Raw genomic sequence first — 57,671 nt, 5'->3', positions numbered from 1 at the left:
AGCCGGAGGTTCTTGACTCTGTGGTATTGAAATGGCTTAAAATATCGGGATTGTCAAAAGAAGAAAAAAAGGCCGACGCTCTGGCGCCTGATTCTGGGATGAATGGGCAGGCAGTTTCAGAAACAGTTCCTGTTTTTGACAGAAAATCATTGCTTGAAAGGGTCATGGGGGATGAGGATATTGCCATAAGCGTAACCGAAACTTTTTCCGGTGAAGGCTCTGCATATGTTGCCTCCCTGCGTAATGCGGTAGCGGAGCAGGATATTCAAAAAACTGCCGAGGTCGCACATATGATAAAAGGCACTGCCGCCAATGTCGGTGCATTGCGCATACAGTCCAAGGCTTTTGAAATTGAAAATATATCCAGGCTCCAAGGTATCATGCCTTCAGATGATGTGGTGGATGAACTCGAAAGGGAGTTTGAGGCTTTCAGGATAGAAGTGTGGAAGGCCGGAGAACATGAATTATTTTGATTGCAGGTGTATTTCAAAACATCCGTCATGATTCTGATACGTGTATGATACGTGTATTTGCCTTTTTGCGAGTTCATATTATAATAATTGTTTAAAGAATATTTGTCTTTCAGTTTAGGTTTGTAATAGTAATAAAATAACCTGACTTAAAAAAAGGGAATATAAGGATTACATTAAAGGAGATTTAAATCAATTATGTGCCCAGAATTAATTAATGGAATCAAATCCAAACTTCCTTCACCAATACTTAAGGGTCTTGAACGAATTCCTCCTAAAGACCAGCCTAAAATCTTTATGGATACTTGCGGCCATCTTTCAGGAATTCCTGATGAACTTGATGAAGATCTGGTTACAGAAATAGAAAGAGCCATAAGATATCTTGATGCAAAGATAAGACTTGTAAGAATGATGCTCTCAACCCAGATAAGAAATGACGGATGGGATGTGGTGGAAACCGAGTGCATAATAATGGATATTTATAAAAAATTTGGATCCGGCGAGTTTTATAAAGCTTATGAAGAATTCTATCAAGGCAAGACTCTTGAAGAGCTTGGCATCATTATATAATATGGAAAAAATCGGCGGGCCCCTATCAGTGGTCTGCATGATTTTATTGGGCCTTTCCATTTTTTCCTGTTCATCTTCATCTTCTGTGGGAGGTGTGGAAGAAGAGGAGGAAGAAGTAAGATCAGGGCAGATAATCGGCCGTTCAGGCGGTTCGCTGTCTGTGTCAGATCCTTCTTCGGAACTGTCAGGAGCTGAAATAGTCATTCCTGAAGAGGCTGTTTTGTCCGACGTACAGTTTTCAATAAATAGTTCATCCCTTCCTGGGCCACTTCCTTCAGGAATCAAACAGGTAGGCCCTTGCGTGAGTTTTTACCCCCACGGGCAGCAATTCAAGCGAAAAGCCTCGATTTTTCTCCCATATAAAGATTCGGATAATGACGGTTTTTTTGATGGAGGCCAGGGCTCTGAAAAAAAAGCGGCGGTTTTCTATTTCAATCCTCAAACCATGAAGTGGGAGAAACAGGCCACGTCATTCAGGTCGCTTTCGTCAAACAGGACCGGTATTAAAACAGACCATTTAAGCACCTTTCTTATTGCGGTCGATGAAACTGTTCCTGACACAGGCGACACTGACATCCCTCCACTTGTGGCCGGCGAGTATTTTACAGGTGGGGCTGAATATACATTTAGAAACGGTGAATGGGTTCTCTGGCCCAAGGGGTGTATTGTTGATAAATCCGTCAGATGCGGTCAGTCATGGAATCTTACCGTTGTTTTCCGGTTGGAAGGCCTTTTTGCAGTAATTGACAAATATACTACAATGACGGGTGGTTATTCTGTCGATGTGGCCGATGATTTTAAATCTGCGGTAATAAACGTATTTGATATTCCTGAATTCGAAAAGGTCAAAAGATCAGGAGATGCTGCCCTGTGGACATGGTCGGCCCAGTTTGAAAAAGATCATACAAGGATCACTAAATACAGGGTTATGGATGATTCATCGCTGGAAGCGGCGGCTGTTACCGGCGAGAAAATATATGCGGACGTGGAGGTGGTTGATGCCCAGACCATAAAGGTGGACTGGAAAGTTCAGGCAGATACTGATCTTATTCCCGGGGATATTCTGGTTGTTATTTTTGAGGCTATTTATAACGGGTAGCTTTTCTAATAAAAACGACCGTGTTTAATTATCATCCTAATATCTGACAAGGCCGCAAAAAGTCAGATTCACATCATTCAGGCTCAGGCCGGAATCCAGAAGTGGCTGAAATTACTGGATGCCTGATCAAGTCCGATATGACACTAAAGCCATTTTCTGGCTTTTTGCGAGACCATCAATATTTGAAAACCCTTCATAAACCAACGATAAAAAAAGGCAGGGAGAATTCTCCCTGCCTTGTTGAATACCCTTGAAAGCTTAAATTTTTATCTTTTTTACAATTTCATCCATGCTTAGGGCAATATCACTAAGTTTTTTTGCACTTAGGTTTACCTGGGCACTCATTGAAGCAATTCCTTCTGCCTCAGAATGAACTCCTGCAATATCTTTTGTTATTTCACCGGTTGCCAGAGATGCCTGGGATACGTTTGTCGTTACTTCCTGGGTGCCTAGTGAAGCCTGGACAACATTGTTTGCTATTTCTTTGGTGGTTGCGGCCTGTTCTTCGACAGCTGCGGCAATTGTTGATACTATGTCATTGATATCATTGATTACATTTGAAATTGTACTGATCTGGGATGCTGCACTTGATGTAGAGCCTTTGATTTCTTCTGTCCTTTTTTTGATTTCTTCTGTGGCTGCCACTGTCTGGGACGCCAGTTGTTTTATTTCGCTTGCGACTACAGCAAAGCCTTTTCCCGCTTCTCCGGCTCTTGCCGCTTCGATTGTGGCATTCAGAGCAAGAAGATTTGTCTGTTCTGAAATATCAGTAATCATGGAAGTTACTTTTTCTATCTGTGCCGCAGCTCCTCCCAAGGCAGCCATGATTTTTGAAGCGTCATCTGCCTGAATTACCGCTTTCTGGGATATTGATTTGGCGTTTTCCGTATTTCTGCTTATTTCATTTATTGTTGAAGCCATCTGTTCAGCAGAGTTTGCCACCATGCTTACATTAGTTGATGTCTCTTCCACTGCCGCGGCTATTGAGTTCATATTCACGCTCATTTCTTCAGACGCAGCTGCAACTGTGTTGAGGTGGGAGAGCGTAGATTCGCTGCTTGATTTAAGCGAGCCGGAAACATCTGACAGGTCTGAGGCAGAGCCTATAACGCTTCCTGAGGCTTCGCGTATGGCTGTTATCATTTTCCCCATATTTTGGGTCATTAAATTAAGATTTGAATTCATCTGGCCTAATTCATCCTTGCCCTTTACTTCTGCAGTATGGGTGAGATCTCCTGAGCTGATAAAGTCTATCTGCTTTTTTGCCGCTGTCAGAGGTAATATGAGATTCAGTTTTACGAAAAGCCAGCTTATTCCGCCTATTAGTCCTGCTATAATTGCTGTCCATAAAAATGTTGCGATTCTTGCTTTTGCTACTTTATTATTTGCTTCTTCGAGGGAGCTTATTATTTCAAAGGCTCCATGGATTTCTCCTTCTTTCCAGCCTTCCTTTGTTCCGCCTATGGGATCTTTTTCTCCTTTTGGATCACCGTGGCAGAAAAGGCAGTCCTTTGAGAGCTTGATCGGTCTGAAATACCTTATTTTATCGCTCTCTTTTATTATTTTTTCTGTCAGGCCTCCAGCCGCAATTTCATCAAGCACTTTTTTCTCTAATTCAGTTGGCTGATTTGCCGGGTTTCTTGGTGATTCTTTTGGTACCCTGAATTCAAAATTCCCCTCTTTTGCATTTCTTGCAACAGTTTGAATAGCAGTTACAACCGGAACCGCCTGAACAAGATTTTCCTTTGGAATTTCATTTAAAGGCTTGATTATTCCAAGTTCAACTTTTTTAGCCATTTCATCCCTGGAAGCTTCTGCCATAAAAACAAAGGCCCGGCTTTTTGACAGAATTTCATCCTCTGCGGCAGCTCTTATGTCCGCAATCCTGTATGACGCAAAAACAAATGCAATGATGACAGGGCCAACAATGGCTACTGCCAGAACTTTCCATTTTACGCTTATATCACTTAGTCTCATTTGGTCCCCCTGGGGAAGATGTGGTTGAAGGGATGGTGCCGGCTAAAAAGAGATCCACCTTTTAATTAATGACAAGGTTGCAAAAAGTCCGATTTCCGTTATTCCGCCGCGGCCCGTCCCTGTGAAAAGCGGGGAGGCTGAATCCAGCAGAGCTGGATTACGGATCAAGCCCATCAAGACGCCGATGCCTTTTTTTGACTTTTTGCGAGACCGTCAATTAATGATAGAGGCTTTGAATTTTCAATAAAATACCATTATCCAATTTGTTTTGGAAGTTGTTTTGGGGCGGACGTATAGAAAGTTTTCTTTGCCAGGTTTTTTGTGAGATCAGTTTGTTTTTGAAATATCCCTCAGGTGCTCCGAAAGCTTCATGTTTTCTCTGTAATCGACTGGTATTGAAATGAGAGCGGGTTTTCCGCAATTGAATGCCTTATAAAGCTCTTCGGATATTGCTGCTGAGTCAGTGATCCTTTTTCCGTACCATCCAAAAGCCCTTGCGAGATCTGCAAAATCAGGGTTATTGAAGTGCAGATCCGTATGATGGCCAAATAAATTGTCCTGCTTCCATTTTATGAGTCCGAATTCTCCGTCCTCCCAGACCATGACAACTATGTTTGCGCCAATTCTTGAGGCTGTTTCCATCTCCTGCATATTCATCAAAAAACCGCCATCACCGCATACTGCGATGATTTTTTTGTCAGGGCATGCAATTTTTGCCCCCACGGCTCCGGGAAGGGCAAAACCCATTGGGCAGAAACCGTTGGGGATAAAGCATGTCCTGGGGTTTTCCGTATGAAAGTACCTTGCTATCCATAATTTATGAGCCCCAACGTCACTTATGAGTATGTCTTTATCTGACATTGCTTTGCTTATTTCCAGGATGATTTTCTGGGGAGATATTAATCCTTTCTGATTAATGCTTTTGTGGCTTTCAAGATCCTTAATTATTTTTTTCCTGGTTTCATGCTGGAAAGACAGGTCAAAGTGTGTCTCTGAATTTGAGATAATACTGGTGAGTATTCTGAATGCTTCGGAGATATCTCCTGTCACCTCAATATTCGGCATGTAGCATTCATCTGTTTCTGCAGGAAGATAATCAATATGGATTATTTTTTTGTGAGAATCATTGCCATCAGGATTCCATTTTTTGGGCGAGTACTCGACGAAATCATAACCGGCGGCAATAACCAGATCAGCTTCTTTAATAGCCATGCACTCATAATCTTCTGCTTCAAGTCCAATGGTGAAAAGATTCTGTTCGCTGCATTTTGAAACTGCTCCCTTTGCCATGAAAGTAGAGGTGACTCCGATGCCTGTTTTTTCTGCAAAAATTCTCAGTTCCCTGTACGCTTCTTCACGTATTACGCCATTTCCGGCAATTATTATGGGATTGTTTGACGCCATGATATGTGTTGCGGCTTTTTTTATTAAATCCCTGTCAGGAAGCGGTCTTCCTGGGTTTTCAGCCCTCAGGGGCTTGAGTCTGGACTCCGCATGCATTGACGCTATGTCGCAGGGAAGCTCTATCAGACAGGCTCCGGGTTTTTCTTCTCTGGCTGTCTTGAAGGCTTTTCTTGTTATTTCAGGTATGCTGTCAGGGTGGAAAATCGTGCATGACCGCTTTGTTATGTGTTTGAAAAGAGAGACCAGATCAATATTCTGGTGTCCTTCCTTGTGCAGTCTATGACTGTCTGCCTGGGCTATTATGGCGACAAGAGGAACTCTGTCCATATTGGCATCTGCTATGCCTGTGATCAGATTTGTCGCTCCTGGTCCAAGAGTTGAAAGGCAGACTCCTGGATTTCCTGTGAGTCTGCCGTACAAATTGGCCATGAATGCAGCGCCTTGCTCATGACGGCAGAGTATGAATCTTATCGTTGACTGCTCGAGAGCCATCAGAAGCCAGGCATTTTCTTCCCCCGGCAACCCAAAAATATATTTTACACCTTCATTTTCAAGGCATTTTACAAGAAGCTCTGCGCTGTTCATGATAATTATTGCGCTTTTATAAGGTCAATTTCAATTCTGTATCTTTTTTCAAGATCGTTCATTTTCATTTTTTTAAGAACGATGTCTCCTGCTGTATTGATGGTTTCGGTTCTCTCCTCAACAATTTCAGCTTCTTCGGATTCTTTTCTGTCTGCTGATTTTATTATGAAGTTTGCGTTGCCCTCAGTTGTTTTTTCAAGATACCACACAGAACTTCTTTTTATACCTGATGTCATGGTCATCTCAACAAGAAACCCGAATTCTCCGGTGCGGCACGATTCAGGCCATCCGCCGGAGTCGATTTCATCGCTTGAGATTCTTGATGTTATCTGGCCGCTGGCTGTGTCTGCTTCTGCAAGAAGAATTCCTTCCTCCGTATAAAAACGCGTGGTGTCCCTGGTTATGACTGTAGGATCACCGCTGCCGTCTTCAGAGTCGAGGTTGTCTTCAAATGTTAGGTTTATCCTTTCCCTTACAGGTATTACAATCCTTCCTTCAAATTCTACCTGGTCGCCGGTTTGTCTTGTATACTCGCCGGTGCAGTCGCTTAAATTTTCATCTCTTCTTAGTTCATAGGCTGATCCTGAAACAGTCCAGGCTTCGGCCGTCATTTTTTGAAGATGGGAGCTGATGACCTGATATTCCTTTTTCTTGTCAAGGCCAGATCCATCAGTGATTAGTCCTTTCCCTTCATCATTGTCAGTCTCATATTCTGAAATACATCCTGCGACTAAAAAAATGGCAAGCAGAAAAACGGCAACAATTTTTGCCTTCATTTATCACTTTCCTCCGGAATTATTGGTGGTCTTTATTGAGGGATTTTTTTGAAATTTTTAAACAGTGCATCAATAATTAAACATTATTTATGCTTTATACAAGCGTTTTGATGTCTGTCATTTCTTTTACATTTTCCCTACAAAACTCTGGAAGGAAATAATTGCTCATCAATGGTCGAAAAAAGCCCAAATTTTTTAAAAATATTTGATTTTATCATTAATATGCCCGTGGCTTGCTTATTGCAGTATAAATTTTAAAAAAAGCAGTGCTTTTTTTGAAAACTAATTAAAGACACTCAAATTTTTACCGATGAGATTATCAGACGTATTAAGAAAGTAATTCGTATTGCGGTGATTTTGAAGCTCAAGCGGGGAAGGGGGACGTTATGATAGAATGCATGAAACTCCATAAACCCATAAGACAGATGGAAGTTGGCGAAGAGGGCTATCTCCAGATTGGTTCTCTGCTAAATGATGAAAGAGGCCGGGTTTGGTTGAATCTCAACGGAAAAGTATCAGAAAATTATGGCGGCCTCCTTACTCCTGCTGTGAAAAGAGTTGATTCGACTGACAAGGGTTTTGATGTCGATACAATTACGGTCGTAACTCCGTATATGGGGATATCACATATCCTTCATAAAGTTCCTGACATGATTTGTCTGGACGAAGAAACAGAATCAGCGCAGGTATTATCAGTATCTGAGGATAATCATTCCAAAGAAGCAGCTGGAGCATCTGACGTTGTTTCTCCTTTATACAATATTTTCATGAACACTTCAGTGTTCAATGAAGTGCTCATAAGGACAAGTGTCCCGGAAGTAATCAGGGGAGAAAAGCCAGCGTTCAGCGGTGTAATCCTTTATGGCAAAGGCGGAACCGGCAAGACAGCTCTTCAGAAGGCAATAGCACAGGTTTATGAAAGAGCCGGAGCTCATTCAGTTGAACTCAATGTCGCGTCCTTGTCTGAGAAATACGTAGGCTCTCTTGCCCATAATCTTGACGAGAAAATTGCTGAAATAAATAATGTTTCAATAAAATCAGGCAGACCGGCCTATATTTTTCTGGATGAAGCGACTTCACTCGTAATATCTTCAGAAGCGCATAATTCTTCAGGCATGGATTATTATCAGGAGGCTGTGGATGTTCTTAAAAAATATATTTCTAATTATCCTAATCTTGTTTTCAGTATAACAACAAACGCCAAACCGGATATTTTCGATGATACTTTAATAAGAGAAGGACGGCTTGCTCCTGTCCATATACCGCCTCCTGGCGAAGAAGAAAGAAAAGCGATGTGGAAGCATTTCATGGAAAAGCATGATGTTGTGAAAGGTCTGAATGAAGAACATTACACCGAGCTTGCCACAATAATACCTGGAAAGACCGGAGCATTCATAAGCGAGTTTTGCAGAAGTTATGTGCCAAGAAAAAAGCTTGCAATGGAGACAGCTGCGGCCGGAAGCAAAAATCTTCTCGATGCTTTGGCAAGGGGCAGTTATGTATCACTTGAAGATGTTCGGCGCAAAGTAACATTTGAAGGAATTAAAGAAGATATAAATGCTTTGAACGGAAAGTCTAATGAAAAAAATCCAAAATCCAGGGTCGGTTTTATATGAAAAAAAGGGGCTGATCGGCCCCTTTTTGATTCATGAGTCAAAAATGTATCATTGATGGCTTTTATCTGCTTTTTAGTTCGGCAATTTCTTTCTGAGCTTTTTGAAGTTCTTCTGTGACAGCCATCAGCCGGTTCATTACATTTAACTTTTCAATCTCTTCTTTTGCCTTAATGAGCTCTTCAGTTGTCTCTCTCAGCCTGTTTGCAAGAATCTGTGCGAACTCCCTGTATATTATATATCTGAAAGCGAACCTGTTTTTTGCTGAGAATTTATCAATGTCCACAACATTAAGGGACAGGCATATTGCAGAATCCAGGGCATGGACAGAAGCCGAGCGCACTGTCCCGTTTATTGCCCCCATTTCTCCGAAAACATCCCCGGTTGTTTCAAGGGTTACTAATTGTTTACCCTTCTTGCTTATGGTTACTTTCCCGGAAACAAGATAGAAAATCCATCCATCTGTTTTACCTTCCTCAAGAATAAGATCACCAGGGCCATACTCTCTGATTTCACTCATCTTGAGCAGCTCCTGAAGTTCTTCGTCGTCAAAAGCCTTGAGTACAGGAATCGTCCTGAGTCGTTCCAGTATTTCCTGGTTTACCATTATGCTTTCCGGATTTGTCATATTTAAAACTCCAAGGGGGTAGATTATTTTTTTTATTATATAAAATACTCACTTTCCAGTCAATCGATTCCAGTTTTTAAGAATTTTACAGTCTGGGGGCTTTTCGGGTTGAAATATAGTGATTCAGGACGTGCTGTTTGGATTGTGGCTCGACTTTTGCCTTTTGGGGGAAGCGCCTTCAAGTACAGATATATTAATTTAAAGCAGAGATTCTTTTTTTAAGGCTACTTCTAAAAAATGATGACCATAAAAAAAGTCAGAAGAGGTCTTCAGTGTCATGCCTGACTTGATCCGTCATCTTTGTATTTTCAGATATTTCTGGATTCCGGCTCCCTATTTTTACAGGGACAGGACAGATGAAATCGGACTTTTTGCCAAAGCTTAATGAGATTGCGTCAGCGTCGTACTCGAATCCTCATTTAAGACTGTATAAACTCCGCTTTTTAAGCGCTTCCGCTTCCTTGCTTGCACATCAAAAATTCTAATTTTTCGAGGCACCCTTAATTGTTATTATTGCTCTTTCCTGACACATTAGCGGCAACTCGTATTCCTTAATTGTAAGGTCGACAAAATGTCCGGTACCGGCAATGAATTGTTCGGCTTCAGTTCCTGCTTCTTTACCTTTCATGGCAATTATTATCCCGTCATTTTTTAAGAAAGGAGATGCCATGTTCAATATATTCTCGAGGCTTGAAAAAGCCCTGCATATTGCGATATCGAAAGATCCTGTCATTCCTGGTTTTGTGGAAAGATCTTCGGCCCTTGAATGTACGGCACTAATGCCCTTCAAGCCTGTTTTTATGATGACCTGTTTTAAAAAGCTTATTTTTTTTCTTGAGGAGTCAAGGAGGAGTACATCAAGATCGTTTCGTAAAATTTTAAGAGGTATGCCAGGGAAGCCTCCTCCTGTTCCTATGTCAATAATCCTTGCCTGCTTTTTCATCATATTTGCCGGCGCAAGGGAGTCAATGACATGCTTTACAGCAATTTCTTCGGGATCTGTGATTGATGTCAGATTGGTTATTCTGTTCCATGCAACCAGTTCCTTGCAGTGAAGTGCCATTAGCTGGGCCTGATTTTCGGATATAATGACATCCAGCTCTGCAGCGCCTTTTAATATTGTTTCATTCCATTTTATATCGCCAATTTCCATATATTATCTTCTGAAGATTCCTTTTTTAGACTCTCCGTTTTTATATCTGATGTAGTCAGAAATAATTTTACCGTGGTCAAATGCAAGATCTTCAGGGATTTCAGACAAAGGAAACACCCTCAGGGCTTTTGCATCGTCCATGGCATATGGAGTCTGGTTAGGATCATGCTTTACTATGAATACAACAGATACAGTGTGTTTTCTCGGATCCCTATAAGGATCCGAGTATGCATGAAACTGTTCTTCTATGTCTATATCAAGGCTCGTTTCTTCTCTTGCTTCCCTGATGACAGCGGTTTCGAGTGACTCGCCGTAATCCACAAATCCACCTGGAAGAGCCCATCCATATGGAGGGTTTTTTCTCTCTATTAGAATAATTCCTGATTCCGTTTCAATTATTGCGTCAACAGTCAGAAGGGGATTTCTGTAAGTTTTGTCCATAATTTATAAAAGTTTGAGCACTCTTTTCAGTATTTGTTTTTGTGGCGGATACCTTAGAGGGTTATCAACAGCCAGAGATCTCTTCATAACGCTTTTATAATGAGTAAAAGCGTCAAATCCAATCTTCCCATGGTATGATCCCATTCCGCTTTCGCCAACACCTCCGAATGGCAGATGGCTTGATGTTATTTGCATGATTGTATCATTTATGCAGACGTTCCCTGATGAAGTCGATTTTAGGATTCTGTCCACATTGTTTTTGTCTTTGGAAAAAAAATAAAGAGCGAGTGGTTTGGGGAATCCAAGTACAGTATCCACTGCTTCATCAATTTTGTCCCAGGAAATAACCGGAAGAACAGGCCCGAAAATCTCATCCTTCATAACGGGGTCATCAAGGCTGATCTTATCCAACAGAGTAGGTGAAATGTAAAGATTTTTGTCGTCATGATCTCCTCCGCAGAAGACCTTGTCAGGCATTATCAGGCTTTTTACCCTTTCAAAATGTCTTTTGTTTATGATTCTTCCATAAAAATCGCTTTTTGATGGATCATCACCATAAAATTTTTTAATGTTTTTAGATATCTCGTTCATCAAAGGTTTTTTTATATTTTCATTTACGAGCAGATAGTCAGGAGCAACACAGGTCTGGCCCGCATTCATGAATTTACCCCAGGCTATTCGTCTTGCGCTGAGCTGAATGTCCGCTGTCTCATCAATTATGCATGGGCTTTTCCCGCCAAGTTCGAGTGTCACCGGAGTAAGATGTCTGGCTGCGGCGGCCATGACAGCTTTTCCTGTCTGCGTGCTTCCCGTAAAAAATATATGATCAAATTTTTCTTCCAGAAGGGCCTTTGTTTCTTCTATCCCTCCACAGATAATGGCGATGAATTCAGGGTCAAAATTTTCAGTAATTATTTCCTTTATCAGCTTCTCGGTGTTTTCGGCAAATTCTGACGGTTTCAGAACGCTACAGTTCCCGGACGATATTGAACTGACGAGGGGCGCCATCAAAAGCATGAACGGGTAGTTCCAGGGCGCAATTATCAGAATTTTTCCAAGTGGTTCTGGCATTCTGATACTTCTGCCTGGCATGCAAGTGATTGGAGTGCTGACACTGATTGGTTTTGCCCATTTTTCAATATTTTTAATAGCGAATTTTATTTCCCTGAGTACCTCATGTATCTCGGTCATGTATGCTTCTGTATCATTTCTTCTAAGATCAAGGTGTATAGCCTCTGATATTTTTTTTTCATTTGAAATAATGGCATTTTTTAGGATGGTGAGTTGCTTTTTTCTGAATTCAATATCCCTTGTTTCGCCTGTTTTGAAAAATGTATCTTGTTTTTCTATTATCTTAGTGATTTCAAAAATGTTCATATATTTGCCCTTTTTAATTGAGTTAGTTGACCGACTAAATAATAGAGGGGCTAAATAAAAAGTCAAGACTATTTTTTGGTGTTACAAAGCTTGACAAAGTCGCAAAAAGTCCGAATTTAGTCATTCCGGCGCAGGTCGGAATCCAGAAGTATCTGAAATAACTGGATGCCGGATCAAGTCCGGCATGACGCCGAATCTCTTTTTTGACTTTTTGCGAGGCCATCAAAGCTTGGTTGGATGCTCAGCCGGAAAATGTTACAATCAGTTAGGTGCTGTCTGGAAATCAGTGTTATTGAAAAATGCTTTAGCTTCTCCAACAATATAAAGCGAGCCGGTTATGCATATGATTTCTTCGGGGTTTTTTGTAGAAAGCCCTTTTTTTATGGCTTCCGGAAGGTCTGGGATTACAGTTGATGTTATACCGAAACTCTCTTTTAGAAAGCTGCCAAGCTCTTCCGCCTTTTCTGCCCGCAGGCTTTTAGATTCTGTGATAATAATCCTTGGGTTCAGCCCTGCAATCGGTTTTAGTGATTGTGTATGGTCTTTGTCCTTCATCATTCCAATGATAAAGAGAACAGGTTTATCCCTATGCATCGTTTTAAGATAGGTACACAGTTTTTCAGTAGCTTCAGGATTATGCGCTCCGTCCAGTATTATGAAGGGGTTTTTGCTTACATACTCAAGCCTTCCTGGCCACGAAACAAGCTTAAGTCCGTTTCGTATTGAATTTTTGGTTATTCTTTGGTCTTTTAATATATTGCAGGCAGCTATGCAGAGTGCTGTGTTGTCTATCTGGTGATCTCCATTAAGGCGGATTTCAATATTGCCGATGAAATCATTGTTATTGCCTTTATAGTAATAAGATGAGTCTGGGCTTCGGATTAGGGAAAAATCAGTATCTATTTTCAGGAGAAAAGAATTTGATCCTTCAGCCTCATTTTCAATTACTTTAAGGGCTTCACGATTTCTGACGCCTGTAATTACTGGTACGCCCGTCTTGATTATTCCGCTTTTGTCAGATGCGATGGACGAGATCGTATTGCCAAGAAAAGATTCGTGATCCTTTGATATTGTGGTTATTATGCTTGCACAAGGAGTTATGGTATTGGTGGCATCAAGACGGCCGCCCATTCCTGTTTCTATGACAGCATATTCAACGCCATTTTCAGCAAAAAAACAAAAAGCCATTGCCGTAGCATATTCAAAGAAAGTGGCAGGGCGTTCTCCTGTGTCTGCCTGTTTTACTTTTTCATAGAATTCAACAACTTCGGAGTCCGAAATATGCTCGCCGTTTATCGAAATTCGTTCATTGAATCTGATCAGGTGAGGTGAGGTAAAAAGTCCGGTTTTAATGCCTGATGCCGACAGGATTGATGCGATGCTTGAGGCTGTTGAACCCTTGCCGTTGGTACCTGCTATATGAACTGATTTGATTTTTTTTTCAGGGGAGCCAAGTTTTTCAAGCAGATGCCTTATTGTCTCGAGTCCTGGTTTTATACCGAATCTTCCGAGGCTGAAAAGCGTCTGAATGCATTTGTAGTATGCTTGGTTGCTGTTGGTTGGCGACTTGGTGGTTGAATTCATCGATTGCCTGGAAAAAATGTAATGGTGTCTTTTTCAGGAAAGCATATTTTTAATAAATTTACTAAACAAAAAAGCCCGACACATATGTGCCGGGCTTTTTTAAAAAACTGGATAAAATTATTTTCTGAATTTTCTTGCCGCTGCAATGCGCTGTCTTCTTTCTGCTTCACGCGCCTTGCGTCTGCGGTATTCGCTAGGTTTTTCAAAAGTCTTTTTGAGTTTGAGACGCTTAAAAAGTCCATCGTTTTGGATTTTTTTCTTCAAAATCCTCATTGCCTTTTCAAGGTCATTGTCTAATACGCGAACCTCGATTTCTTTCAAACTATATCGCCCCTTTCTTGCCGTCTTTGACGGGTGATGTATTGCAATTTTTCAAAATCATATTTATTTATTTTAAAATATTGAATAAAGCAAGGAAATTTTAAAATGGAAAAGTTCAAAATAAAACCGGCCTCAAGGGGCCGGTTTTATTTTGAAACTTTATATGAGCTGGTTGTTACAGATTAGCAAGAAGCTGAGCTGTAACTTCAGGAACTGCTTTTTCACCATCAAGTATGATGTATTTGCTTGCGCCTTTTTCAGCAAGAGCCTTGAAATAATATGCAGATGCAAGGGTTCCGTCTACTGAGTTGTAGTAGATGTCATGACGTTTGTTGATAGCGTCTGCATCCTGGTCATCAGCGCGGGAAGAAAGTTCACCGCCGCAAACACGGCATTTGTCACCGTTTGGCTTGATGGCATCAATATAAATATTGTTAGGATGGTTGTTGTCATTTACGCAGAGACGACGACCCATGATGCGGTTTTTTGCAGTTTCTCTGTCAAGAAGAATCTCAACAACGTAGTCAAGCTTCATGCCTGAAGTTTTAAGCGCTTCATCAAGCTTTTCCGCCTGTACCTTGTTTCTTGGGAAACCGTCAAGAAGCCAGCCTTCTTTGCAGTCATCTTTCTTAAGGCGATCAAGAATCATTGGGATTGTGATTTCATCTGGAACAAGGTCACCCTTGTCAATATAGCCTTTAGCTATCATACCAAGTTCAGTGCCGCCCTTGATGTTTTCACGGAAAATTCCGCCTGACTCAACATGGGCAAGCTTGAATTTGTCACGAAGGATTGCGCCCTGGGTACCCTTTCCGCTTCCGTTTGGACCAAAAAACAGAATGTTCATTTGCTGATTCTCCTTAAAAAGTTAAAATAGCTAATTTATGTCTATAAATACAAATAAAGCCTCGAAGGCTTAAAGTCTAAATAAGAAAATCAAGAAGTAACGCGAAGTTAGTATTAAAATCCTCACACCTTGTCAAGTAAAAGAGCTTTTGTCCGTATGGGTGACATAAACTCGCATTTTCTTTAAAAAAATATTTGAATTCGTTTTGTTTTTGAATTATAGGACGTTCCGGGGAAAAGAAGGCGGGGTTTTAAATGAAAGGGGCCAGGGATGCCCAAATCAATGCGGGTTGCTTTAACTGGGAGCGCTGGATCAGGAAAGTCCACTGTCTGCCGGTGTCTCAGGGAAAAAGGTCTTGTCGTGATAGATCTGGACTCTTTGTCCAGAGAGGTTGTTGCGCCTGGTAGTTCGTCTTTGGCTGTTATAAGGGCTGAATTCGGACCCGAGTCCATTGCTTCTGATGGCGGTCTTAACAGGCCATATCTCAGGCGGCTGATAATAGCAGACCGTAACAAGAAGAAAAAACTTGAGGATATTCTTCACCCTCGAATACTTGCCGGTATGAACCAACAGATTGACGATGCCTTTAACAAAGGAGAGGATATTGTCATTGTAGAGGTTCCTCTGCTTTTTGAATCAGGTATGGAAGAAATGTTTGATTTTGTCGTTGTCATTATATGTGACCAGGTCGACAGAATCAAAAGGCTTTCGCTGAGGGACGGCGTATCAACAGAAGAAGCTTCTGCGCTTATTTCGATACAGATGCCAGATGATGTCAAGGCTGAAAAAGCCGACTATCTGATCAGCAACTCAGGTGGGGTTGCAGAGCTATCGGATGAATCGGAAAAATTGTATAACTATTTAAAATCTTTAAGGCTTGACAATTAAATCTTAAGGTTATAGCGTGATTATATAGTTGTGTTTCCTGGTTTTATTTCCCGGTCTCTTGGTAAATCCCTTATGTGCTCAAAAATCAAGTGGTCAAGTCGCGGCCTCTGCCGTATCTCGAATCATGCATTAGCCGAAAATCATGCTTTAGATTAGGATCTCGAAAGTCCAAATAAGCCAAATTTTAAGTATCGTTAATAATTTATGAATTTTTAATGATGCATTCCGGTTTGAATTTCCGGTTTGGCTGCTGCAGGGTGAATTTTTTTATGATGGAGAAACTTCATGAATATTTCTGAACTTAAATCTATGAAAATCAAGGACCTGGCTAAGCTTGCCAAGCAGTACAATATAGATGGTGCTGCGGGTTTGCGTAAACAGGAGTTGATTTTCTCGCTTTTGCAGGCTCAGATAGAAAAAAATGGATTGATCTATGGTCAGGGCACGCTTGAAATCCTCCCTGACGGGTTTGGCTTTCTACGCTCTCCTGACTGCAATTATCTGCCAGGGCCGGATGATATTTATGTTTCACCATCCCAGATAAGGAGATTTAATCTAAGAACAGGGGACACTGTTTCAGGCCAGATTCGTCAGCCAAAAGAGTCTGAGAGGTATTTTGCGCTTCTCAAGGTCGAGGCCGTCAATTACGAAGACCCGGAAGTAGCAAGGGAAAAAATTCTTTTTGACAACTTGACCCCTCTCTATCCTGAACAGAAAATCAATCTTGAAAACGCAAGTGACAATTATTCAACCAGAGTAATGGATCTTCTCACGCCGCTGGGCTTTGGTCAGAGAGGCCTGGTCGTATCACCTCCGCGCTCAGGCAAGACCATGCTTCTTCAGAATATTGCAAACAGCATTATATCAGCGCATAAAGATGTCGTTCCTTTTATATTGCTGATTGATGAAAGACCTGAAGAAGTAACTGACATGGCCAGAAACGTCAACGCCGAGGTTATCAGTTCCACCTTTGATGAACCGGCCGAACGCCATGTCCAGGTCGCTGAAATGGTAATTGAAAAAGCCAAGAGACTTGTTGAGCATAAAAAAGACGTTGTAATCCTGCTTGACAGTATTACCCGCCTTGCAAGGGCTTATAACTCTGTAATGCCTCCGAGCGGGAAGATTCTTTCCGGTGGTGTGGACTCAAATGCTCTTCACAGACCGAAGAGGTTTTTTGGTGCCGCGAGAAATATTGAGGACGGAGGAAGTCTTACAATTATAGCCACAGCCCTTGTTGATACCGGAAGCAGGATGGACGAAGTTATCTTTGAAGAGTTCAAGGGTACTGGTAACATGGAAATCCAGCTTGACAGAAAGCTTGCTGACAGAAGAATTTTTCCTGCCATAGATATTAAAAAATCAGGTACGAGAAAAGAAGAACTTCTTATTGATGGCGCCACTTTGAACAGGCTTTGGATTTTAAGAAAGCTCCTTGCTTCATTAAATACGATTGACAGCATGGAATTTTTACTTGATAAAATGAGCGGAACACGAAATAATAAAGAGTTTCTTGATTCAATGAATTCATAATGAATAACAGGGAGTTTTATACCAGATGAAAGAGGGCATTCATCCTGCATATGAGTTGACCACAGCGACATGCGCATGTGGCAAAATTTTTGAAGTTGGTTCAGTTAGAAAGGATATCAAAGTGGAAATTTGTTCCGCTTGCCATCCTTTTTTTACCGGTAAGCAGAAACTGGTTGACACTGCTGGACGTATCGAGCGCTTCAAGAAGAAATACGCAAAATTTCAGGACAGCGCTGATAAATAGCTTTTCTATTTTTTGGGGGCTTAAGAATCACGGCGGTTTATTATGAACCGCCTGATTTTTTTTGCCTTTTTGTATTTTTAGAGGATATTTCTTAATTTCCTTACGGTGTCCATGCTTTGTTGACACCATTTTTACACAATAATCTGGGGAAGCCGAGTTCCAATCATGTTTGACAAGCTTTTGGGTGTAGAAGAAAGATTTATTAAGCTCGAGCAGTTGCTGAGCGATCCTGATGTAGTGCGGGATCAGTCAAAATATCAGAAATACCTCAAGGAGCATGCAGGCATAGCGGAACTTGTGGAAACTTTCAGGACTTATAGAAAAACTCTTGAGGATATTGAAGACAGCAAACTTCTTCTTGAGGAAGGCGATTCTGATCTAAAGGATCTTGCTCTGGATGAGCTTAAGTCTCTGGATGATAGAAAGGAAGAACTTGAAGCTAATCTCAAGAAACTTCTTATTCCCAAAGATCCCAATGATGACAGAAGTGTAATTGTTGAAATAAGAGCAGGAACAGGAGGAGATGAAGCAGCTATTTTTGCAGGAGATCTCCTCAGGATGTACAGCCGTTATGCTGAAAGGCGCAACTGGAAAGTTGAGATGATGGATTCGAGCCTAAGTGAAGCCGGAGGTTTTAAGGAAGTCATCATAATGATCAAGGGCGTAGGGGCTTACAGTGCTTTCAAATTTGAAAGCGGAACCCACCGGGTTCAGCGGGTTCCGGCTACTGAGTCCCAGGGCAGAATTCATACTTCAGCCGCAACCGTAGCTGTTCTTCCGGAAGCAGAAGATGTTGAAGTCCATGTTGATCCTGGTGATCTTCGTGTCGATGTTTACAGATCATCGGGTGCCGGTGGTCAGCATGTAAACACGACTGATTCGGCAGTACGAATCACCCATCTGCCCACAGGTACTGTTGTTACTTGTCAGGATGAAAGATCACAGATTAAGAACAGGGCGAAAGCCATGAGTATCTTAAAGGCAAGGATTCTGGACAAGATGAACAGAGATGCTAATGCTTCAAGATCCCAGGCCAGAAAAGACCAGGTTGGAAGTGGTGACAGAAGCGAACGTATTCGTACCTATAACTATCCGCAGGGCAGGGTGACTGATCACAGGATTGGTCTCACTCTTTATAAGCTTGAGATGGTAATGGAAGGAGATGTCGATGAAATCATCGAGTCCCTTGCAGCTTATTATCAGGCCCAGGCTCTTCAGGAGAATGAGACCGCTTTTTAATGGATACGGGACAGAATTCCACGTGGTGCGTAGGAGATGTCCTGAAATGGACGGCAGAGTATTTTGACAAAAAAGGGATTGATTCCCCTCGTCTGACTGCCGAACTGCTCCTTTCCAGGGTTCTTGGCATAAGCCGCCTTGATCTATATCTTGGATACGACAAGCCACTCAATCAGGAAGAACGATCCAGCTTCAAGGATTTAATTAAAAGGCGGGCTCAAAGAGAGCCGCTTGCATATATTCTCGGCGAAAAAGCATTTTGGAAGCTTGATTTCAAAGTCTCTCCATACGTTCTGATCCCAAGGCCGGATACAGAGCTCTTGATAGAAGTCGTTGCAGATGAAGTAAAAAATAATATGCGGCACGAGCATCGAATCGTCTTTGCCGATCTTGGTACAGGAAGTGGGGCAATCGCCCTTTCAATACTGACTGAGATACCTGATTCTTTTGCGGTAGGTTCGGATTTATCCGCCGAAGCCCTTTCTGTCGCCAGTGAAAATGCGTTTCTCAATAGTCTTTGTGATCGTATTTCCTTTGTCAGATCCAGCTGGTGCGACGCCTTTTCTTCAGAATTTAAGTTTGATTTTATTGTTTCCAATCCTCCTTATATACGATCTGATGTTATTCCTGTTCTCGAACCGGAAGTCTCGGTCCATGAACCGCTCAGCGCACTGGATGGCGGCGATGACGGACTTCTGTGCATCAGAAGAATCGTATCTTCGGCATTTGACCATATAAAACCGTCAGGCTTTCTTGTGATCGAGATTGGCTATGATCAGGGACGCGCTGTTTCACAGATTTTGGACTCGTCTGATCTTTGTGATGGGGTCAGAATAATAAAAGATTATGGTGGTAATGACAGGCTTGCTTTTGCAAGAAAAAGAAATCCCAGTGTGTGATTCTTTATAAATACCTTGCGGTCTCAACTGCAATTTGATATTGAATTCAGGCTTTTGTGAAGATTTCGATCTGATTCGGCTTTTGTATCAGTTACTTAGCCCTATCGATCGGGAACAACACGTTCTTGGACCTGTTACCCTGGTGCCGGGCAATCGGGCCTGGTTGGGTGTGGGGTTGAAGAGGGCGGAAGTTTAACCTAATTTCAAGGAGAAGTTAAAATGGCATACGTAACAATGAGAGAGCTTCTGGAAGCTGGCGTTCATTTTGGTCATCAGACCAGGCGCTGGAACCCGAAAATGAAACAGTACATTTTTGGCGCAAGAAACGGCATCTATATTGTTGATCTTCAGAAGACAGTAAAGATGTTCAGGGATGCATATGATTTCATTACAGATGTAACATCATCTGGAAAGTCTGTTCTTTTTGTCGGAACAAAAAAGCAGGCCCGTGAAACCATTGCAGAAGAAGCAGTCCGCGCAGGAATGTATTTTGTCAACAATAGATGGCTCGGCGGTATGCTTACCAACTATCAGACAATTAAAAAGAGTGTTGAGAGACTCAATTATCTTGATACAATCCATGAAGATGGAACCATCGAGCTTTTCCCTAAAAAGGAAAGACTCCAGCTTGGTAAAGAGCAGGGCAAAGCGACAGATGTTCTTGGCGGTATCCAGACCATGGGCGGTCTTCCTGGCGCAATATTCATAATAGATCCTAAAAATGAGTCAATTGCGGTTAAAGAAGCAAAAAGACTCGGTATACCAATAGTTGCGATAGTAGATACCAATTGCGATCCTGATGACATTGATTATGTTATTCCTGGTAACGATGACGCAATCCGTTCCATACAGCTTTTTGCATCAAGAATTGCAGATGCATGTATAGAAGGTAAGGCAAAGCACTCTGAAAGAGCCCATGCAGCTGTTGACAAGGCAGATGATGAAGGCGGCTCTATAGCGGATCGTGAAGGTCTTAAGCCTGGCGAGAGAAAAGTTATTTCTGCTGGCGGCGAAGGCCCGGTTGTTGAAGTAATCAGAAAATCAGCGTCAGAGTAGCATCTTTTGTTTGTTTAAAAATCAGGGCGGTGCCGGTTTAATACCGGCTCCGCTTTGGCATGTATAGATGGCCTAAATATCTGATTAATAAGAATTTTACCGGATTTTCCGGGTTTCAAAATGGGAGCATGGAAATGGCTGAAATTAGTGCAGTAATGGTGAAGGATCTTCGCGCAAAGACAGGCGCAGGAATAATGGATTGCAAGCAGGCGCTGGCAGAAACAGATGGTGATCTTGAAAAAGCCGTGGATTTTTTAAGAAAAAAAGGTCTTGCTTCTGCAGCTAAAAAATCAGGTCGCTCTACTTCCGAAGGCCGTGTTACTTCATACATCCACACCGGCGGCAGAATTGGCGTTCTTGTTGAAATCAACTGCGAGACAGATTTTGTTGCAAACACCGATGACTTCATAGAATTCGGCAAGAACATTGCTATGCACATAGCTGCTGCAAGCCCTGTGGCTCTCCAGGCTGAAGATGTTTCAGCTGATCTTCTTAACAGGGAAAGGGAGATCTACAAGGCTCAGATCCTTGAAGAAGGCAAACCAGCCAATATGGTAGATAAAATTGTTGAAGGTAAGATCAACAAGTTCCTCAAGGAATGCTGTCTTCTTAGCCAGCCTTATATCCGTGATCCGCAGAAGAGCATCAGCGACATTCTCACTGATACCATTGCAAGAATCGGAGAAAATATTCAGATCAGACGTTTTACAAGATTCCAGGTAGGCGGAGAGTAATATTTTGACACAACCCAAGTATAAGCGCGTTGTTCTAAAACTCAGCGGTGAGGCCCTGATGGGCGATCAGGGATTTGGCATAAGCCCTGATGTAATCAAATATGTCGCTGCTGAGGTCAGGAAAATATATGACCTCGGTGTTGAGACAGCCATCGTTGTGGGCGGCGGAAATATATTCAGGGGTGTAAAGGCAAGTTCATTTGGTATGGACAGAGCTTCTGCAGACCATATGGGTATGCTTGCGACCGTTATAAACAGTCTGGCCCTCCAGGATGCCATGGAAAGAAATGGCATTCCTACGAGGGTTCAATCTGCAATAACAATGAATGAGGTTGCAGAACCATTTATTCTCAGAAAGGCGGTTCGGCATCTTGAAAAAGGCAGGGCCGTTATTTTTGCTGCCGGAACAGGTAATCCCTATTTCACAACTGATACGGGAGCTGTTCTTAGGGCCCAGGAGATTCATGCAGAGCTTCTTCTTAAAGCCACAAAAGTTGATGGCGTATATGATTCAGACCCTGTAAAAAACAAAGACGCCAAGTTCATAAAAAAAATATCCTATATGGAAGTGCTTGAAAAGCAGCTTCAGGTAATGGATATGACCGCAATTTCGCTGGCCATGGACAACGGGCTGCCTCTCATGGTCTTTGATATGATGACTCCGGGCAATATTAAAGATGTCATCTGCGGTCAGGAAATAGGAACCTTGATTTCCTGATTAATTTTATAGTCAGGCAATGTTAGATGCTCTGACAACGGCTGCTGCTTATTGGTACGGACGGTCCGGATATGAAGTGAATGTTAAGCTGTTGCAGCCGTAATCAAAATAAACATTATCATGAAAGGTAAGTAGGCATGATTAACTCTATACAGAAAGAAGCCCAGGACAAGATGTCCAAGACAACGGCTGTTCTCAAGGCCGATCTCCAAAAGGTAAGAACAGGGCGTGCTTCCTTGTCTCTTCTTGATCCAGTAAAGGTTGATTATTATGGTACTCCTACCCCTCTCAGCCAGATCGCTTCCCTCGCAATCCCGGAGAGCAGGATGATAACCATTCAGCCTTGGGATGCTTCTATAATAAAAGAAATTGAAAAAGCAATATTAAAGGCTAATATTGGCCTGACTCCTTCAAGCGACGGAAAAATGGTTCGGGTATCCATACCTCCTCTGACAGAGCAGCGCCGTAAGGAGATAGTCAAAACAGTCCAGAAAATCAGCGAAGAACATAAAGTGAGCGTCAGAAACATACGCCGTGACGCCAATGAAGTTTTGAAAGGTCTGAAAAAGGACGGCAAGATATCTGAAGATGATATGTTCAAGGCCCAGGATTATATCCAGAAGATTACAGATGAGCATGTTAAGCAGATAGATGAAATAAACAGAGAAAAAGAGAAAGAAATACTTGAATTCTAAAAAACAGGCAGATCTGACTGAAAAGCTTGACCTGTCCCGCCTGCCTGTCCATGTCGCCATAATAATGGATGGCAATGGCAGGTGGGCGCAGAAAAAACTCATGAACAGGGTCACAGGCCATGAAAAGGGCGCTGAAACCGTTCGCATGGTTGTCAAGACATGCAGGGAGCTCGGAGTCAAGGTGCTGACACTGTATGCGTTTTCAACTGAAAACTGGCAGAGACCCAAGATTGAAGTCGCAGCTCTCATGACCCTGCTGAGAAAATTCCTCGAAAACGAAACTCCTGAGATGCTTAAAACCGGAATAAGACTTAGGGCAATCGGCGAGATTGATATGCTGCCTGATAGCGTTTTGTCTCCTTTGAAGGAATCCATGAAAAAAACCATGGATAACACAGGGATGACACTCAATCTTGCGCTTAGTTACGGAGGCAGGGCCGAAATTTCGAGGGCTGTAAAAAGAATTTCCCAAGACGTTAAAAATGGAATTATTGATTCTTCGGTCGTAAATGAGGACCTGATTTCCGGTTATCTCGATACGGCAGGCATGCCTGACCCGGATCTACTCCTTAGAACCAGCGGTGAAAAGCGTATCAGCAATTTTTTGCTCTGGCAGATCGCATACGCTGAAATGTTTTTTACAGATACTTTATGGCCTGATTTCACAAGGGATGAGTTTGTTGATATTCTGCTTGAATATCAAAGAAGGAACAGGACCTACGGGAAAGTGACCTGATTATGTTTTTATAAGATCCCTTGTTACTGGAGAGATATGCATTTAAAAAGAATTATAACCAGTCTGGTGGCCCTTCCCCTGTTAATAGCAATAATATGTCTGGGAGGGCCGTTTTTATTTTCTCTGCTTGTGATAGCAGCTGGGATTATTGCCTTAAATGAATATTATGGAATATGGTTCAATGGATCAGATAGAAACTATTTTATTGAAGCGGCCGGTTATCTTTCAGTTCCATGTCTGATATATTCAGCATATTTCGCCAGAATGGATCTGACTTCCATAGTAATACTCGCTAATATATTCATATCAGCCTTGCTGGCGGTTGTCTTTGCCAAGAAAAAAAACATAAGTTCAAATACAATTTCAGGCCATATTCTTGGAATATGCTATATTCCTTTGTCGCTTGCCTTTCTTATGGCCATAAGGAATTTTGACAAAGGGGAAGCCTGGATCTTTCTGGTTTTGTTCATTGTGTTTGCCAGCGATACCGGCGCTTATTATGCCGGGACATATTACGGGAAACACAAGCTTTGTCCTGAAATAAGCCCTGGAAAAACCTGGGAAGGTTTTTTCGGAGGACTTGCTTTTGTTGTGTTCATTGGAACGGTTTTCAGATTTTTGTTTTTTAATGATTTACCATTATTAAATTTTATATCATTAAGCTTGTTTACAGGATTGATAGCTCCGGTTGGCGACCTGTTCGAATCCATGCTGAAAAGAGCGGCTGGCGTCAAGGATTCCGGGAAGATTCTTCCGGGGCATGGCGGTCTTCTGGACAGGATAGATGCCATGCTTTTTGCTTTTCCTGCTGTTTACGCTTTCAAAACGTATGTTTTATAATATGAAAAGAATTTCCATACTCGGATCCACAGGCTCAATAGGTACCAGCGCTTTAGAGATAATAAGGATGCATCCTGGCAGATTCAGGCCGGTTGCGCTTGCAGGCGCCAGGAATATTGATCTGCTTCTTGCCCAGATAAACGAATTCAAACCTGAAATTGCTGTGGTATATGGTCAGGCAGAGGCATCGGAGCTTGAGAAAAGGCTTCCCGGAAATTCATTGACAAAGATTTTATGGGGCGACGAAGGCTACGAAACAGCGGCCTCGTATCCTTCAGCCGAGCTTGTACTTCTTGCAATAGTTGGCGCAGCTGGTCTGAAACCAGCCCTCGCTGCTATAAAAGCAGGCAAAAGAATTGCGCTTGCGAACAAGGAAACCCTTGTAATGGCTGGCGAGCTTGTGATGAAGCTTGCAGATGAAAACGGCGTTGAAATTTTCCCCGTTGACAGCGAACACAGCGCTGTTTTCCAGTCCATGTCAGGCCAGAGACAGGAAGATCTTGCAAAAATTATACTTACAGCCTCTGGCGGCCCGTTCAGAGCGAAGCCTATAAACGAGTTTTCAAGTATTAAGCCAGAGGATGCTCTTAAACATCCTAACTGGAGCATGGGCAGTAAGATAACAATTGACTCGGCTACTCTTATGAACAAGGGACTCGAAGTCATTGAGGCATGCAGACTTTTCGGGCTTCCGCCTGAAAAAATTGAAGTCGTTGTTCATCCCCAGAGCATTATACATTCCATGGCGGTTTACAGGGACGGATCTGTTATATCCCAGATGGGAGTTCCTGATATGAAGGCAGCAATAGCTTATGCATTTTCATATCCTGAAAGAATGGATATAGGACTGCCTGCTCCTGATTTTTCATCCATAGGATCTCTTACTTTTGAAAAGCCTGATATAAAACGGTTCCCTTGTCTTGCTCTGGCATATGAGGCATTATACACAGGCGGTACAATGCCTGCTGTTCTGAACGCTGCCAATGAAGTGGCTGTTTCGTTATTTTTAGAAGGAAGAATTGGATTCACCGGAATTCCAGGACTTGTTGAAAAAACAATGAAGCTCCATAGTCCTGTTAAATTCCCTCAACTTGATGACATATTTCAGGCTGATTCCTGGGCAAGACGCATAGCCGGAGAACAGCATACGGACTGATCCTGCATGACTAATTTTGTAACAAATGCATTAGCTTTTGTCATTGTGCTCGGAGTTCTGATTTTCATCCACGAGTTCGGACATTTTCTTTTTGCCAGAATTTTCGGTGTCGGTGTCGAGAAATTTTCACTCGGATTTGGCCCAAAAATATGGGGCGTAACCAGGGGCATAACCGATTACAGGATTTCTGCCATTCCTCTCGGGGGCTATGTCAAAATGGTGGGTGAGTCTCCTGACTCAGAAATAGCTCCTGAGGACATACACCTTTCGTTCACTCATAAAAAACTTCATGAAAAAGCGCTTATTGTCGCTGCCGGCCCTGTGTTCAATCTTCTTCTTGCGTGGGTGATTTTCTGGGTTCTGATTTTCACCAATGGCAGGACATCACTAAAACCTGTTATAGGTGAGATGGAGCCTGAAAGTCCTGCTCTTGCGGCAGGTCTCATGTCAGGAGATGAAATTGTTTCAATCGCTGGGAATCCAATAAAAACCTGGGATGAAATGGACAGCATTATCGAAAACAGCAGCGGAGCAGAGCTGAAGCTTGTTTACTTAAGAGGTGGAAAAGAATTCTCTGCCAATCTTCAGCCATCTCTTTTTCCTGGCAAAAATGACCTCGGGGAAAAAGTAAAAATCTATGGAATCGGCGCTATGCCAATCATCAGGCCTGTTCTTGATTATGTTGACAAGGAAGGCCCTGCATATAAAGCCGGACTAAAGGAAGGCGACAGGCTGCTTTCAGCCAACGGAAAACCTGTGGAATCATGGATTGCCTTCACCAAGCACATCAGTGACGGGAATGGCAATATTTTGAATGTCCAGGTTGAAAGAGACGGGAAGACAATGGAATTCAGGCTGAAGCCTGAGCGCAAGGAAATAAAGACCCCCCTTGGAGAAAAATTCGAAAAATATATGGTCGGGATAATGGGCTCAAGGGATATAATCCATATTTCTTTCGGCCCGATCGAATCTGTAAAAGAGAGCTGTACACAGATATGGTGGGTGTGTAAGCTTACAGCTTTGGGAATGATTAAATTCGTTGCAGGATCACTCCCTGAGGACAATATAGGCGGCCCAATAAGAATCGCTGAAATGGCAGGAGATCAGGCAAGGGCGGGTCTCAATTATTTTGTGTACTTTATTGCTGCTGTCAGCGCTAACCTTGCAGTAATCAATCTGTTCCCTGTTCCGGTTCTTGATGGCGGTCATCTGCTGTTTTTTGGAATAGAGGCAATAATAAGAAGACCTATAAGCAGAAAAATAAAAGAGGTCTGTCTTCAGATTGGAATGTTCATGCTTCTGACTCTTATGGCCTATGTAATATATAAGGATATAATGAGACTGGTTCATTGATCCGCTTGATACAGGTTCATTGTTATATTGATTATCAATTTAAAAAGGAAATGGTTTTATTACCATGAATCTTAATCGCTACAGAATAGAGATAGCTCATAAACCTGAGCTGAAGGATGCCGAAGGCGCGGGACTCATGACAAAGGCATCCCGCTATTTTGGCATGGAGATAAATGATGTCAGGACAATACATATACTGACCGTAGAATCATGCCTTGATTCAGCCAGTATCGAAAAAGTGAGAACAGAGATCTTTACAAATCCTGTAACCCAGATTTCGTCAACAGCTCCGCTTGATATCGATTTTGACTGGTGCATATGGGTCGGCTACAGGCCAGGAGTAAAGGACAATCCAGGAAGCACCGCAGTTGAGGCTATGGAAGATGTTCTTTCTGTCAGGTTTTCTGCGGCAGAAGGTGTTTATACCTCTAAGCGTTTTTGTATCAAGGCGCCAAGGCTTACAAAAGAAGACGCCGTAAAAATAGCTTCAGAGCTTCTTGCAAATGATATAATCCAGCATTGGAAAGTCTTTTCTGCAAAGGAATGGGACAAGGCAAACGGGATTGGCATAATAATTCCAAAGGTTGAACTTAATCACACTCCGACCGTCTCTGTAGTTCCTGTGGAGTCGGATGCTACCCTTGCCGAAATCAGCAGAGATAGAAATCTTGCGCTTAATCCGAATGATATTCCTGTAATCAGACAATACTTTTCAGATCCGGAAATTAAGAAAAAAAGGGCAGAGGTCGGTCTTTCCGATCCGACAGACGTTGAGCTAGAATATATTTCACAAGCTCGCAGCGATCACTGTAATCATAATACCTTCAGAGGCCTTTTTAAATATAGTGATCTTGGAACAGGTGAATCAAGAACAATAGACAACCTTTTCAAAACCTGCATTCAGCAGCCGACTCTTAATCTTAAGGATAAGAAGGACTGGGTTGTCTCAGTTCTATGGGACAATGCAGGAGCAGGTAAATTTGATGAGGATTATAACTACGTAATAACAGGAGAGACACATAATTCTCCTTCAAATATGGAAGCTTACGGCGGCGCTGTTACCGGCATTGTCGGCGTTTACCGCGATCCTCTAGGAACCGGAAAGGGCGCACGTCTGGTAATGGGTGGTTATGGTTTCTGTACAGGTTACAGGGAATATGACGGAGAGCTCAAGCCGAGACTTCATCCGAGAAGGCTTCTTGACGGCGTTATTGAAGGAGTTAAGGATGGCGGCAACAAGAGCGGCGTTCCTACACCATTCGGTCAGGTTGTTTTTGATAATGGATACATGGGGAAATGCCTTGTATTTGTAACAGCCATAGGGATAATGCCTTCAAAAGTAAGTGGCAAACCATCACATGAGAAGACCACATCAGAAGGTGAGCTCATAATAATGAGTGGCGGCAGGGTTGGGAAAGACGGAATTCACGGCGTGACAGCATCGTCTGAAGTCTTTTCTGCAAATACTCCGGCTGGTCATGTTCAGATTGGTGATCCTTACACACAGAAAAAAATGCATGATTTCCTGCTTGAAGTAAGGGACGCCGGGATAATAGAGTTCATAACAGACAATGGCGGCGGAGGCCTTTCTTCTTCCATCGGTGAGACTGCACGGTTCAGCAATGGCTGCGAAGTCAATCTGGAAAAAGTTCCTTTGAAATATGAAGGGCTTGACCAATGGGAAATCTGGGTTTCAGAATCGCAGGAAAGAATGACCATAGCGATCAAGCCTGAAAACCTTGACCGTTTCATGGAGCTTTCAAGGCTCCACGCTGTTGAAAGCACTGTCATCGGCAAATATTCGAGCACTGGCAAGCTTCATATTAAATATAACGACAAAACCGTGGCCTATGTAGATATGGAATTCCTTGAATCAGGGTTTCCTCAGTGGGAGTTTGAGGCGGAATGGATTCCACCTCGTCTTCGCGGGCTTTATGAACCTGTGATTGGGCAGCCAGCTGATTATAATGAAGTGATTCTGGACATGATGTCCCGCCCTAATATCTGTGCAAAATCATGGATCTGCCGACAGTATGACCACGAGGTCCAGGCTGGAAGCGTTGTAAAACCCCTCGTAGGAAGGGAAAGGGATATAAATTCTGACGCGGCGGTTTTAAGGCCTGTTATTGATTCAGAATCTGGGCTTGCTTACAGCCAGGCAATTATTCCATTTTATTCAAAGATTGATGCTGGTCATATGACCGCATGCACCATAGATGAGGCTGTAAGACGCATAATTTCTGTTGGCGGAAGCCTCGAGCATATTGGAGGAGTTGATAACTACTGCTGGCCAGATATCCAGTTTCACCCGGAAAAAAATCCTGATGGAAAATTCAAGGCCGCCCAGCTTGTAAGATCATGCGAGATACTCAAGTATCTTTCCCTAACATACGGCATTCCTCTTCTTTCAGGAAAGGACAGTATGTATGTAGACGGGCATCTGCCAGGAAAATACGGAGTCACAAGAAAGGTTTCAGGACTTGAAACCATGCAGTTCTCGGCAGTGGGACTTGTAAAAGATGTAAAGAAATGTACCACCCTTGATTTCAAATTCGCTGATGACCTTATTTATGTGATCGGCCTGACAAAAGACGAGCTTGGAGCTGGTGAATATTATGAAATGCTTGGCTTTACAGGTCTAAATGTTCCGGAAGTAGATGCAGCCTCATTTATGATGCTTTATAAGGCCATGTCTGTGGCTATGGAAAGAGAGCTTTTAGCATCTGTCCATGGAGTATACAGAGGCGGTCTTGCTACCCATCTCGCAATGTGTTCAATGGCCGGGAATCTTGGGATTGATGTTGATCTTTCTCTTTTGCCTGTTGAAAAAGAGCTTCGGCCAGACAGACTTATGTTCTCTGAGTCAGCGGGCCGTTTTATTGTTTCGATATCACCAGAAAACAGCGCTGCTCTTGAGGATATATTCAAAGTTCTGCCTGTAAAATGCATAGGAAAAGTTACTGCCTCATCAAAGTTTGTTATCAAGACAGATTTGGAAAAAGTTTTGGTTGATGTTGATGTACAGGATTTAAAGACTGCCTGGAAGAAGCCATATGGAGGCTTGATATGAGTTCGGTTAAAGCGATAGTTCTTACAGGCTACGGCCAGAATTGCGATATAGAGACAGCTTATGCCTTCGAACTTGCCGGGGCAAAGGCTGAAAGAGTTCATATAAACACCCTGATTGAAAAGCCAGATACGATTGACGGTTTTGACATAATGGCTTTTGGCGGCGGTTTCAGCTGGGGAGATGACCACGGCGCAGGAGTTGTTCAGGCAACTCGAATGAGAACCCATCTTGGTGAGCGATTAATCAAATTCATAGAATCCGGAAAGCTTGTTATCGGAATATGCAATGGTTTCCAGTGTCTTGTGAACCTTGGCCTTTTACCTGGAAACGGCGGAGATTATACAAAAAGATCTGTAGCTCTTACAAATAATGATTGCGGAAATTTCAGGGATGATTGGGTGCATCTGTCAGTAAACAAGACTTCACCTTGCGTTTTTACTAAAGGGCTTGAACTCATAGAACTGCCCATAAGACACGGTGAGGGCAAGCTTTTTGCCGAAGAATCCATGATGAATGAACTTGAGAAAAACGGCCAGCTTGTGGTTAAATATGCAAAACCTGACGGATCGCTTGCAAATGGATCGTTCCCGGTAAATCCAAACGGTGCTCTTCGGGATGTTGCTGGAATCTGCGATCCAAGCGGCAGAGTTTTCGGTCTGATGCCCCACCCAGAAGCGTTCTGTAATTTTACCAATCACCCGGAATGGACTTTTAAAAAAGAGCAGGCAAAGCGCAAAGGCCAAAACATTATGTCATCAGATCCTGACGGTCTGAAGATTTTTAAGAATGCAGTTGAATATCTGAAATAAGACTCTAAAAATCTTTTCTATAAAATAATTTAAGAGCGGCTATTAAATCTTTTAATAGCCGCTCTTTTTATTCCTCGTAATCCCTTATCTAAAGCTAATTACTCCCATCATTTTTTCTGGCATGTTTCTTGGATACAAATATTTATCTACAAGGAGGAGGCCTATGAAAAAAAATGAATCAGGATTTTCATTATTTGAGTTGATGGTTGTCATAGCCATCATTGGAATCTTAAGCGCAATAGCAATCCCAAATTTTATTGCCTGGAGAAATAACGCAAGTTTGAAAGGCGCTGCATTCAACCTAAAAAGCGACTTGGAAATGGCAAAGATGAGGGCCATAAGAGGCGGAAGCAATGTTGCAGTTTTGTTTGACGATAATGGCTATGTGATTTTTCAGGATATAGCGGGAGATTATGAAAACAATGGTGCTGATTCGGTTATAGCTACAAGAGTATTGAATAATATAACAATAACTCGAGCATTTCTGGGTGGTTCAGCGGATGCGACCGAATTCAATAACAGGGGGCAGGTGCCTGTTAAGACCGGGAATGCAACCTTATCTCTTGGAAATAAATCTGTTACAATCGAAATTAATAGAATTGGCCTAATAAGCATGAAATTTAATTAGGAGGAATCATGAGCAATCTTAAGTTTATTTTTAAGCCTGGCCGACTAAAAGTTGGGCATAAGCTGGAAGATTCCAATGGCTTCACACTTATTGAGCTGCTTGTAGCAATAGCTATATTTTCAATTATTTCTGTTGGGATGGTTACAATTTTTGATTCCTTGCAGAGGGGGTATACTACTCAGCAGGTTACTTCTGATGTAATACAAAAAGCAAGAAGCGCTCTTTCCTTCATGATGGAGGAAATAAAGTATGCTGGGCTGGATCCCAAAGAGTCAGGCAATTTTAATGTGGTAACAGCGACTGATAAAATTTTTACATATGAATTCGACACCAGGGATGAAACCACAGATTTTAACGGAACAAGAGATGATTCTGACGTCCGTCCTGAGAGGAAAACTTTCAGATTTAATAATGGCATTCTGGAGTATGTTGATAATCTTGGATTAACCAAACAAGCCAATCCGGAAACACTTGTGCCTGAAACAGGCCCTGATTCAGTTTTTCAGTATCTGAATTCAGAGGGACTGCCTACAACAAATATAAATGACATAAGGGCAGTAAGAGTAATTCTGACGGTCAGGGAGCTTTCAGGAAGATCAGGGACTGTCTCGAGAACACTTGAATCTATGGTTCTGTGCCGGAATCTTCTCTTTAATTCCCAAAGATAATGTGGAGGTTCAAATGGAAGCAAATAAAAGAGATAGCAGAGAAAAAGGCTTTTCTTTGATAGAGGTACTTGTGGCAATAGGGCTTTTTTCAATTGGTTCCCTTGCTGTCGTATCCCTTTATTATTCGACGAGTGCCAGCCTTAGAAGTTCAAATGAGATGACAGAGGCCCAATTCATAGCCCAGGAACACATGAATGAGGCCCTCTCGCTTGACTATGACAAAATGCCCAAGATAATTCCTCCAGCGACAACTCCTCCCGTAACTACTGACGGCAAGTATTCGATTGTTGTAAATACGACATACAATCCGGCTAATTCTCCAACCGACACTGCTCTTGTGACAGTTACAGTTTCATGGCCAGGTATGATCGGTTCTGCCAAGAGTGTGACGCTCGAGTATCTCAGGGCCGAGACAACGACATCTGGATTATAATGAAAGGATATTCTGATGATAAAGAAAATATTAATTGGTAATGAACGAGGGTATGCGCTGGCGATGGCAATACTTATGCTTGCCATACTCATGATATCAGGAGTTCTTGTTTCAAATACTACTGTGACTGATCTTCAGACCGTAAGAAATACAGCCATGCAGGCTCAGCACGTAGCAGCCGCAGAATCTGCAGCAATGGCCGCTGTTCAGACTATCGAGAACGAGTCAGATCCTGTTGAGCTTGACGTTAATTCAACAACTAAAGATTGGCTGACTAATTATGATATATCTGACGCAGATTATGATGAAGATGGTTACAAGTGGGGACTATTGCCTAAAACCGCGCTTCCCAAGACTACAGGAAGGCTAAAATCCACTGATGCTGATGTACTAAAATATAGAATGGTTGGTTGGGATGCTGCCAGGGGAACATCTTTGGGAGCTTATGAAGCAACTCTCAAGGAAGGCAAAATAAGAGGCGTTTACGTCTCTTCTGAAGGTATATATTCCGTAGAATTAGGCTTTAAAAAAAGATTCTAATATCAAGGAGGGACTATGAACTCTTTAAAGAAGAAAAAAAAATATGATATTTTTCCCGTGAGAGAGGTGAGGATTCTCCTTTCAGCTCTATTAATTCTAACCGTTTTTCCGTGGCCTGCTTCGGCCATTGATATTTCTGATACTCCTCTGGATGCCCAGCTTAACTCAGCTCCTGCAAATTTCATGATAGTAATAGATGATTCTGGAAGTATGGACTGGGAAATAATGACAAAAGAGCAGGATGGCCTTTTTGATATACCAACGTCAAACAAAACATATGGGTATATTTTCGATGATCCGGCTGATTATAATCTTTATCAGACAGGAAGTTATGATATTCTGGATGGCTCTAACCGTCTATACTGGAAATCCCAGTGGTACGGTTACAACTATCTTTATTACAATCCTGTGATGACATATAAACCCTGGGTTGGCTTAAAAAATGCTGATGGTACGGATATTGCCAATCCCAATGCCAATCCTGACAATCCCAAATCGCATCCTTATTCAACTTATACGGCCTCAGGCGTTTCAATGAGTGGAGAATACACTTCTGTTCAGGATACGGGTAATATTACCGTAAGTCATCTTGATGCCCAGCGGGTTACAATGTCTGATTCATGGTCACTTGACACGCAGCTTTCCTATAGAACCGGAGTGTCGGGTAAATGGCTCCAGTATAATCCTGTTTTCCCTTCGACCAAAACCTATGAGGTGTTTATATATGTACCTACGGAATATTCCAATAATACACTTGGCAAGTTTGATACAAAAGCTAAGTATACCATAACCCATGCAGATGGTACTGCTGTAAAGACAGTGAACCAGGGCGTTAGGGGATGGCAAAGCCTTGGTTCTTACAAATTCAATGAAGGTGCTTCAGGCACTGTAAAGGTGGAAAGACATGACCAAAGCACTGATCAGTACACCATCGCAAACTCCATTAAGTTTGTATCGAGCACAACAGCGGTTACGGTAAGTATCCCAAATGCTCACTACTATCTTTACTCAAAGCATGTATCTCACAAGCCGTACTTGGTCATAGTAAATTCAGGTGTAATAAAATACTATGAAATTAATGATGATGGTGACAATAAGGTCGAGAATGGGGAAATAACCTCTGTTTCATCATCCTCTTTGCCAGATGATTTGCAGTACCAGTATGACGATACAACCGGGCAGAGAATTCTTGTTAACGGTCAACCTGTTCCTGGCCCTGTCAAGATGGCTGTTGACAGAGGGTATACGGAAGAGAGACAGAATTTTGCCAACTGGTATCAGTTTTACAGGCGAAGAATGTTTACCGCGACCGCAGCCATAAGCGATATAATTCCGAAACTCAAGGGAATTAAGGTAGGACTTTTCAGTATCAATGAATATATTCATCAGGGTGTGCTGCCAATCGACATAAATGGAGAGAATAAAAGTGCAGATCTTCTTAAGCTGATTCATGAGTTCAAACAGGATACCCATCCCCAGTCTTCCACTCCTTTAAGAAAAGCTTTGGAAAAGATTGGGCAATATTATCACAAGGATGACGGAAAAGAAATTGCACTTCTCGGCCCTTCCCCCATTGCTGATAATGGAAGCGGCGGCGACTGCCAGCAGAATTTTGTCATGATTTTTTCTGATGGGGCTGATAACGGCCAGTCTCCTGGAATAGGGGACGCTGATAAGGACATGGGTGTTCCATACCAGGATAACCCCCAGACTCCTGCCAGCAGGATATATCCTGCGCCATCTAAAAATGACCAGTCCCAGGCTAATACGCTCGCGGATGTCGCAATGTATTATTACAAAAACGATTTGGCGGCGGATGTTTACAACCATGTACCCACAGGCGGGATTGACAACAATTCAAAGCAGCATATGGTCACTTATTCAGTAGGTTTTGGGATAACAGGATCACTTGACCCTAATGACTATAATCCAAGTAACAGCATTTATCCTGAACCTTATGATATTTACGCTTTCAAGGAGACCGACAGGATTTATCCGAATTGGCCGGATTATGCATCGAACGAAGCTGACACGGCCATGAGAATTGATGATATGTGGCATGCAGGTGTTAATGGACACGGCAAATTCCTGAGCGCCAAAAATCCAGAAGAACTTATCAAGGCCTTTAACGAGGTTGCGGCTGACATATTAAAGAAAACACGTTCAGCAGCGTCTGTTGCAATAAATGGTCAGGAATTTACCACAACCAGCGCAGTATATCAGTCCACCTATGAGACAAAGGATTGGAACGGTGATGTTTGGGCTTCTGTGATTACTACAACAGGAAGATCGAGCGAATTTTTATGGCAGGCTAACCAGAGGCTTTATGAGCAGGGGTGGACGAACAGAAAGATTATAACGTTTGACACCAAGAAAAAGACAGGAACTCCTTTTGTTTTCAGCACTGATCTGAAAGATTCGGGGCAGTTGGCACTTCTTGATTCAGATACTGCGACAGGCGGTAAGGCCAGCAAAATTCTGAATTATTTAAGAGGTGATTACGCCAACGAGCAAGGGGAAACAACAGGCGATAATCTGTTCAGAAGGCGAGTGTTGCGGGATGATCAGGGGGCAGAAATAAGGCACAGCATGCTTGGTGATATTGTCCATTCTGCGCCACTCTATCAGGATAATGTCTTGTATGTCGGCGGAAATGACGGCATGCTTCATGCCTTCAGGGCCTCAGGCGCGACCAAAGAAATATTGGATAGTAATGGTCAGACTAAAGTGGTCGCAGCTGATGACGAAGGAAAGGAGATTTTTGCCTATGTACCAAGCCATGTATTTGCAAATTTAAAGGAACTGTCTGTTCCTGATTATGAGCATTTATATTATGTCGATCTTACTCCATTTGCCAAAAAGATAAGCAGCTCCCAGACTCTTCTTGTTGGTGGACTCGGCAAGGGGGGAAAAGGGATCTATTGCCTTGATATTTCCGGAGTATCAGGCTTTGGTTCAAAAACTGAAGCAGAAATTGCAAATAGTGTTGTAAAATGGGAGTTCCCGAATAAAGATACTAGTGCCGAAGATGTAGCCGATATGGGCTATTCCTTCAGCAAACCCTATATAGTAAAAGTCAAGGGCAGTTCAGGCCCAAGGTGGGTCGTAATATTTGGAAACGGCTATTCAACAGATGCCAATAATACCCATAGATCAGCTTTGTTTATATTGGATGCTTTAACAGGTTCTGTTCTGAAAAAAATTCCTGCAGGTGTAGGCGGGGATAACGGACTTTCAACAACTAACCCGGTGGATGTGGATGGAGATGGCTATTATGATTATGTGTATGCCGGGGATCTTAAGGGTAATATGTGGAAGTTCAATATAAAAGATGCTGATGAGACAAAATGGGGGCTTTCATACAATAAAGCGCTTTTTACCGCAATGGGACCGTCAAACAAGATACAGCCCATTACCTCAAGGCCTGATGCTATGCTTCATTGCCAAGCTGATTTACCAGGATACATGGTAATATTCGGAACTGGAAAATTTCTTGCCAAAGATGACATCGCGTCTACTGATGTTCAGACAATCTACGGAGTCTGGGATTACGGGGATGATACAGATCCGAGTGAGTATCTAGGTGAATTTGACAGGTCAACGAAAAAACCTAAGAATCAGCCAATGGCGTCACTATTGGAACAGGAAGAAATATTCTTCAATTCTGCAATAACTCAGGTTGAATCAGTTGATGCAGATGGAAATCCTATAAAAGTCGCACAGACTCAGCCAACTATAGTCAGGGTTCTTTCTGACAATACTCCTGTATGGAAGACAGAACCAGATTCAACTTCTGGTGAGAAACCTAACCCTTCGACAACAGAATACAATAACGTTGGCTGGTTTTTTGACCTGCCAAAGTCAGGGGAGCGTGTATACCAGGATATAATAATCAGATCAGGAGGGGCTCTTGTAATTTCATCGATACCTAAGCCTGATCAGACCCAGTTCTGTCAGACATCTGGAGAGTCAATTTTTCATGAAATGGATGCCTGTGCTGGTGGCCGCAGAAAGAAAGGTCACCTCGACATAAAGCCTGATGGCAAAATAGATGATCAGGATCTGGTAGAAGTGACAATTGATGGGAATAAAGTATATGTTTCAGCCACTGGCGTATATAATCCAAACTTAATTTATCCTCCAGCTATTATGAATGCCGGAGATGGCTCAGAAATAAAGATTTTCAGCACATCAACTGCTGATATATCTTTGTTACGAGAAAAAGCTGAAAAAAAAGGAATCTTTTACTGGAGATCATATTAATAAATGGAGGTTAAGATGAACCACAAAAAAACTGTATCAATGAGGAAATTTAGCCTTGGCGCGGCTTTCTTTATGATTATTCTATCATTTTTTGTGTCAGTAGCATTCGCTATTGAAAAAGAAGGACCTAAAAATGAATCCGTTGTTCGTCACCCACCTGAAATACACGGATCAGGTAAAATAGACAGAGTTGATAAAGATCAAATAGTAGTGGACGATAAGATGTTCCTTCTTTCATCAGGATACGAAAAAAGAACAGCGGATGATGAAGCCCTGTCCCAGGAAAAACTAAGTGCGGGTATGAAGATAGCTTTCAGGCTAGATGCCAAGAGGCAGATAGTAACCATATGGATACTCAAAGAATAGACTCTTTTATATAACAACACCTATAAAAGGCCCCTGATAATGGGGCCTTTTATCTTGACAATCCGACAAAAAAAAGACCTATTATCTTCTAAAAACCTCATTAATCCAAGAAGATAAAAAATGTATTTCAAAAGTATCCGATCCCAGTTATCGATTTATATCAGTATACTCCTATTCTCAGGCATGTTTCTTATTTCCCTTACTTCTGTCCTTTCCTTTCGAAGCCTTTTAACTTCTTATATGGTAAAAGAATTTACAACATTGTTTGAGTCTGCAGTAAGGAAGGTTGAATTCGGTGAAAAGGATTCTAATATACTGGAACACACCTGGGGGAAAAATATACTTGCAGATCTTAAAGCATCAGGTGCATGTTCGATTCAGTTTATTGATAGAAACTCAATAAGACACCAATTAGGCTCTCGCATATTTCCGGCAGAGCCCGTGTCAAAAATCATGATGGATGTCAACATCGGGAAAAAACAACGCACAGAAATTATTGCCAGTGGTTTTAATATCCCATTTTTTTTCGACAAAAGGAGATTCTTGATTGTGGCCGGTCCTTTATTCGATTATTACGGGACGCATATTGCAACAATTGGTATCATATGGGATTTAGGTCAGTTCTATTCGCATCAAAGAAGAATTGAGTGCCTGCTAATCATGTATATTATTATAAATACACTTATTCTTGCTGCCGTCGGAGTTTATCAAATAGGTAATATAACTGCCAAACCTCTTAATAAAATACTTAAAAAAATGGATGCCATAACTATCGGTGATATTGGCCTTAACTTTGAAACAGAATCAGATTTTGACAAACTGTCTTCCTTAATTAATTTGATTGTGGATGATCTTGCTTCAAGCAAAAAAAATCTCCAATATACTGTGACTGAACTTGAATCCGCCAACACGAATATGAAAAAAATGCAGAAGGAGATTATCAGGGCAGAGAAAATGGCGTCCATAGGAAGGCTCTCAGCTGGTCTGGCCCATGAAATAGGAAATCCTGTAGGGATCATAAGCGGTTATCTTGAAATGCTTAAGCAGGAAGAAATAGAGGACTCAAACAGAATCGATTTTGCCTCAAGGGCAGATGATGAACTTACAAGAATAGACCTAATAATCAGAGAACTGCTTGATTATGCACGGCCAACTGATCAAGTGAAAACAGAGTTATCTGTTCATCAATTGATAAAAGATTTAGTAAGCGTCTATACTGGAAGCAGGGCGATTGGAAATATTGACTTAAAAACTGACTTTAAGGCGTATTTTGATAACGTGAATGCGAATCATGACCAGCTGAGGCAGGTTTTTATGAACCTCATAATTAATGCATCTGATGCAATTTGTGATTCAGAGAACAGAAATGCCGGGCTTTTGATGATTTCAACAGCAAATATCATTAAGGACGAAGGTAGCTGTAACGAGATGATAGTCTCTTTTATAGATAATGGTTGCGGCCTTTCAGGAGATGATCTTGATAATATTTTCGACCCGTTTTTTACAACAAAACCCCAGGGAAAAGGCACCGGGCTTGGACTTTCGGTTTCACAGATGATAGTGGAAGACATAGGCGGATCTATTAAGGCTTACTCTCTCGATGGTCACGGAACTGAATTCAGGATTATTCTTCCTTTGGTAAAAGAGGGCTCATGAATGTATGAATGACAATAATACCAAGCCAAATCTTTTAATAATAGATGATGAAGCCAATATGCGGCATATGCTTTCATCTATGCTAAAGGTGGATTATGAAATAGATCTTGCTGAAAGTGCCGCTCTTGGCCTTGAAGCAATAAAGCATCGGGTGGAATCTGGTTCTTTCTATAATTTTATTCTATGCGATATCAGAATGCCTGAAATGGATGGCATTGCTTTTCTTGATCACGCCAGACCTTTTTTGAAAGATACCCCTGTAATTATAATGAGTGCTTACGGGACTATTGATATTGCCATTGAGGCGATGAAAAAGGGAGCCTACGATTATATTTCAAAGCCATTTCGTAAGGATGAACTTCTTCTTGTATTAAAAAAGGCCATGGAGAGGGAAGCTTTAAAAAAGGAGAATTATTCACTAAAAAAACAGCTTGACCAATACAAGCATGAAGCTTCATTCCCAGGCATGATTGGAAGAAGTTCTGCAATGAAGAAAATTTTTTATTTAGCTGGTAAGGCCGCAGAATCCGATGTTTCTGTTCTATTAACCGGAGAAAGCGGGACAGGAAAAGAACTCGTAGCAAAGGCTATTCACTCAATTTCAAAGCGATCAGCAAAAGAAATCGTTTCTGTAAATTGCGGGGCACTCCCTGAAAATCTTATTGAAAGTGAATTGTTTGGACATGTTAAGGGGGCATTCACAGGGGCTTCAAATGATAAAAAGGGTCTGTTTGCTGAAGCTGATGGCGGGACAATATTTCTTGATGAGATCGGAGAGCTTCCAATTAATTTACAGGTAAAGCTTTTAAGGGTTCTTCAGGAAAGTGAGATTCGTCCTATTGGTTCAGTGAAATCCAAAAAAATTGATGTACGCGTTATAGCAGCTACTTCGAGAAATCTCCGGTCTGATATTTCAAAAGGGCTTTTCAGGGAAGACCTTTATTACCGGCTGAATGTTTTGAATATCAGTATTCCTCCACTAAGAGAAAGACTAGAGGATATTCCATATCTTTGCATCCATTTTATAAAAAAAAGCTCCGAAAGGCTTAATAAACCGGATTGTTATGGGATAACTCCTGAGGCAACCAATCTGCTTTCTTCTTATAACTGGCCCGGAAACGTCAGAGAGCTTGAAAATATTATTGAAAGGTCTGTGCTCCTTTCAGATGGAGAACGACTTGTTGTTGATGATTTTGCTGATCTTAGCATCAATATGAATAAAAACGCTCATGCCCATGACAGTATCGGCGTTATCAATGATTTAACTTTTTCTATTAAAGATGCCCATAAGAAAATTGAATCTTATCTTATTAAAAAAGCCCTGGAAAAATCGTGCGGCAACAGGACTCATGCCGCTAAACTTTTGGAAATTAGCCATCCATCCCTTCTTGTTAAAATAAAATTATATAATATTGATTGATAGTTAGATTAAACGCCGATTTATTGTTTATTTTTTAGTTGACTTGCGGCTATTATTTAGTATTAGATGCTCAATTCTTGATTTGTATCTTAAAAAATGGCGATTAATATGGAAAAAGGTTTTTCTCTTTTTGAACTTCTTGTTGTTATATCAATTATTGCCATCCTCTCCGCAGTAACGCTGCCACATTTTGTCTCATGGAGAAATAATTCTGTAATCAAAGCTACTACCTTTAATATTAAATCAGATCTGGAAAGGGCAAAGTCTTCTGCCTTGAGGCACAATACAGATGTCAAAGTGGTTTTTTCTGCACGGGGATATTCTGTTTACTGGAAGTCCTTGAATTCCGAAGGTGCTGATGTCTGGGAGAATGAATTTTCAAGGTCTTTTGATCAGATTTTTTTTGATTTGGGTCAGACTTTTTCTGGCGAGCGGGATTATGCTGTTTTTAATTCCAGAGGTATGCTTCGGGGGGCTGGCGGCGAAATTGTAATGAAATTTGCTTCTATAGAGGGAGTGATTTCAGTGGAAAGAACTGGGAAAATAAGTATTTCGTGAACAACTTATGGAGATTTTTATGGGTAAGCATGATGAGATAGGCTTTTCGCTTATAGAAGTACTGCTCGCTATGGCTATTCTTTCAATTGGTCTGCTCGCAGTACTCAGTCTGCATTTAAATACGATAAAGTATAATACTAAATGTAACGTGGCGACCATGGCCAATATGATAGCTCAGAAAAAAATTGAGGCGGCTTGCACAGGGAAAATCACAGATTCAAATTCTTTGCTTTCAACTGCAACAGATGAAGGCTTTATTATTGATGAAAGAAATGTAAATTCAGACGGGGTAAAAGATCAGTCTAACGGGATTTTTAATGTTCAGACCAGAATATCCAAATATCCTGATGATAATAATCTAAGAAAAGTTAATGTGACAGTTCTGTGGGACCTCAGAGGATCTTCTGAAAGTATTACGTATTCTACTCTTACGCGTGGGAGTACAGTCGAGATATGATATATAAAGAAAATAACTCCGGTCTTCATAAGCAAAACCCTGAATCTGGCTTTACATTGATAGAGCTTCTGGTTGCGATGGCGATTGCCAGCATCCTTCTTGCGATAGTTGGCAGCATTTTCTATTCGCTCAATAAAGGAATGAGTGCAGAAAATACAAGGGTTGCTCTTCAGCAAAGTGTTAGATCTGCTATTAACGTAATAGCGGCCGACCTCAGGGAGGTTGGGTTGGATCCATACACCAAAAAAAGATTTAAAATAGAAAAAGCAGCACTTTCTGAAATAAGATTCAGCTCAGATTTGAACATGGATGGTAATCTTGATGATAATGAAAAATTTATCTATCTCCTTGATGATGGGCAGTTGAAAATGTCCATAAATAGTAATGATGCTCCGGAGTCTCTTTTGCCCAATGTAGAAAGTTTGCAATTTAGGTATTTCAGGGAAAATGATGTCGAGATTATGCTTTCCGGATCAGAGGTGGCAGATACTGGTGAAATAAGGGCTGTGGAGATTTATCTCGAAGCTGAGGAGAATTACTGGGGCGGTGGAAGCACTGAGAATAGAAGCTATAGAACACTTGTAAAATGCCGTAATCTTAATAGATTGTAATAAATATTGCTCTTTGCGCGTTGATGAGATGGGCTCCAAAATATACAATTATCTGATATGTAAATAAACAAAGATGCTCTAAAAAAATATCTATAAAATATTAATAACAATGTAATTCATATTTTATAATGCAGCAAAAAGTCTGATTCCCTTCATTCCGGCGCAGGCCGGAATCAAGAATTATCTGAAATTACGGGATGCCTGATCAAGTCCGGTATGACGCTTAAGCATTTTGAGATTTTTCGCTATACCATCAATACTATTAGATGAGCATCTATGCCGTGTTTGATTCTGGTATATTTTTTTGAAGATTTGTCCCGTAGTGACCAAGAATAATTTCTGAAATATCATTATTTGAGTTTCTATCAATTTAGGATTCTCCGAATACGCGTTGATTTCAATAAGATACAAAAAGGGCTTTGGACAAAGGTGCCAACAGTTTTAATCTAATTAGAAATTATATTGTACTGCCTGTAGAAGCTTTAAGGCGAATGCTTTCAATGAGACAAAACAATTTTCTGTCGGAGGGGGAATGCTTTTTAATAGTGATCTGTATAAGTGCGAAAATAGTCGGATGGACAAAGAAGATGGCTATGTCCTTGTGACAGTAATCTTTATGATAGCTATTCTGACCATAAGCGCGGCAGCTATAGCAACCATGTCACAGACAGAATCAAACATTGTCCGGAACGAGAGACTCTATTTTGATGAATTTTATAATGCTGATTCGGGTATTTCACTCGCATCGGAGATTTATCCTGACTGGCATACCCCGCTTGATGTTCAGCGTTCGCGCAATGGGTTCAGATATTCAAAAACAATAACCGGAGAGGCCGGGAATGAAGTTTTGATTGAGGCTGTCAGAGTAGATGAGTCTTATAATGATTTCCTGGGAGAGTTATCCGGTTTTGCCAAGGATGTGCCTCGCCAGAAGCATATTGATGATCCCATCATCGGATCTGGCACGGGTGTTACTGGTCAGATAATGATCAGAAGGTTTGCCATCACCGCTACGCCGTCAGGTAGCACCAACCAGATTCAGTGCGGTGTTTATAAATATATTCCATCAGGGTCATAATTCGGGAGATATCAATGAAACGTTTGGTCTTAATCAGCCTATTATTTCTTTTTACGGCTACTTCAGTTTCTTTTGCAGACGATGTTGAGGTTTTTGGAACTGTTAAAAGCAATGTTGATCCCAATGTCCTCTTTATTCTCGATAATTCTGTTTCAATGAAGAGAATCGAGGGCCCTGTTGGCAGCTATGACAATACTATAGAGTACGAAGGGAAGTTTGATAAAAACAAGTTCTATTACAGATGGGGATATACGGCTGTAAAAGGACTTGAGCCTCTCGCATTGAGACATGCAGATATTGAGAATATTTCATGCACAACAATGAAAAGTGCTCTGCAAAGCTCAGGCCATTGGAAGGGAACTGCATACGTTTACCCAGGCAAGGATTTTCGCTGTGAAGGCAAGGCAGAGAATCAGCTATGTGCTGCAGGGACTTGGCCATTTGACAGAGCTTTTTATAAGGGGAATTATCTAAACTGGTATTATTATAATGTTTTTGAGGATAAATACGATACTGCAAAGACGTATAAAGGATCCTTTGAACCAACAGCTATATATAAAGATGAAGACAGCGACTCTGCTTTAGCTAAAATTAAAGAAAGACCAGATGCATTCAAAATGGGATTCGAGGATGCTAATATGTCAAGCATCTCAGAAAGTGGCAGCGCTATATCGGATACCCTCAAGTCTACAGGTTACTGGTCTGGTGATTTGTATGCAAAAGCAGGTGTATTCTATTCCTCATGTGAAGGCGCAGGAGGAAGAAAGATTCTTGGTGTATGTCAACCAGCCTTGGATATCCTGTCATTTAATAATCAATCAGTATATCATGGAAATTATTTGAACTGGTTTTTCAACAGGACGACTGTTGCCTATGATGCAGATACAAAATATTCCGGCGGATTTGCTTTAAACAGGTTCTATTATATATCGAGCTCTAAATCTCCTGTTAAGAATTATTCAAGCGAAGTGCCGACAATATCGGCTGATGCCATAGAGTGCGAAAGCATTAAAACAGCAATGACACAAGACCATTACTGGAGCGGTGAGACATGTGCCGGTCGAACGAATCTGTTTGATCCTGACACTGCTTATTTCAAATGCAGCAATGATGTCGACAGGCTGAGAGACTACAATTTCTATTCAGGCAATTATCTGAACTATTTTTATGAAAAAAGAATGGGTGTTGCAAAGAGGGTCATGAAGAATGTTCTTGAAACCAGAAGAGACATCAGAATGGGTCTCATGACTTTTAATGATTATGTGGAGGCAGGCGCCGGCGTGTTTGAGGATGGCGGCAAGGTCGATGCTTTCATTTCCGATGACTCGACAGAATTTCTCAGGGCTCTTTCAAGTAGCAAAGCCATAACAAGGCCCCATTCTCCTCTGGCTGAAACGCTTGCTGAAGCAGGAAGGTATTTCGCTGGTATAAACGGCAAATGTTCGAACGATTCAACAGCAAGGCCTTTCACTTCTCCAATTACTCACTGGTGCCAGTCAAACCATGTTATCATCATATCCGATGGATCTTCATTTGCCGACGTTGATCACAATCTCTGGTTAACACCCTATATCTGTACTTCAGACTGGGATAACGATCCCCAAAATGATTATATTGGCGACTATGACAAGGATGGCAAAGAGTGGGCAATATTTGGAAACTACCTTGATGATGTGGCAAAGTACCTTTATGATAATGACATATATCGGGACAGGCTGTTTCAGACTCCACATCCTGCGAACAAGAAAACAAAGCAGAACGTCATAACTCATACTGTCGGGTTCATGGTCAGCGGAATAGGTGATATTCTCACAACGAGAAAAGGTCTGTTGAGGAACACCGCAAGCCAGGGTGGTGGAAGTTATCAGGAGGTAACAAGTTCAGCCGATCTTGATGAAAAATTAAGGTCTTCAATCAACTCTGTTCTTAATAATGTTCTGTCAACCCAAAATTTTGTTACGCCGTCAGTACCTGTAAGCTCCGAAAGCCAGAGTTTTTCTGGCGACTACTACTATCTCGCGATGTTTTATCCCCAAAGTCAGGGCCGCTGGGAAGGAAATCTTAAAAAATATGAGACCAAATCCTATATGGCTATGGATAAGGAGATTTGGACAGAAAGCACTTCAAGAGAATTCAAAGATGGTGGTGTCAAAGAAAAACTTAAAACCATGAATTCGTCCGACAGAAAAATATATTTCGGCAATGAAATGAAGGAGTTTAATTCAGCCAATGTGACTAAAACAATGACAAGCGGAGGAGACAAGGTATGGTCTGACGCTGATCATGCCAAGCTTCTTAACAGCATAAAATGCGGAAACAGCGGAGAAGCTTGCTCAACAGGGAAGCTCGGCGAATACGCTCTGGGAGATATTATCCATTTTACACCCCTATTTCATAGTTTTAAGAATGGACAGGCTGTCAACAACAGGATTTTTGTAGGTGCCAATGACGGAATGCTGCATTGTATTGATGATTCTACAGGCCTTGAAAAGTGGGCTTATATTCCAGGCGAACAGATTTCAAGGCTTAAATATCTGATACCAGAAGGGCATAAGAGCAGTCAGGTTCTTTCCCATGAGTATTATATAGATGGTGGCAGGACAATATATGAAACTTCAGACAACAAGAAATTTTTGATTTTCGGTGAAAGACGCGGTGGTAAAAATTACTATGCCCTTGATGTTTCATCACCTGATACACCTGTATTCAAATATAAGGTAAATGTTGACGATGATTTCGGACAATCATGGTCAACATTAAGAGTTGTTCCTATCATGTATGACAGAATGACCAAGAAGGATGTTTTCTGGATAGGTGGTGGCTATGACGCTGATAACCAGGATAAGTATGACAAGCAGAATGCAAATACAAAGCCCAACGATCGTGATGCCGTAGGCAAAGGCATTTATGCCGTTGACGCCGGGACTGGACAGATCCTTGTCTCTCTTGAACCTGCCGGCCTCAACAACTGTGTTATTGAACCAGTCAGTTTTAATCCTGGATATGAATCAAGCGTAGCTCTTGAATCCGGACAGAAAAAAACTGATCTTAAGGATGCACATAGCAGGATCTATGCTTGCGATATGGCCGCTAATCTTTGGGGCGGGAGACAGGATGCAGATGAAGTAGTCCAAGCAGGCGGAGTTTCAACCCACCTTCCCGGTGCCAAGGGAGGTGATTGGCGTTTCTATAAAATTTTTACTCCGAAAAAACCACATAAGGTATTTGGCAAGCCGGAGGTGGTTATTGAAACTTTCATTCAGCCGGCGGGCTCTAACAATCCTTTAATACAGCGGTATTACGGTGAGTATATATATTTTGGTACAGGAGATCGTGAACATCCTTCCAAGCTTACTACTAATGGTGCTAGTGATACAGTAAATCCTGATGATCAGGATAGATTTTATGCGGTGAAGAACTACTGGAACAATGTGAGTGCCGATGAAAATACGCTCAGAGACGTCACTGATGATCAGGTCTCATCGCCAGATCTGTCAAAATTTGAAAACCGTGGCTGGTTTATCAGGCTAAAAAATAATGGAGAGAAGGCTGTGTCGACTCCTCTTGCATACAGAGGAATGTTGTTTTTTACCACTTATACGCCCCCAGAAGATCCTCATTTTTCAGCAATACCAGCCGATCCAGATAATGGAGAAAGCGCAATCCCTTCAAACCAAGTTAGCACGGATCTTTGTTCGGGCTCAAATACATTAGGTACCGCAAGGCTTTATGCCGTTAACTATAAAACAGGTGCCGCTATTCTCGATTTAAGTGTGAAAGGACTTGATAAGGATGGGAAGGAAACTTCTGATACTGCAAAGATAACGGGATTATCAACATCCGACAGAAGTCTTGATGTGGGTAAGGGGATTCCTGGGTCACCTCAGCTAATATTCCCAAGCAGCGGTGGAACCAAGCTGGTCGTAACGTCCGGAGATGATATTTATACAATGGATCTCGAAGGGCCTGACATGATCCTTTATTATTGGAGAGAGAAAAAATAGAGTTGTTTTTATAAATTTCAAAAATTTAGCTGATAAAATAAAAAATGAAATATAGGGAACCAGGCTATTTGCCTGGTTCTCACTTTTATGGGTAGTTGCTTGAACCATTGTCTGGATAGAACAGCTTGGCGCACATGATTCTATCCATAGAATCTGTGGGACTATACTTTCACCTATCCACCATTACAGGGAATCTGCCTGATCAAACCCGCTTACTTCTATATTTCTGACAAATCATTTACTGCACTGCGGACATTATACTTGCCCGTTACATTTTATCAGTTTAGTCTTGGGCAAAAATGAATTATTAAGTTAATATTGATGAGGTCGAAGAAGTCCGATTCTCGTCATTACGGTGCAGGCCGAAATCCAGAAGTATCTGAAAATACAAGGATGCCGGATCAAGTCCGGCATGACGCTGATGTTATTTTCTGGCTATTTGTGCGCTCATCAATTTTTAATAGGTGGTAAGCCAATGCGATGGTAACCGGATTCACATGCTTTTTAAATTATACAACTTGGTAAAACATCAGTGCATTGTTTTTTACGAACAATATGAACACCGAAAATATGGCTACTAAAAGTAAACCAAGAAATATTTCTTATATCAAGAATAGGATACTAAAGCTTCTATTCGCGTCTTTTCTGTCCCTTATAATACTATCTTCACTACTAATCATTTTTATAAGTATACCCAGGATTCAGCTTGCCGTTGCAAACAGAATTTCAGCCCAATATGGTTTGGCTCTGACTTCCTTCAGATTTAATCTGCATCCGGGCCTGAAATATTTGACCATTCAATTCTCAGACATCAAAGGTTTGAACTCATCAAATGATGTTAAATTGGGGGTCAAGTCATGCAGGTATTCACTTAATTATTCTGATCTGATGTCTGCCACTTTTTATCCTGAAATACTTGAAATTATAGAACCAGACATATCTTTATCAGGGGCAGAAAAAGATGATAGTCCAGGTGGATTAAAAAACTCTGTTGCCGGATTATATGCTTTTCTTGATAGTGGGCTGCCCGAGACCATCAAATCCTTTTCAATTAAAAAAGGGGCGGTTTTTTTAGATGGTATTACCGTTGAAAATTTCAATGCAAGTCTTTTAAGAAAGCCAGAAGATATTAAGAAGGCAAACTTCAGCCTTGATTTCTATGTCAGGGACAAGAATAATCGATTCCCTTTTAAAGCAGGAGGGCTGTTCGCGTATAATGCCGCAGGGCTTGATTTTGTAAAAATAGGTTCATCATTTGATTCTGTTCCTGTTTCAACAGTGCCTTGGCCTGAAAGTTTCAGAGGGATTTCCGGCGTATTTTCCTCAAAAGGCATTAATATTGAATGGCATAAGGGGGGGGCGGTTTTGGCAAGCGGAAGTATTCATTTGCCCGAAGCCGGTTTTATGCTGGACGCCTATAACGAACTTAAGTCCTATAATCTTTCCGGGACTGATATAAAATTTGAGGCCGAGTTTTTGAAATCAGCGCTGGATATCAGGGCTTTCGAAATAAAAGGCGATGATTTTTCACTATCTTCCTCTTGTTATATCCCTTTTGACAATGGGGCAAATGGAATGAGCCTTTCGGTAAGAAGTTCCATGATGCCAATGTCAAGGTTCAAGGCTCTTTATCCGGCGCCTGTAACGCCAACGTGGATTGCTAAAAGGCTGTTGCCTCTGTTTTCGGGCGGTAATGCGAAACTTAGCAATCTGCTTATCCAGGGCCCTTTTGACCGAATAATCGGCCTGGATAAAAAAGAAAATTCCTCGTCCCTTCTTTTGGATATTGATATTGACTCTATAGATATTGCTGATTTTGGAGGGTCTATCGAATCCAAATCAGTTTCCGCGAATGTGCTTCTTGATAAGGGCAGACTTGTGGTTTCAGGGGTAAAAGGCAGAATTGGCAATTCTGTGATCAGGGATGCTGTTTATGACTATGTGGATACTTATGCTGACAAAAGTATTGAAAACTGGTCAATAAGTGGAACTTTTTCAATTCCGGATCTTCATGCGATATCTGAATCAGGCATATCTCCAAAAATTGTAAGGGACACAGCCATTGATATTGAAGGCGCTGAAGGTGTTCTTGATGGGAATATAAGGTTCTCATATCATCCTGACTGGAAGTTCATAAGTATCACTGGCGGTAAAATATCTTCAAATGAGATTGGCTTTTTCCATCCCATGATGGAATCGCCTATAAAGATGGATAATCTGAATGTCGAGTTTGATGATAAAGGGGTGGCTAAGCTTGGGTTTTCAGCAAACTGGAGAAATTCTGTCGGAGACATTAAAGGTACGTTGGACATCTTCAAAGGAAATTTAAAAATTGCCGGGAATGCAATGGTCGATGCTTTCGACATATCAGACATATTGAAGAATAAATCAGGAGGTTCTTCCGATATAATATTTAAGGGGAAACAAAAGACTGATTTTAAGATTTCAGCCTCAAACTGGCAAATGAAGGTAGCTTTCAATTCAAGTCTTCAAGGCTTCTCAGGCAAATTTGGTGGATTTGTTCTTCCTTCACTTGGGAATGATTCCTCTTTGAAAATTGGTTTGTCTCAACCAAGAGCAAATCTATGGAAACTGGATAATTTTGATTTTTTACTTGGAAGTGGCCGGTTGTCAGCTTCTGTTCCGGTAGGCCTTGGTAGTCTGCATCAGTTTTCATTCTCTCTCAGAAATTTTGATATTGGAAAACTCGGGGTTTATCATGGGGAAACCGGACTTTCGTTTTCTGGCAATCTTGATGGCGACATACTCATCAAAAGACTCGCTTACGGTGGTTTTTATCCGGGCGTTTTTGGAGAGATGCGCGCAACTGATACCGGAATCAAAATGCCTGGATTACCTCTGGTAAAAAAAGGGAATGGGAGAGTCATCTTCAGCGGGCAGAGAATTTATTCTGAAAGTCTCAAGTTTGGTGTTGGTGACACCTCTCTTGATATTTTTGCAGATCTGATGGGATGGAAGGGGCTGAAAGGCAAAATTGGGATAAAAGCCAGGGACCTTGTTCTTCCCCCATCTGATGACGATAAAGAATCCGAAGATTTTGTGCCTGTTTTTGATGGTGATTTTGCGATGAATTCGGATCTTGATGTGGGTATTGATATAGAATCAGGGATTACCCCATCAAAAATGAGATTTGGCAGAACCACGGCAACATGTCTTTTTAAAAATGGCCGTTTTGATATCAAAGACGGTAAAATGAGGATGCCTGGTGGGGAAATCCGTTTCAGGCTCATGCAACCAGAAGATAATAAAAACTCAATTTTGGCAAGGGCTTATGTAAATCTTGATAAACAGAAGCTAACGGATACTTTCGCTTATATAGGCGAGGAAAAAAATATCTCTAAAATTGATGGTGCAGTCTTTTCAACCGATGCCTATATCTACTGTTCCGGCAAAAATAAAAATGAGTTTATTTCAAGCCTTGGTGGATATATTCACTGCAATGTTGAAGACGGTATAATAAGAAAGTCGTCTGTTATTTTTTCTATTCTTAGCATGCTCAACCTTGAAAAATTTCTTCATGAGAGACCCGAAGGTGTCTCAAAAGAAGGGTTTTATTTTAGCAATCTTGATGCAGGATTTAAAATAAAGGATGGGGTTTTATCCACGCATGATCTTGTCATAAAGAGTCCGATAATAAATATAGGCGCTACAGGGGATATTGACCTGAATAACAAAAACCTTGACCTGGATATGGTTGCTGCCCCGCTCGTTACTATTGACAGTTTTATAAGCAATCTCCCATTTGTGGGTTATATTCTGACCGGAAACGATAGGGCTCTGATTTCATATTATTTTAAGGTGAAAGGTCCCATAGGGTCTCCTGAAACAAACTATATACCACTTAAGAATATCCCCAAAAGCATTCTTGGATATCTGCAGCGCATATTCATGACCCCTGGCAGAATACCTGAAGAAATAAGTGATATGAAGGGTTTGATTCTTGAGAGGGAGTGAGTTTTTTACTCGGATATTAAATAAATGACAAAGTCGCAAAAAGTCCGATTTCCGTCATTCCGGTGCAGGTCGGAATCCATAAGTGGCTGAAATTACAGGGTGCCGGATCAGGTCCGGCATGACGCTTAAGCCATTTTTAGATTTTTTGCGAGTCCATCATAATTGATGTTGGTTTAGGCGCGGGTTTCTGAATATACCCGCACCTGGTTTTCTGGCTTAGAATCCTTGGGAGAAACCTTTAGTGATTCTATAGGAGAGCTTTCCTTGCCTGCTCTCCTGTCTCATAGATATGGGGGGCAAGATTCCTTTTTATCAGGGCATCTCCCAATTTAAGTCTAATGAAGGCACTTGTCGTGTATCTTGTTGTGCTGATGTAGTATTTTTCAACAAGTGCCTTAACCATTTCCGTATATTCATCTATCAGATCAGGATTAATAAAAAAATTGTCATAATTGACAATCGTATAGACTTTTTTACCAATTGGCGCCAGTATGTCGGTTACAAATTTTACTATCTCTGCAATGTCCTCGGATGTTTTTACCGAATATCCTTCAAAATTTACGAAGAAGATATTTTGCGCCTTATCATAGGAAATCCTTTCACTAAGTGGAACTGTCAGCAGATCTTCTTTCAGATTCATGGAGGATTCCATAAAAATTCTTGAATCCATGAGTTTGGGAGGCTTGTTCATTACAGGTTTGAAATCCATCTGCTCAAGGATGTCTTTTTCAAGATCAATCCCAGGAGCAATTTCTATCAGCTCCAATCCTTCGGGAATGAGTCTGAAAACGCACCTTTCGGTTACGTATAGTACATCAAGACCCTTTGATGCTGCATATGCGCCACTGAAAGTGATCTGTTCCACCTGATTGAGGAATTTTTTAGATTTTCCTTCCTTGATTATTTTTAGATTTCCGTTTTCTATCCCTATTTCAAGCCCTCCAGCGGTAAATGTCCCTGTGAATACAACTCTTTTGGAGTTTTGGCTTATGTTTATGAACCCCCCGCAGCCAGTGAAGTTTCGGCCAAATTTACTGACGTTAAGATTCCCCTGTCTGTCTGCCTGGGCGAGTCCGAGAAAAGCGATATCAAGCCCGCCTCCGTCATAAAAATCAAATTGAGAAGGCTGATCAATTATTGCTTCGGTGTTGGCCGCAGTGCCAAAATTGGTTCCTCCTGACGGGACACCACCAATAACTCCCGGTTCTGCGGTTAGAGTCAGATACTCTATAATCTTTTCTTCATTGGCTACTATGGCTATTCCTTCAGGCATGCCTATGCCAAGATTTACTACGCTGTTAGGTTTAAGCTCAAAGGCGGCCCTTCTGGCGATTATTTTTCTCTCGTTCATTTCAAGAGCAGCAATACTTCTCATGGGGATTCTTATTTCGCCTGAAAATGAAGGATTATACTGCTCGACAAATGTCTGCCAATGGTTTTCAGGTTTTGCAACAACAATGCAGTCAACAAGAATGCCAGGTATTTTGACGTCTTTTGATTTTAGTGTTCCTTTTTCGGCAATTCTTTCAACCTGGACAATAACAACGCCTCCGGAGTTTTTGGTGGCCATGGCCATCTGCATTGTATCAAGGATGAGAGCCTCCTTTTCCATTGTAACATTGCCGTCTGTATCTGCTGTGGTTCCCCTCAGAATCGCCACATTAATGGGAAAGGTTTTGTAAGCAAGGTATTCTTTCCCATCAAAATTGATAAGTTCAACAATATCATCTTTTGTAATATCGTTGACCTTGCCTCCTCCATTTCTCGGATCTATATAAGTTCCAATGCCTACAGATGAAATTGTTCTTGGGTTTTTTGCCGCTATATCCCTATACATATGGGATATAACTCCCTGGGGTAAATTATAAGCCTCTATTTTTGAGTCGAGTGCAAGTTCCTGGAGTTTAGGAGCCAGCCCCCAGTGACCTCCAATGACTTTTTTCAGAAGGCCGGCCATCCCAAGTCTGTTTACTCCTTTTTCGCCCTTGGAGCCTATTCCTGCCGTATAAACCAGAGTGAGATCGTTTGGCGTTGTTGAACTGATGAACTGGTTTTCTATGGCTTTCAGAATTTCTTCTGGTACGCCTGTTCCCACAAACCCTCCCACCACAACCGTGTCTCCGCTGTGTATGACGCGGATGGCTTCTTCTGCAGAGACAATCTTGCCTTTTTTTATTCCGCTTGTTGAAAATGACAGTATGGGATGCTTGATGGTGCTTTTTTCGGTATCGGTCATGGTTCCCCCCTGATTTATGACAAGAAAATTTGGATGGCTTTTTGTGGTTTTTAGATTAAGTTTGACAAGGTCGCAAAAAATCCGGTTCCCGTCTTTCCGGCGCAGGCCGGAATACAGAACTGTCTGAAAATACAAAGATGCCGGATCAAGTCCGGCATGACGCCGTTGCCTTTTTTTGAGTTTTTTCGACGCCATAAAGTTTGGCGATCTCGCAAAAAGGCAAAAAGAACGCTGGTGTCATGCCTGGCTTTTTGGGAAATTATAGATCATCAGTATTGTAATCGCAATTCTTATATTCAGGTTGCATAGAGGGGGGGGCTATAATAACAAGTGCTTGTCTTTATAGGAATAATTATCTATAAACAAGTAGCCTGCAAATTCTGGTGATCTTAAGCAATTAGGTATTATTCGCTCATGCATGAAACTGCTGAGATGATACAAATATCAGTAATATTGTTAATTATCCAAATGCCATTGGAGCTACCACGCGTGCCGGATCAATTCCCTGGGCAATAGGTCGGGCTTATGATCAAAAGAGGGTTAAAATCATAAACCCGCTTTTTTGTTGAAAAATTTTGACTTTATTCCTTTTTTGATTCAAAAAAGTCGTGACCAAGGCTTAAATCAACTCAAAAACAATTGCTATTTAAGGACACTTTCATATGTCAGAAAACATATTTATCAAGAATATACCTTTTTCAGAGACCGTTGATCTGAAAGAACTTGTTAATTACGAAAGCGGCCGGGTGGTAAGCAGAACTCTTGCGCAGAAGCAAGGAGTAGGAATTACTCTTTTTGCATTCGATAAAGGCGAGGAAATCAGCACCCATACAGCTCCTGGTGATGCGATGGTTGTTGTGCTTGATGGAAAAACCAGAATTACCATTGGTGATAAAGTGCTTGAAGCTGTGGCCGGCCAGACTGTTGTGATGCCTGCAAATACGCCCCACGCTCTTGAAGCTCTTGAACCTTTTAAAATGCTTCTGGTTGTCGTAAAGCCTTAGTCTTTTTATATTTTTGGCAAGATCGCAAAAAAGTCCGAATCCCGTCATTCCAGCGAAGGCCGGAATCCAGAAGTATCTGAATAATACACAGATACAGGATCAAGGCACCCATGAGGCTGATGCCTTTTCTGCCTTTTTGCGCGACCATCAATTTTGATGTCTTTTAGTGTTGAGTTTGGATCATTATGGCTTCTCAGATTAAAAAAACTGTTCTTGTGGCATCTCCTAGTCCGGACGTGAATAAAGCTGTTGTTAAATGTCTTGGTGATGAATCATATCAGATAGATATTGCCATCGAGAAGGACGCTTTACTCGATATGTGCAGGCGTAAACGCTATGAGTTTACGGTTGTTGATCTGGGATTTCTTGAATCTGAAGTGCATCATGATGATGAGGCTGAAGATTACCAGGAAGTGCTTAAAGGCTTTTTTACCGAATTTCCTGCAATGGACGTAATCGTCATGACTCCTTCCGAAAAGACCAGGGGGGCTGTCTACTGCGTCAAGGCTGGCGCAAGCGATTATGTCACATATCCTGTAAACCCTTCTGAAATGAGATTTATAATTGAAAGGGTTCAGGAGCGAAGGCGAAGGCAGCATGAGCTTGTTTATTTGCGTGACAAGGCAAGGGAGACAGGGGACAGGATAGTCTTGTCCGAATCCAAAAGCCAGCTAATGCACGAGGTTTTTGAGAAGATCCAGTCTGTCGCAGAAACCAGAACAACTGTTATGCTATACGGTGAGACAGGTACTGGTAAATCGGTGATTGCCGGTCTGATTCATAATCATAGCAATCGTAAGGATCGACAGTTCATAAGCGTTCACTGTGGAGCCATTCCGGATACACTTATCGAAAGCGAGCTTTTTGGTCATGAAAAGGGTGCTTTTACAGGTGCCGTAAAAAGAAAGATGGGTAAGTTTGAGATTGCACATAATGGTACTATTTTTCTTGATGAAATCGGAACTATTACTCCGGCTGTTCAAATCAAGCTCTTGCAGGTACTCCAGGAAAAACGGTTTCATAGAGTTGGGGGTGAATCAGAAATTCAGGCTGATGTAAGGATAATTGCGGCAACTAATAATGATCTCTCACAAATGGTTGAAGATGGCTTATTCAGAGAGGATCTTTATTATCGCCTGAGCGTTTTTCCAATAGAGGTTCCGCCTTTAAGATTAAGAACCGAAGATATTGGCACTCTTTCTATTCTTTTTATTAATAATTTAAATGGTTTGTACGGAAAAAGCATCGAGGGCTTGCATCCTGATGTGATCGAGGCTTTTTATGCGTATGCGTGGCCAGGAAATATTCGTGAGCTTGAGAATCTGATTGAGAGGGCCTATATCCTTGAATCTTCCAAACTTTTGCGCCCAGAGAGTTTTCCAGCCGATCTGTTTACTGGAACCAGGCGTACTATCATGCGAGAGCTTGTGGCAGAAACAAGGGCATTGAACGAAGTAAGAAAAAAAGCTGTTGAGGAAACAGAAATAAGATACTTGAAGGATCTGCTCGCAACATGCAACGGCAGAATATCACAATCTGCCGAAACAGCAGGAATTACAACACGGCAACTTCATAAGCTTCTTTCAAAATACAAGATTCAAAAAAAAGACTTCAGACGTAAGTAGTTAAAAGTGATGTACTCTTAAAGAGCCGAAATAAGGACGTCTGCGTCATGTCTGGCTTGATACTGCAAGTTGATTCTTGATCTCTGCCCACTGGAATGATGAAAATCTGGCTTTTTGCGGCCTTGTTAAATCTGCCTTGATTCTTTAATGTACGGTTTAGTGTGCTTTGTTGGTTATAAAGAGAACTCTTGGTTCTTGTTTTATAAATAGGAACTATAGGTTCTTGTTTATCTGTTTGGCATGGCTTGCCAGTAATTTAAAATATGAAAAAACCAAATAATAAGCCACTTTAGTCCATAAAGTTTTAGTGCAAAGCAGCGCCTTTTAAGGTCGGCTATATGAATCTTTTGAATAGAATGTGAATTGTGAATTCTGTTTACTTGTACGAGAGCTGTTATTTGAAAGGCGTTAACCTTTGCAGCAATACGTTCTTCCAAATATTTTTTCGTAAAATATTAGGTGCAGCTATGTCTATTCTTTTGATTCACAAGGATCGGCCAGCTAAAAATACTTCATTTATAATTTTTTTATTTAAAAAATAGTGGTGCTGGCACGATACTTGAAAGCAATATAGCGCGAAAAGAAACTGACCCTAAAAGCAAAGTGCCGATATGTGTGACTGCAAAAAAAAAAATGACATAAAAATAAACGGCATTATACTGGCATGTGATTGGGATAAATATGGCAATCCAGTAGGATTAAAACTGTATGCCACTGATGAAACAGAATATCATATTAATTTTGATAAAAAGTTTCTTGATTTTTTAAAAAAACCAGTGGTAGTAACAGCCGCCGAACTAAATGAATCAAAAGGCATTTATAGGTTGATAAATCCAATTTCGGTTCAGATGTATTAGAAACATAGATTCGGAATAAATCCGATTCTGATATTAATAAAACCAATTTAAAATTGTCTAAGAAAGGGAAAGAAATGAAAAAGATCAGTGCATTTGTTGTAGCAGCTGTTTGTTTTGTAGCAGTAACTTCAGTTGCTTTTGTTGGTTGTGATGCACCGAAAAAAGATGCGGCAAAGAAAGAGGAAGCTCCTGCTGCTTCTTCAGCTCCAGCACCTGCAGCTCCAGCACCTACCCCAGCCCCAGAAGCTCCCAAGAACTAATTCTTGAAGCGATATAATCTCATATAAATAAATTATTCTATAAAGAGGAATAAAATGAAAAAGATCAGCGCAGTTCTTGTAGCAGCAGCTTGCATGTTCGTAATGACCGCTTCAGCTTTCGCTTCAGATGCTCCTAAGGCAGATGCAAAGAAAGATGCAGCAAAGAAAGAAGAAAAGAAAGAAGGCGAAGTAAAGCCAGTAGATCCAGCAGCACCTG

The 57,671-nt window shown here is 41.5% G+C and carries 47 protein-coding genes (1 of these 47 running past the window's edge); 35 read left to right on the top strand and 12 right to left on the bottom strand.

The features are described 5' to 3' along the window. The 3 genes from K245_RS26320 to K245_RS0104360 form a co-directional block, all read left to right on the top strand. Positions 1 to 473, top strand: partial view of a PAS domain-containing protein gene (locus K245_RS26320; protein ID WP_027358328.1) — the final stretch only. Its footprint begins 6,037 nt before the window's first position; only the last 473 of its 6,510 coding nucleotides appear in the window; the start codon falls outside the window, past its left edge; the stop codon is at positions 471 to 473. Between the two features lie 195 nt (positions 474 to 668). Then, on the top strand, positions 669 to 1,040 hold the full coding sequence (locus K245_RS0104365; protein ID WP_027358327.1) for a hypothetical protein: 372 nt from the start codon (positions 669 to 671) through the stop codon (positions 1,038 to 1,040). A gap of 37 nt (positions 1,041 to 1,077) precedes the next feature. Further along, a complete protein-coding gene (locus tag K245_RS0104360) occupies positions 1,078 to 2,139 on the top strand; it encodes a hypothetical protein (RefSeq protein WP_156906696.1) in 1,062 nt (353 codons plus the stop codon). A gap of 258 nt (positions 2,140 to 2,397) precedes the next feature. On the opposite strand, the gene K245_RS0104355 is transcribed toward K245_RS0104360, so the two are convergent. The 3 genes from K245_RS0104355 to K245_RS0104340 all read right to left on the bottom strand — a co-directional run bounded on the left by K245_RS0104355 (position 2,398) and on the right by K245_RS0104340 (position 6,881). After that, complete coding sequence (locus K245_RS0104355) at positions 2,398 to 4,116, bottom strand: methyl-accepting chemotaxis protein (RefSeq protein WP_027358325.1); 1,719 nt, start codon at positions 4,114 to 4,116, stop codon at positions 2,398 to 2,400. A 327-nt stretch (positions 4,117 to 4,443) separates the two neighbouring features. Beyond that, a complete protein-coding gene (locus K245_RS0104345; RefSeq protein ID WP_035276456.1) occupies positions 4,444 to 6,105 on the bottom strand; it encodes an acetolactate synthase large subunit in 1,662 nt (553 codons plus the stop codon). Between the two features lie 5 nt (positions 6,106 to 6,110). Beyond that, positions 6,111 to 6,881: a hypothetical protein gene (locus K245_RS0104340; protein ID WP_027358323.1), complete on the bottom strand. Its 771-nt coding sequence runs from the start codon at positions 6,879 to 6,881 to the stop codon at positions 6,111 to 6,113. Positions 6,882 to 7,267: 386 nt separating this feature from the next. Here K245_RS0104340 and K245_RS0104335 point away from each other — a divergent pair, with 386 nt between their 5' ends. Beyond that, positions 7,268 to 8,497 carry an AAA family ATPase gene (locus K245_RS0104335; protein ID WP_027358322.1) on the top strand — a complete coding sequence of 410 codons (1,230 nt, stop codon included), beginning with the start codon at positions 7,268 to 7,270 and terminating at the stop codon, positions 8,495 to 8,497. Positions 8,498 to 8,558: 61 nt separating this feature from the next. On the opposite strand, the gene K245_RS0104330 is transcribed toward K245_RS0104335, so the two are convergent. The 7 genes from K245_RS0104330 to K245_RS0104290 all read right to left on the bottom strand — a co-directional run bounded on the left by K245_RS0104330 (position 8,559) and on the right by K245_RS0104290 (position 14,845). Then, positions 8,559 to 9,122, bottom strand: coding sequence for a Crp/Fnr family transcriptional regulator (locus K245_RS0104330; RefSeq protein ID WP_027358321.1), 564 nt, complete (start codon positions 9,120 to 9,122; stop codon positions 8,559 to 8,561). 481 nt (positions 9,123 to 9,603) lie between these two features. Continuing rightward, positions 9,604 to 10,275 carry a 16S rRNA (guanine(527)-N(7))-methyltransferase RsmG gene (gene rsmG, locus K245_RS0104320; RefSeq protein WP_027358320.1) on the bottom strand — a complete coding sequence of 224 codons (672 nt, stop codon included), beginning with the start codon at positions 10,273 to 10,275 and terminating at the stop codon, positions 9,604 to 9,606. Between the two features lie 3 nt (positions 10,276 to 10,278). Beyond that, positions 10,279 to 10,716: an NUDIX domain-containing protein gene (locus tag K245_RS0104315; protein WP_035276455.1), complete on the bottom strand. Its 438-nt coding sequence runs from the start codon at positions 10,714 to 10,716 to the stop codon at positions 10,279 to 10,281. A gap of 3 nt (positions 10,717 to 10,719) precedes the next feature. Continuing rightward, positions 10,720 to 12,093 carry an aldehyde dehydrogenase gene (locus K245_RS0104310; RefSeq protein WP_027358318.1) on the bottom strand — a complete coding sequence of 458 codons (1,374 nt, stop codon included), beginning with the start codon at positions 12,091 to 12,093 and terminating at the stop codon, positions 10,720 to 10,722. Between the two features lie 261 nt (positions 12,094 to 12,354). Beyond that, positions 12,355 to 13,677, bottom strand: a complete 1,323-nt coding sequence (locus tag K245_RS0104305; protein WP_027358317.1) for a bifunctional folylpolyglutamate synthase/dihydrofolate synthase — start codon at positions 13,675 to 13,677, stop codon at positions 12,355 to 12,357. Positions 13,678 to 13,794: 117 nt separating this feature from the next. Continuing rightward, positions 13,795 to 13,998, bottom strand: coding sequence for a 30S ribosomal protein S21 (rpsU, locus tag K245_RS0104300; protein ID WP_035276453.1), 204 nt, complete (start codon positions 13,996 to 13,998; stop codon positions 13,795 to 13,797). Positions 13,999 to 14,173: 175 nt separating this feature from the next. After that, positions 14,174 to 14,845 carry an adenylate kinase gene (locus K245_RS0104290; protein ID WP_027358315.1) on the bottom strand — a complete coding sequence of 224 codons (672 nt, stop codon included), beginning with the start codon at positions 14,843 to 14,845 and terminating at the stop codon, positions 14,174 to 14,176. Positions 14,846 to 15,115: 270 nt separating this feature from the next. On the opposite strand from K245_RS0104290, the gene coaE reads away from it, so the two are divergent. The 29 genes from coaE (at position 15,116) to K245_RS0104145 (ending at position 51,472) form a co-directional block, all read left to right on the top strand. Continuing rightward, positions 15,116 to 15,733 carry a dephospho-CoA kinase gene (gene coaE / locus K245_RS0104285; protein ID WP_051283863.1) on the top strand — a complete coding sequence of 206 codons (618 nt, stop codon included), beginning with the start codon at positions 15,116 to 15,118 and terminating at the stop codon, positions 15,731 to 15,733. Between the two features lie 285 nt (positions 15,734 to 16,018). Beyond that, positions 16,019 to 17,266: a transcription termination factor Rho gene (gene rho, locus K245_RS0104280; protein WP_027358313.1), complete on the top strand. Its 1,248-nt coding sequence runs from the start codon at positions 16,019 to 16,021 to the stop codon at positions 17,264 to 17,266. Positions 17,267 to 17,291: 25 nt separating this feature from the next. Beyond that, positions 17,292 to 17,510: a 50S ribosomal protein L31 gene (rpmE, locus tag K245_RS0104275; RefSeq protein WP_027358312.1), complete on the top strand. Its 219-nt coding sequence runs from the start codon at positions 17,292 to 17,294 to the stop codon at positions 17,508 to 17,510. Between the two features lie 165 nt (positions 17,511 to 17,675). Further along, positions 17,676 to 18,749, top strand: coding sequence for a peptide chain release factor 1 (prfA, locus tag K245_RS0104270; protein ID WP_027358311.1), 1,074 nt, complete (start codon positions 17,676 to 17,678; stop codon positions 18,747 to 18,749). Continuing rightward, complete coding sequence (prmC, locus tag K245_RS0104265; RefSeq protein ID WP_027358310.1) at positions 18,749 to 19,648, top strand: peptide chain release factor N(5)-glutamine methyltransferase; 900 nt, start codon at positions 18,749 to 18,751, stop codon at positions 19,646 to 19,648. Before prfA ends, prmC begins: the two co-directional genes overlap by 1 nt. Before the next feature lie 219 nt (positions 19,649 to 19,867). Continuing rightward, the gene (gene rpsB / locus K245_RS0104260) at positions 19,868 to 20,704 is read left to right on the top strand and encodes a 30S ribosomal protein S2 (protein WP_027358309.1); all 837 of its coding nucleotides are present in this window, start codon (positions 19,868 to 19,870) and stop codon (positions 20,702 to 20,704) included. 134 nt (positions 20,705 to 20,838) lie between these two features. Further along, a complete protein-coding gene (tsf, locus tag K245_RS0104255; protein ID WP_027358308.1) occupies positions 20,839 to 21,438 on the top strand; it encodes a translation elongation factor Ts in 600 nt (199 codons plus the stop codon). A 1-nt stretch (position 21,439) separates the two neighbouring features. Then, positions 21,440 to 22,156 carry a UMP kinase gene (gene pyrH / locus K245_RS0104250; RefSeq protein WP_027358307.1) on the top strand — a complete coding sequence of 239 codons (717 nt, stop codon included), beginning with the start codon at positions 21,440 to 21,442 and terminating at the stop codon, positions 22,154 to 22,156. 137 nt (positions 22,157 to 22,293) lie between these two features. Beyond that, a complete protein-coding gene (frr, locus tag K245_RS0104245) occupies positions 22,294 to 22,851 on the top strand; it encodes a ribosome recycling factor (RefSeq protein ID WP_027358306.1) in 558 nt (185 codons plus the stop codon). Next, positions 22,841 to 23,587 (top strand): isoprenyl transferase, encoded by a 747-nt coding sequence (locus K245_RS0104240; RefSeq protein WP_027358305.1) that lies wholly within the window; start codon positions 22,841 to 22,843, stop codon positions 23,585 to 23,587. Before frr ends, K245_RS0104240 begins: the two co-directional genes overlap by 11 nt. A gap of 36 nt (positions 23,588 to 23,623) precedes the next feature. Further along, positions 23,624 to 24,427: a phosphatidate cytidylyltransferase gene (locus K245_RS0104235; protein WP_035276450.1), complete on the top strand. Its 804-nt coding sequence runs from the start codon at positions 23,624 to 23,626 to the stop codon at positions 24,425 to 24,427. 1 nt (position 24,428) lies between these two features. Beyond that, a complete protein-coding gene (locus tag K245_RS0104230; protein WP_027358303.1) occupies positions 24,429 to 25,583 on the top strand; it encodes a 1-deoxy-D-xylulose-5-phosphate reductoisomerase in 1,155 nt (384 codons plus the stop codon). Between the two features lie 6 nt (positions 25,584 to 25,589). Next, the gene (gene rseP / locus K245_RS0104225) at positions 25,590 to 26,936 is read left to right on the top strand and encodes an RIP metalloprotease RseP (protein ID WP_027358302.1); all 1,347 of its coding nucleotides are present in this window, start codon (positions 25,590 to 25,592) and stop codon (positions 26,934 to 26,936) included. 64 nt (positions 26,937 to 27,000) lie between these two features. After that, positions 27,001 to 30,006 (top strand): AIR synthase-related protein, encoded by a 3,006-nt coding sequence (locus tag K245_RS0104220; RefSeq protein ID WP_035276449.1) that lies wholly within the window; start codon positions 27,001 to 27,003, stop codon positions 30,004 to 30,006. Beyond that, the gene (locus tag K245_RS0104215) at positions 30,003 to 30,815 is read left to right on the top strand and encodes a phosphoribosylformylglycinamidine synthase subunit PurQ (protein WP_027358300.1); all 813 of its coding nucleotides are present in this window, start codon (positions 30,003 to 30,005) and stop codon (positions 30,813 to 30,815) included. Before K245_RS0104220 ends, K245_RS0104215 begins: the two co-directional genes overlap by 4 nt. 163 nt (positions 30,816 to 30,978) lie before the next feature. Next, on the top strand, positions 30,979 to 31,443 hold the full coding sequence (locus K245_RS28455) for a GspH/FimT family pseudopilin (protein ID WP_027358299.1): 465 nt from the start codon (positions 30,979 to 30,981) through the stop codon (positions 31,441 to 31,443). An 8-nt stretch (positions 31,444 to 31,451) separates the two neighbouring features. Next, positions 31,452 to 32,111: a PulJ/GspJ family protein gene (locus K245_RS0104205; RefSeq protein WP_027358298.1), complete on the top strand. Its 660-nt coding sequence runs from the start codon at positions 31,452 to 31,454 to the stop codon at positions 32,109 to 32,111. Positions 32,112 to 32,124: 13 nt separating this feature from the next. Then, positions 32,125 to 32,544 carry a type IV pilus modification PilV family protein gene (locus tag K245_RS0104200; protein ID WP_027358297.1) on the top strand — a complete coding sequence of 140 codons (420 nt, stop codon included), beginning with the start codon at positions 32,125 to 32,127 and terminating at the stop codon, positions 32,542 to 32,544. A 15-nt stretch (positions 32,545 to 32,559) separates the two neighbouring features. Next, positions 32,560 to 33,084, top strand: a complete 525-nt coding sequence (locus tag K245_RS0104195) for a hypothetical protein (RefSeq protein WP_027358296.1) — start codon at positions 32,560 to 32,562, stop codon at positions 33,082 to 33,084. 15 nt (positions 33,085 to 33,099) lie between these two features. Further along, complete coding sequence (locus K245_RS0104190) at positions 33,100 to 37,347, top strand: PilC/PilY family type IV pilus protein (protein WP_027358295.1); 4,248 nt, start codon at positions 33,100 to 33,102, stop codon at positions 37,345 to 37,347. 15 nt (positions 37,348 to 37,362) lie between these two features. Beyond that, positions 37,363 to 37,713, top strand: a complete 351-nt coding sequence (locus K245_RS0104185) for a hypothetical protein (protein ID WP_027358294.1) — start codon at positions 37,363 to 37,365, stop codon at positions 37,711 to 37,713. A 261-nt stretch (positions 37,714 to 37,974) separates the two neighbouring features. Next, positions 37,975 to 39,369 (top strand): sensor histidine kinase, encoded by a 1,395-nt coding sequence (locus tag K245_RS0104180; RefSeq protein WP_232223793.1) that lies wholly within the window; start codon positions 37,975 to 37,977, stop codon positions 39,367 to 39,369. Positions 39,370 to 39,373: 4 nt separating this feature from the next. After that, on the top strand, positions 39,374 to 40,789 hold the full coding sequence (locus K245_RS0104175; RefSeq protein WP_027358292.1) for a sigma-54-dependent transcriptional regulator: 1,416 nt from the start codon (positions 39,374 to 39,376) through the stop codon (positions 40,787 to 40,789). Between the two features lie 108 nt (positions 40,790 to 40,897). Continuing rightward, complete coding sequence (locus tag K245_RS0104170; RefSeq protein ID WP_027358291.1) at positions 40,898 to 41,347, top strand: pilus assembly FimT family protein; 450 nt, start codon at positions 40,898 to 40,900, stop codon at positions 41,345 to 41,347. Between the two features lie 19 nt (positions 41,348 to 41,366). Then, complete coding sequence (locus K245_RS0104165; protein ID WP_027358290.1) at positions 41,367 to 41,804, top strand: prepilin-type N-terminal cleavage/methylation domain-containing protein; 438 nt, start codon at positions 41,367 to 41,369, stop codon at positions 41,802 to 41,804. Further along, entirely contained in the window at positions 41,801 to 42,415 is a 615-nt protein-coding gene (locus tag K245_RS0104160; protein ID WP_027358289.1) for a PulJ/GspJ family protein, read from the top strand. The genes K245_RS0104165 and K245_RS0104160 overlap by 4 nt, the downstream gene beginning before the upstream one ends. Positions 42,416 to 42,947: 532 nt before the next feature. Further along, on the top strand, positions 42,948 to 43,493 hold the full coding sequence (locus K245_RS0104155; protein WP_027358288.1) for a pilus assembly PilX N-terminal domain-containing protein: 546 nt from the start codon (positions 42,948 to 42,950) through the stop codon (positions 43,491 to 43,493). A gap of 14 nt (positions 43,494 to 43,507) precedes the next feature. Then, positions 43,508 to 47,497 (top strand): pilus assembly protein, encoded by a 3,990-nt coding sequence (locus K245_RS0104150; protein WP_027358287.1) that lies wholly within the window; start codon positions 43,508 to 43,510, stop codon positions 47,495 to 47,497. Positions 47,498 to 48,067: 570 nt separating this feature from the next. Continuing rightward, on the top strand, positions 48,068 to 51,472 hold the full coding sequence (locus K245_RS0104145; RefSeq protein ID WP_198013825.1) for a YhdP family protein: 3,405 nt from the start codon (positions 48,068 to 48,070) through the stop codon (positions 51,470 to 51,472). 247 nt (positions 51,473 to 51,719) lie between these two features. Here the strand turns inward: K245_RS0104145 and K245_RS0104140 are convergent, their stop codons facing one another. After that, positions 51,720 to 53,708, bottom strand: a complete 1,989-nt coding sequence (locus K245_RS0104140; protein WP_035276461.1) for an acyl CoA:acetate/3-ketoacid CoA transferase — start codon at positions 53,706 to 53,708, stop codon at positions 51,720 to 51,722. A gap of 662 nt (positions 53,709 to 54,370) precedes the next feature. Between K245_RS0104140 and K245_RS0104135 the strand changes: the two genes are divergently transcribed. Both K245_RS0104135 and K245_RS0104130 read left to right on the top strand, forming a co-directional pair. Further along, a complete protein-coding gene (locus tag K245_RS0104135; RefSeq protein ID WP_027358284.1) occupies positions 54,371 to 54,712 on the top strand; it encodes a cupin domain-containing protein in 342 nt (113 codons plus the stop codon). 185 nt (positions 54,713 to 54,897) lie between these two features. Next, positions 54,898 to 56,337, top strand: a complete 1,440-nt coding sequence (locus K245_RS0104130; protein WP_035276448.1) for a sigma-54 dependent transcriptional regulator — start codon at positions 54,898 to 54,900, stop codon at positions 56,335 to 56,337. A gap of 735 nt (positions 56,338 to 57,072) precedes the next feature. Here the strand turns inward: K245_RS0104130 and K245_RS27615 are convergent. Then, the gene (locus K245_RS27615; protein ID WP_156906695.1) at positions 57,073 to 57,447 is read right to left on the bottom strand and encodes a hypothetical protein; all 375 of its coding nucleotides are present in this window, start codon (positions 57,445 to 57,447) and stop codon (positions 57,073 to 57,075) included. Positions 57,448 to 57,671 lie beyond the last annotated feature (224 nt).

This window comes from Desulforegula conservatrix Mb1Pa (assembly GCF_000426225.1).
Classification (GTDB): Bacteria; Desulfobacterota; Desulfobacteria; order Desulfobacterales; family Desulforegulaceae; genus Desulforegula; species Desulforegula conservatrix.
This window is presented reverse-complemented; position numbering and strand designations above follow the sequence as displayed.

Bases quoted from the DNA above. Each gene is read 5' to 3' on its own strand.
- K245_RS0104365 (WP_027358327.1), top strand. From the start codon at position 669: ATGTGCCCAGAATTAATTAATGGAATCAAATCCAAACTTCCTTCACCA.
- K245_RS0104330 (WP_027358321.1), bottom strand. From the start codon at position 9,122: ATGACAAATCCGGAAAGCATAATGGTAAACCAGGAAATACTGGAACGA.
- K245_RS0104135 (WP_027358284.1), top strand. From the start codon at position 54,371: ATGTCAGAAAACATATTTATCAAGAATATACCTTTTTCAGAGACCGTT.
- K245_RS0104165 (WP_027358290.1), top strand. From the start codon at position 41,367: ATGGGTAAGCATGATGAGATAGGCTTTTCGCTTATAGAAGTACTGCTC.
- K245_RS0104235 (WP_035276450.1), top strand. From the start codon at position 23,624: ATGCATTTAAAAAGAATTATAACCAGTCTGGTGGCCCTTCCCCTGTTA.
- K245_RS0104175 (WP_027358292.1), top strand. From the start codon at position 39,374: ATGAATGACAATAATACCAAGCCAAATCTTTTAATAATAGATGATGAA.
- rsmG (WP_027358320.1), bottom strand. From the start codon at position 10,275: ATGGAAATTGGCGATATAAAATGGAATGAAACAATATTAAAAGGCGCT.
- K245_RS0104170 (WP_027358291.1), top strand. From the start codon at position 40,898: ATGGAAAAAGGTTTTTCTCTTTTTGAACTTCTTGTTGTTATATCAATT.
- K245_RS0104160 (WP_027358289.1), top strand. From the start codon at position 41,801: ATGATATATAAAGAAAATAACTCCGGTCTTCATAAGCAAAACCCTGAA.
- K245_RS0104130 (WP_035276448.1), top strand. From the start codon at position 54,898: ATGGCTTCTCAGATTAAAAAAACTGTTCTTGTGGCATCTCCTAGTCCG.
- K245_RS0104360 (WP_156906696.1), top strand. From the start codon at position 1,078: ATGATTTTATTGGGCCTTTCCATTTTTTCCTGTTCATCTTCATCTTCT.
- tsf (WP_027358308.1), top strand. From the start codon at position 20,839: ATGGCTGAAATTAGTGCAGTAATGGTGAAGGATCTTCGCGCAAAGACA.
- K245_RS0104290 (WP_027358315.1), bottom strand. From the start codon at position 14,845: ATGAACATTCTGTTTTTTGGTCCAAACGGAAGCGGAAAGGGTACCCAG.
- K245_RS28455 (WP_027358299.1), top strand. From the start codon at position 30,979: ATGAAAAAAAATGAATCAGGATTTTCATTATTTGAGTTGATGGTTGTC.
- K245_RS0104155 (WP_027358288.1), top strand. From the start codon at position 42,948: ATGCTTTTTAATAGTGATCTGTATAAGTGCGAAAATAGTCGGATGGAC.
- K245_RS0104220 (WP_035276449.1), top strand. From the start codon at position 27,001: ATGAATCTTAATCGCTACAGAATAGAGATAGCTCATAAACCTGAGCTG.
- K245_RS0104315 (WP_035276455.1), bottom strand. From the start codon at position 10,716: ATGGACAAAACTTACAGAAATCCCCTTCTGACTGTTGACGCAATAATT.
- K245_RS0104230 (WP_027358303.1), top strand. From the start codon at position 24,429: ATGAAAAGAATTTCCATACTCGGATCCACAGGCTCAATAGGTACCAGC.
- K245_RS0104355 (WP_027358325.1), bottom strand. From the start codon at position 4,116: ATGAGACTAAGTGATATAAGCGTAAAATGGAAAGTTCTGGCAGTAGCC.
- K245_RS0104310 (WP_027358318.1), bottom strand. From the start codon at position 12,093: ATGAACATTTTTGAAATCACTAAGATAATAGAAAAACAAGATACATTT.
- K245_RS0104205 (WP_027358298.1), top strand. From the start codon at position 31,452: ATGAGCAATCTTAAGTTTATTTTTAAGCCTGGCCGACTAAAAGTTGGG.
- K245_RS0104345 (WP_035276456.1), bottom strand. From the start codon at position 6,105: ATGAACAGCGCAGAGCTTCTTGTAAAATGCCTTGAAAATGAAGGTGTA.
- K245_RS0104335 (WP_027358322.1), top strand. From the start codon at position 7,268: ATGATAGAATGCATGAAACTCCATAAACCCATAAGACAGATGGAAGTT.
- K245_RS0104215 (WP_027358300.1), top strand. From the start codon at position 30,003: ATGAGTTCGGTTAAAGCGATAGTTCTTACAGGCTACGGCCAGAATTGC.
- K245_RS0104145 (WP_198013825.1), top strand. From the start codon at position 48,068: ATGGCTACTAAAAGTAAACCAAGAAATATTTCTTATATCAAGAATAGG.
- rpmE (WP_027358312.1), top strand. From the start codon at position 17,292: ATGAAAGAGGGCATTCATCCTGCATATGAGTTGACCACAGCGACATGC.
- frr (WP_027358306.1), top strand. From the start codon at position 22,294: ATGATTAACTCTATACAGAAAGAAGCCCAGGACAAGATGTCCAAGACA.
- K245_RS0104195 (WP_027358296.1), top strand. From the start codon at position 32,560: ATGATAAAGAAAATATTAATTGGTAATGAACGAGGGTATGCGCTGGCG.
- K245_RS0104340 (WP_027358323.1), bottom strand. From the start codon at position 6,881: ATGAAGGCAAAAATTGTTGCCGTTTTTCTGCTTGCCATTTTTTTAGTC.
- rpsB (WP_027358309.1), top strand. From the start codon at position 19,868: ATGGCATACGTAACAATGAGAGAGCTTCTGGAAGCTGGCGTTCATTTT.
- K245_RS0104150 (WP_027358287.1), top strand. From the start codon at position 43,508: ATGAAACGTTTGGTCTTAATCAGCCTATTATTTCTTTTTACGGCTACT.
- prfA (WP_027358311.1), top strand. From the start codon at position 17,676: ATGTTTGACAAGCTTTTGGGTGTAGAAGAAAGATTTATTAAGCTCGAG.
- K245_RS0104305 (WP_027358317.1), bottom strand. From the start codon at position 13,677: ATGAATTCAACCACCAAGTCGCCAACCAACAGCAACCAAGCATACTAC.
- rseP (WP_027358302.1), top strand. From the start codon at position 25,590: ATGACTAATTTTGTAACAAATGCATTAGCTTTTGTCATTGTGCTCGGA.
- K245_RS0104140 (WP_035276461.1), bottom strand. From the start codon at position 53,708: ATGACCGATACCGAAAAAAGCACCATCAAGCATCCCATACTGTCATTT.
- coaE (WP_051283863.1), top strand. From the start codon at position 15,116: ATGCCCAAATCAATGCGGGTTGCTTTAACTGGGAGCGCTGGATCAGGA.
- K245_RS0104185 (WP_027358294.1), top strand. From the start codon at position 37,363: ATGAACCACAAAAAAACTGTATCAATGAGGAAATTTAGCCTTGGCGCG.
- K245_RS0104200 (WP_027358297.1), top strand. From the start codon at position 32,125: ATGGAAGCAAATAAAAGAGATAGCAGAGAAAAAGGCTTTTCTTTGATA.
- K245_RS0104190 (WP_027358295.1), top strand. From the start codon at position 33,100: ATGAACTCTTTAAAGAAGAAAAAAAAATATGATATTTTTCCCGTGAGA.
- rho (WP_027358313.1), top strand. From the start codon at position 16,019: ATGAATATTTCTGAACTTAAATCTATGAAAATCAAGGACCTGGCTAAG.
- prmC (WP_027358310.1), top strand. From the start codon at position 18,749: ATGGATACGGGACAGAATTCCACGTGGTGCGTAGGAGATGTCCTGAAA.